General features: G+C 75.7%; 35 protein-coding genes and 1 riboswitch (1 of these 36 cut by a window edge). Of the genes, 16 read left to right on the forward strand and 19 right to left on the reverse strand.

The features are described from left to right. On the forward strand, window positions 1-412 hold the 3' portion of the coding sequence (dapD, locus tag ACZ3IL_RS21605; RefSeq protein ID WP_467392313.1) for a 2,3,4,5-tetrahydropyridine-2,6-dicarboxylate N-succinyltransferase. It extends 572 nt beyond the left edge of the window; only the last 412 of its 984 coding nucleotides appear in the window; its start codon lies beyond the left edge, outside the window; its stop codon occupies window positions 410-412. 38 nt (window positions 413-450) lie between these two features. On the opposite strand, the gene ACZ3IL_RS21610 is transcribed toward dapD, so the two are convergent. Next, window positions 451-1,713: a PQQ-like beta-propeller repeat protein gene (locus tag ACZ3IL_RS21610; RefSeq protein ID WP_467392315.1), complete on the reverse strand. Its 1,263-nt coding sequence runs from the start codon at window positions 1,711-1,713 to the stop codon at window positions 451-453. A gap of 126 nt (window positions 1,714-1,839) precedes the next feature. Then, window positions 1,840-2,748: a 4-hydroxy-tetrahydrodipicolinate synthase gene (gene dapA / locus ACZ3IL_RS21615; protein WP_467392317.1), complete on the reverse strand. Its 909-nt coding sequence runs from the start codon at window positions 2,746-2,748 to the stop codon at window positions 1,840-1,842. 108 nt (window positions 2,749-2,856) lie between these two features. Here dapA and ACZ3IL_RS21620 point away from each other — a divergent pair, with 108 nt between their 5' ends. Further along, a complete protein-coding gene (locus ACZ3IL_RS21620; protein ID WP_467392319.1) occupies window positions 2,857-3,642 on the forward strand; it encodes an antibiotic biosynthesis monooxygenase family protein in 786 nt (261 codons plus the stop codon). A 59-nt stretch (window positions 3,643-3,701) separates the two neighbouring features. On the opposite strand, the gene ACZ3IL_RS21625 is transcribed toward ACZ3IL_RS21620, so the two are convergent. Continuing rightward, window positions 3,702-5,537 (reverse strand): endonuclease/exonuclease/phosphatase family protein, encoded by a 1,836-nt coding sequence (locus ACZ3IL_RS21625; protein ID WP_467392321.1) that lies wholly within the window; start codon window positions 5,535-5,537, stop codon window positions 3,702-3,704. Between the two features lie 225 nt (window positions 5,538-5,762). Here ACZ3IL_RS21625 and ACZ3IL_RS21630 point away from each other — a divergent pair, with 225 nt between their 5' ends. After that, window positions 5,763-7,208 (forward strand): hypothetical protein, encoded by a 1,446-nt coding sequence (locus tag ACZ3IL_RS21630; RefSeq protein WP_467392323.1) that lies wholly within the window; start codon window positions 5,763-5,765, stop codon window positions 7,206-7,208. 275 nt (window positions 7,209-7,483) lie between these two features. Beyond that, window positions 7,484-8,944, forward strand: coding sequence for an alkaline phosphatase PhoX (locus ACZ3IL_RS21635; protein ID WP_467392325.1), 1,461 nt, complete (start codon window positions 7,484-7,486; stop codon window positions 8,942-8,944). 67 nt (window positions 8,945-9,011) lie between these two features. Here ACZ3IL_RS21635 and ACZ3IL_RS21640 read toward each other — a convergent pair whose 3' ends face one another. After that, the gene (locus ACZ3IL_RS21640) at window positions 9,012-10,238 is read right to left on the reverse strand and encodes a TerD family protein (RefSeq protein ID WP_467392327.1); all 1,227 of its coding nucleotides are present in this window, start codon (window positions 10,236-10,238) and stop codon (window positions 9,012-9,014) included. Between the two features lie 173 nt (window positions 10,239-10,411). On the opposite strand from ACZ3IL_RS21640, the gene ACZ3IL_RS21645 reads away from it, so the two are divergent. Next, the gene (locus tag ACZ3IL_RS21645) at window positions 10,412-11,452 is read left to right on the forward strand and encodes an AraC family transcriptional regulator (protein ID WP_467392329.1); all 1,041 of its coding nucleotides are present in this window, start codon (window positions 10,412-10,414) and stop codon (window positions 11,450-11,452) included. Window positions 11,453-11,660: 208 nt separating this feature from the next. Here the strand turns inward: ACZ3IL_RS21645 and ACZ3IL_RS21650 are convergent, their stop codons facing one another. After that, complete coding sequence (locus ACZ3IL_RS21650; RefSeq protein WP_467392331.1) at window positions 11,661-12,503, reverse strand: NAD-dependent epimerase/dehydratase family protein; 843 nt, start codon at window positions 12,501-12,503, stop codon at window positions 11,661-11,663. Between the two features lie 363 nt (window positions 12,504-12,866). Here ACZ3IL_RS21650 and ACZ3IL_RS21655 point away from each other — a divergent pair, with 363 nt between their 5' ends. Then, the gene (locus ACZ3IL_RS21655) at window positions 12,867-13,799 is read left to right on the forward strand and encodes a 5-dehydro-4-deoxyglucarate dehydratase (RefSeq protein ID WP_467392333.1); all 933 of its coding nucleotides are present in this window, start codon (window positions 12,867-12,869) and stop codon (window positions 13,797-13,799) included. Continuing rightward, on the forward strand, window positions 13,796-14,965 hold the full coding sequence (locus ACZ3IL_RS21660; protein ID WP_467392335.1) for a hypothetical protein: 1,170 nt from the start codon (window positions 13,796-13,798) through the stop codon (window positions 14,963-14,965). Before ACZ3IL_RS21655 ends, ACZ3IL_RS21660 begins: the two co-directional genes overlap by 4 nt. Before the next feature lie 141 nt (window positions 14,966-15,106). On the opposite strand, the gene ACZ3IL_RS21665 is transcribed toward ACZ3IL_RS21660, so the two are convergent. From ACZ3IL_RS21665 to ACZ3IL_RS21675, 3 genes are all read right to left on the reverse strand, one after another. Continuing rightward, a complete protein-coding gene (locus ACZ3IL_RS21665; protein WP_467392337.1) occupies window positions 15,107-17,824 on the reverse strand; it encodes a SpoIIE family protein phosphatase in 2,718 nt (905 codons plus the stop codon). Window positions 17,825-17,892: 68 nt separating this feature from the next. Beyond that, window positions 17,893-18,492, reverse strand: coding sequence for a hypothetical protein (locus ACZ3IL_RS21670; RefSeq protein ID WP_467392339.1), 600 nt, complete (start codon window positions 18,490-18,492; stop codon window positions 17,893-17,895). A gap of 209 nt (window positions 18,493-18,701) precedes the next feature. After that, window positions 18,702-19,082 carry a hypothetical protein gene (locus tag ACZ3IL_RS21675; RefSeq protein ID WP_467392499.1) on the reverse strand — a complete coding sequence of 127 codons (381 nt, stop codon included), beginning with the start codon at window positions 19,080-19,082 and terminating at the stop codon, window positions 18,702-18,704. Window positions 19,083-19,359: 277 nt separating this feature from the next. Between ACZ3IL_RS21675 and ACZ3IL_RS21680 the strand changes: the two genes are divergently transcribed. Then, window positions 19,360-19,857, forward strand: coding sequence for a cupin domain-containing protein (locus ACZ3IL_RS21680; protein WP_467392341.1), 498 nt, complete (start codon window positions 19,360-19,362; stop codon window positions 19,855-19,857). An 8-nt stretch (window positions 19,858-19,865) separates the two neighbouring features. Here ACZ3IL_RS21680 and ACZ3IL_RS21685 read toward each other — a convergent pair whose 3' ends face one another. Then, the gene (locus tag ACZ3IL_RS21685; protein ID WP_467392343.1) at window positions 19,866-20,636 is read right to left on the reverse strand and encodes an IclR family transcriptional regulator; all 771 of its coding nucleotides are present in this window, start codon (window positions 20,634-20,636) and stop codon (window positions 19,866-19,868) included. Between the two features lie 173 nt (window positions 20,637-20,809). Here ACZ3IL_RS21685 and ACZ3IL_RS21690 point away from each other — a divergent pair, with 173 nt between their 5' ends. After that, complete coding sequence (locus ACZ3IL_RS21690) at window positions 20,810-22,285, forward strand: aldehyde dehydrogenase (NADP(+)) (RefSeq protein ID WP_467392345.1); 1,476 nt, start codon at window positions 20,810-20,812, stop codon at window positions 22,283-22,285. Window positions 22,286-22,463: 178 nt separating this feature from the next. On the opposite strand, the gene helR is transcribed toward ACZ3IL_RS21690, so the two are convergent. Continuing rightward, window positions 22,464-24,653 carry an RNA polymerase recycling motor ATPase HelR gene (gene helR / locus ACZ3IL_RS21695; protein ID WP_467392347.1) on the reverse strand — a complete coding sequence of 730 codons (2,190 nt, stop codon included), beginning with the start codon at window positions 24,651-24,653 and terminating at the stop codon, window positions 22,464-22,466. A gap of 308 nt (window positions 24,654-24,961) precedes the next feature. Between helR and ACZ3IL_RS21700 the strand changes: the two genes are divergently transcribed. Further along, window positions 24,962-25,669 (forward strand): DsbA family oxidoreductase, encoded by a 708-nt coding sequence (locus ACZ3IL_RS21700; protein ID WP_467392349.1) that lies wholly within the window; start codon window positions 24,962-24,964, stop codon window positions 25,667-25,669. 113 nt (window positions 25,670-25,782) lie between these two features. Continuing rightward, window positions 25,783-26,865, forward strand: coding sequence for an aminotransferase class V-fold PLP-dependent enzyme (locus tag ACZ3IL_RS21705; RefSeq protein ID WP_467392351.1), 1,083 nt, complete (start codon window positions 25,783-25,785; stop codon window positions 26,863-26,865). 144 nt (window positions 26,866-27,009) lie between these two features. Here ACZ3IL_RS21705 and ACZ3IL_RS21710 read toward each other — a convergent pair whose 3' ends face one another. After that, window positions 27,010-27,537: a MarR family winged helix-turn-helix transcriptional regulator gene (locus tag ACZ3IL_RS21710; RefSeq protein WP_467392353.1), complete on the reverse strand. Its 528-nt coding sequence runs from the start codon at window positions 27,535-27,537 to the stop codon at window positions 27,010-27,012. A 242-nt stretch (window positions 27,538-27,779) separates the two neighbouring features. Here ACZ3IL_RS21710 and ACZ3IL_RS21715 point away from each other — a divergent pair, with 242 nt between their 5' ends. Beyond that, on the forward strand, window positions 27,780-28,847 hold the full coding sequence (locus ACZ3IL_RS21715; RefSeq protein ID WP_467392355.1) for an alkene reductase: 1,068 nt from the start codon (window positions 27,780-27,782) through the stop codon (window positions 28,845-28,847). A gap of 138 nt (window positions 28,848-28,985) precedes the next feature. Here ACZ3IL_RS21715 and ACZ3IL_RS21720 read toward each other — a convergent pair whose 3' ends face one another. Beyond that, window positions 28,986-30,089 carry a pyridoxal-phosphate-dependent aminotransferase family protein gene (locus ACZ3IL_RS21720; RefSeq protein ID WP_467392501.1) on the reverse strand — a complete coding sequence of 368 codons (1,104 nt, stop codon included), beginning with the start codon at window positions 30,087-30,089 and terminating at the stop codon, window positions 28,986-28,988. Window positions 30,090-30,256: 167 nt separating this feature from the next. Here ACZ3IL_RS21720 and ACZ3IL_RS21725 point away from each other — a divergent pair, with 167 nt between their 5' ends. The 3 genes from ACZ3IL_RS21725 (at window position 30,257) to ACZ3IL_RS21735 (ending at window position 33,585) form a co-directional block, all read left to right on the forward strand. After that, window positions 30,257-31,342, forward strand: coding sequence for an amidohydrolase family protein (locus tag ACZ3IL_RS21725; RefSeq protein WP_467392357.1), 1,086 nt, complete (start codon window positions 30,257-30,259; stop codon window positions 31,340-31,342). 188 nt (window positions 31,343-31,530) lie between these two features. Then, window positions 31,531-32,250, forward strand: a complete 720-nt coding sequence (locus tag ACZ3IL_RS21730; protein WP_467392359.1) for a siderophore-interacting protein — start codon at window positions 31,531-31,533, stop codon at window positions 32,248-32,250. Window positions 32,251-32,568: 318 nt separating this feature from the next. Beyond that, window positions 32,569-33,585, forward strand: coding sequence for an SCO1860 family LAETG-anchored protein (locus ACZ3IL_RS21735; RefSeq protein ID WP_467392361.1), 1,017 nt, complete (start codon window positions 32,569-32,571; stop codon window positions 33,583-33,585). 230 nt (window positions 33,586-33,815) lie between these two features. Here the strand turns inward: ACZ3IL_RS21735 and cobC are convergent, their stop codons facing one another. Both cobC and ACZ3IL_RS21745 read right to left on the reverse strand, forming a co-directional pair. Then, window positions 33,816-34,868: an Rv2231c family pyridoxal phosphate-dependent protein CobC gene (gene cobC, locus ACZ3IL_RS21740; protein ID WP_467392363.1), complete on the reverse strand. Its 1,053-nt coding sequence runs from the start codon at window positions 34,866-34,868 to the stop codon at window positions 33,816-33,818. Between the two features lie 14 nt (window positions 34,869-34,882). Further along, complete coding sequence (locus tag ACZ3IL_RS21745) at window positions 34,883-35,479, reverse strand: cobalamin biosynthesis protein (RefSeq protein WP_467392366.1); 597 nt, start codon at window positions 35,477-35,479, stop codon at window positions 34,883-34,885. Between the two features lie 66 nt (window positions 35,480-35,545). Here ACZ3IL_RS21745 and ACZ3IL_RS21750 point away from each other — a divergent pair, with 66 nt between their 5' ends. Beyond that, entirely contained in the window at window positions 35,546-36,274 is a 729-nt protein-coding gene (locus ACZ3IL_RS21750; RefSeq protein ID WP_467392368.1) for a ZIP family metal transporter, read from the forward strand. A gap of 2 nt (window positions 36,275-36,276) precedes the next feature. Here the strand turns inward: ACZ3IL_RS21750 and ACZ3IL_RS21755 are convergent, their stop codons facing one another. The 5 genes from ACZ3IL_RS21755 to ACZ3IL_RS21775 all read right to left on the reverse strand — a co-directional run bounded on the left by ACZ3IL_RS21755 (window position 36,277) and on the right by ACZ3IL_RS21775 (window position 42,991). Further along, entirely contained in the window at window positions 36,277-37,695 is a 1,419-nt protein-coding gene (locus ACZ3IL_RS21755; RefSeq protein ID WP_467392370.1) for a cobyrinate a,c-diamide synthase, read from the reverse strand. Beyond that, entirely contained in the window at window positions 37,689-38,297 is a 609-nt protein-coding gene (cobO, locus tag ACZ3IL_RS21760) for a cob(I)yrinic acid a,c-diamide adenosyltransferase (protein ID WP_467392372.1), read from the reverse strand. Before cobO ends, ACZ3IL_RS21755 begins: the two co-directional genes overlap by 7 nt. Then, on the reverse strand, window positions 38,297-40,426 hold the full coding sequence (locus tag ACZ3IL_RS21765; protein ID WP_467392374.1) for a putative cobaltochelatase: 2,130 nt from the start codon (window positions 40,424-40,426) through the stop codon (window positions 38,297-38,299). The genes cobO and ACZ3IL_RS21765 overlap by 1 nt, the downstream gene beginning before the upstream one ends. 82 nt (window positions 40,427-40,508) lie before the next feature. Beyond that, window positions 40,509-42,017, reverse strand: coding sequence for a cobyric acid synthase (locus ACZ3IL_RS21770; RefSeq protein WP_467392376.1), 1,509 nt, complete (start codon window positions 42,015-42,017; stop codon window positions 40,509-40,511). Continuing rightward, complete coding sequence (locus ACZ3IL_RS21775) at window positions 42,014-42,991, reverse strand: cobalamin biosynthesis protein (protein ID WP_467392378.1); 978 nt, start codon at window positions 42,989-42,991, stop codon at window positions 42,014-42,016. The genes ACZ3IL_RS21770 and ACZ3IL_RS21775 overlap by 4 nt, the downstream gene beginning before the upstream one ends. Before the next feature lie 54 nt (window positions 42,992-43,045). After that, window positions 43,046-43,119: riboswitch (cobalamin riboswitch) on the reverse strand. Between the last annotated feature and the right edge of the window lie 222 nt (window positions 43,120-43,341).

The following is a 43,341-nucleotide window of genomic DNA, read 5'->3' on the forward strand; positions in this document are numbered from 1 at the left end:
CGAGGGCTTCGTCAACTTCAACGCCGGCACCCTCGGCACCTCGATGGTCGAGGGCCGGATCTCCGCCGGCGTCGTCGTCGGCGACGGTTCCGACATCGGCGGCGGCGCCTCCACCATGGGCACCCTCTCCGGCGGCGGCAACGTCGTCATCTCGATCGGCGAGCGCTGCCTGATCGGCGCCGAGGCGGGCGTCGGCATCGCGCTGGGCGACGAGTGCGTGGTCGAGGCCGGCCTGTACGTCACCGCCGGCACCCGGATCACCCTGCCCGACGGCCAGATCGTGAAGGCCCGCGAGCTGTCCGGCGCGTCGAACATCCTCTTCCGCCGCAACTCGGTGACCGGCGCCGTCGAGGCCCGCCCGAACAACGCGGTCTGGGGCGGCCTCAACGAGGTCCTGCACAGCCACAACTGACCCGCCGACAGACGGACACCGACCGCCCCGCCCCGTCCTCAGACGGCCGGCAGGGCGGTCAGCCGCTTTCCGTGGAGGGCCGCGAGGCGGTTGCCCGAGGCCACCACGTACCACTGCTCGACCGAGCCCGTACCGTCGTTGTACGTCCAGCGGTGCTTGCCGTCGCGGGCGTCGAAAGCGACGACCCCGCCCTTGTCGTCGAGCTCCGTCGCCCCGTAGAGGGTGTCCCCCACCACGGTGAACTGCCAGGGGATCGCGACGCCGAGCAGCTTCTCGTTGCGCCAGCGTTCCTTGCCCGTCGAGGGGTCCACCGCGCGCAGGACGTGGGCGGAGTCGGAGACGTGGAGCACGCCGTCCAGGACGGCGGGGCCGTGGAAACGGGTGAACTCCTCGGAGGCGAGCGACCAGCGTTCCCGCCCGTCCGCCAGCGCGAAGGCGCGGAGGCGCTGCCCGTCGGCGACGATCACCAGGTCCTGGTGGGCGGCGAGCGGCTCGCTGTTGGAACGGCCCAGCTTCGTCGTCCACACCTGACGGCCCGTGGCCGCGTCACGGACCGTCAGGTTCTTCCGGTAGTCGGTGTAGGCCAGGTACCGGCCGGCGAGCGTGGCGGTGATGCCGTGCTCCTGGGTGCCCGTGTCGCGCCGCTCCTGCCACACCACCTTGCCGGAGGCGATGTCGAGGGCCGCGATCACGTTGTTCCTGACGCTGAAGTCCTTCTCCAGGACGCCGGCGAGGACGTACACCCGGTGCTCGTCGGTGGCGAGGGTGCGGGGGTGGGCGTACTTCTCGCCGCCGAGCCTGCTGCGCCAGGTCTCCTTGCCGGTCGCCGGGTCGAGACCGACCACGTCCCCGTCGTACTGGGCACTGGCCAGGTAGAGGGTGCCGCCGCCGACGAGCAGGTGTGCGCCCGGCACGGCCACCTCCTTCCGGGACCAGAGCTCCTCGCCGGTGGTGAGCGAACGGCCCACCAGCGGGTCGCCGGAGACCAGGACCACGTCGCCGGCGACGGCCAGCGCGCCCGTCGCGCCGAACGCCCCGGACGCCGCCGGGGCCTGCCACAACGGGCGCGGCGCGGTGCCCGGCGGCGGGGTGGTGAAGGTGCCGCCGGGGGTGGCGGACGCGCCCTTCCCGGGAGCGGTGGCGCCGGGGACCGGCTCCTCCGCCGGACCGCAGCCCCACGCGCCCGCGCCGAGCGCCGCCAGGCCGAGGCCGCTCCCGGCCAGACGGAGCACGCGTCTGCGGGACGGCCCGTTCTTCCCGGCGTCCACCGGCCCCGTCGTGCTTCCTCCGCGTATCGGCATCCGTCGGCTCCCCGTCGTCCGTTCCGTTCCACTGCCGGGCGGCGCCCGGAGCGGGCCCAGGTTAGCCACGGTTCCGCGCCCCTCCGGGGGACGGGACGCAACGGGGACGATGCCGTGAAGCTCCTGTCACACGGTGACGGAAACGGCCGGGGCCGGCCGGAGCAGTTCCCCGTACAGCGCGCGCAGCCCGTCGGCGGTCTCCCGGTCCGCGGGCAGCAGCGGTTCCCGCACCGGGCCGCCGAGGAGCGCCTTGGCGGTCACCGTGCCCGGCAGGCCGGACGCCATCATCCGCTCGGCGAGCGGCAGCAGCCGGGCGTTGAGCCGGGCCGCCCCGGCGGTGTCGCCCGCGTCGAAGGCGTCGAGCACCGCGCGCAGGTGACGGGGCGCCACGTTCGCCACCGTGCTCACGTAGCCGGCTCCTCCCACCGCGTACAGCGGCAGGTTCAGCTCCTCGCAGCCCGAGTAGTACGCGAGCCCGGTCTCCGCGATCAGCCGCGCCGAACCCAGCAGGTCGTACGCGCAGTCCTTCACCGCGACGATCCCCGGGTGCGCGGCGAGCCGCCGCATCGTCGCGGGCTCGACGCGGGTGCCGGTGCGGCCGGGGATGTCGTACACCATCACCGGCAGGCCGGTCGCGTCCGCGACCTTCAGGAAGTGCGCCTCGACGGCCGCCTGCGGGGGACGGCTGTAGTAGGGGGTGACGACGAGCAGCCCGTCCGCTCCCGCGTCCTCGGCCGCGCGGGCCAGTTCGGCGGTGTGCCGGGTGTCGGCGGTGCCGACGCCCGTGAGGACCGAGGGGCCGGGACCGACGGCCTCCCGGACGGCGCGCACGAGCGCGGCCTTCTCGGCGTCGGTGGTGGTCGGGGACTCGCCCGTGGTCCCGTTGAGGACCAGTCCGTCGCAGCCCTCCGCCACGAGCCGGGCGGCGAGCGCTCCCGCGGCGCCGGGATCGAGCGCGCCGGCGGGGGTGAACGGGGTGATCATCGCGCAGAGCGCGCGGCCGAAGGGCGGGGCGGGGGAAGGCGTGGTGGTCATGCCGGAAGTCTGGGCGCGGTGGACGGTGAAGGTCCACTTAGATCTCCTTGGCCCGAAGGGCAAGGAACGCTGAAGAGTCGCGGGCGGGGCCCTTCTCGCCGCGGTCCCTTGACCTCAACCGCGGTCGAGGCGGAACGGTGGAGCCGTCCGGACGACCCGGAGTCCCAGGAACAGGAGACCACCCCCATGAAGGCCGTCGCGCACCCGCACGCCCGTCCCGACCTCCACCGTCCCGGCGTCGGCGCCGTTCTCGTCAGCACCTGGCGGGTCGGCACCCCCGCACGGCAGCGGGCCGCCGTCGAAGCCGTCCGCGCGGTCTGGGAGCGCCGGGAGTGGCCCGATCCGGGACTGCTCTCGTACACCGTTCACACCGGCGCCGACGGGGACACGCTGCTCCACTACTCGCAGTGGACCGGCGAGGAGGTCTACGAGGACTTCGTCCGCACCCACCGCGACGACCGGAACGCCGAGATCGACGCGGCCGTGCCCGGCGTCGAACGGGTGGTCCTGCACCGCTACGCGCCGCCCCGCCCGGCCGCCGCCCCCGGAACCGCGGACGGGCCGCCCGGGGCGCTCTCGGTCGTCGAGGCCGACTTCGGGGGACCGGGCGCCGGGCGCCGGGAGGTTCCGGAGGAGGCCGTGGACGCCGTCCTGGCCGGCGACCCGGCGACCCGGCTCGCGCCCGGCAGGATCGGCACGCACGTCCACCGGTCCACGGACGGCACCCGCGTCCTCGTCCTCACCGAGTGGGAGAGCGAGCGGGCCCTCGCCGACTGGCGGGCGGAGTACGCCCCGCCCGGCGGGGCCCGGAGGCCGGCGCGCGAACTCCCCGGGCTCACCGGCGTCCGGGTGCGGTGGTACACGCCCGCGCTGAGCCTCGGCGCGGGCACGTGATCCGCCGGCGCCTCCCGGGGGACGCGTCCCCCGGGAGGCACGGGTCTCCTTCGAGGGCGTTACGGGCGGAAGCGCAGCACCTGCGGGTCGTGGTCGCTGTTCTGGTCCGCGAACTCCGCGTTGATGTGGACGCTGTCGTACGCGAAGTGGTGGACGCCCGGGCTGGTCAGGATCTGGTCGAGGACCTGGCTGTTGCCCTGGTAGACGTACGAGTAGCGCTCACCGCTCGGCAGCGACTTCACGGCCGGGTACAGGGCGCCGCCGTCCGTCAGGGCCTTCGTCGTGCCGGAGAACTCGAAGTCGTTGATGTCGCCGACCACCAGCACGTCGGCCTGCTTCTCGACCGCGAGGAGCTGCTTCACGAAGCCGTTGACGGCCTGGGCCTGGAGCAGACGCTTCGCCTCGGAGGAACGGTTCGGCGGCTGGTGGTGCGAGACGATCGACTCGTCGCCGCCCTTCGAGCCGAAGTGGTTCGCGATCACGAAGACCGTGCGGCCCCGGAAGACGAACTCGCCCGCGAGCGGCTTGCGGCTGTCCTGCCACGCGGCGTTCGACGGGTCGATCCGGCCGGGGGAGAGGGTCAGCTCGGCGCGCCCCTTGCGGCCGGTGACACCGGTCGCGGTGGTGGCGTCGCCGCCGGGACGGTCCGTGAAGGAGACCCGCGCCGGGTTGAAGAGGAAGACCTGACGGATGTTGCCGCCGGGCTCGCCGCCGTCCTCGCCGTCCTCCGGGTCGACCGAGCGCCAGTCGTACGCCGGGCCGCCGGCCGCCACGATCGCGTCGGTGAACTTCTTCACCGTCACGTCGGCGGCGACCGTGCCGTCCTTCTTGGGGCCGTTGTTGTCCTGGATCTCCTCCAGGGCGACGACGTCGGGCGAGGCGAGGTTCGTCACGACCGCCTTCGCGAGCGCGTCGAACTTCTCCTGGGGGTCGGACGGGTCCAGGTTCTCGACGTTGTACGTCGCCACGGCCAGCTCGTTCTTGTGCTGCGGGTCCGTGGTCTCGCGCTCCAGGCCCCGGTCCACGACCGTGCCGAGGGTGCGGGCCGTCAGGGTGTAGCCGCCGTACTGGTTGAAGTCGAGCGGGCCCTCGGTCGTGCCGGACAGCACGTCGCCGACGTTCGCCCGGGGGAACGGCTGCTGGGCGAGCGGGACCAGCGACTGGACCTGGAGCCGGCCGGTGTTCTGGTCCTCGTAGGAGCCGTAGACCGTGCCGCCGCGCCGGTTGGCGTTCTCCCACGGCTTCACCGTGACCCACAGTTCGGCGTGCGGGTCGGTGGCACCGACGACCCGCGAGGAGCCGATCCGGACGTTGGTGCCCTCCAGGGACTCGTAGTAGTCCAGGGCGTACTCTCCGGGCCGCAGCGTCAGGCCGTTGATCGAGCCGCCCGCGGCCGGGTCGCCCTCCGGCGCGTACGCGCCGGGAACGGACGAGGACGAGATCGTCACCGGGGCCGGCACCGGGTTGCCCCGCGAGACGACGGTGACGACGGGCTTGGAGAGCTGCGTCAGCGACTGGTTGCCGGAGGACAGGCCGCCGGGGACGTACTCGGTGACCGTGCCGTTCACGCTGACCGCGTCACCGACGGCGACGGCCGGGACGGAACCGGTGAAGACGAAGAGGCCCTCGCTGGTGGCCGGGTCCGCGTCCGGGGTGGGGTCCTGGATCCAGAAGCCGCGCGAGCCGTAGGCGCGGACGCCCGTGACGATGCCCGTGACCCCGGTGACCTGCTTCCCGGCGAGGGGCGAGACGCGGGTCGTGCCCTGGATGTCGTGGACGCGGACACCGGCGCCGTCCTCGGCGGACGCGCTCGCCGAACCGGCGAGCAGGCCGGCGGCCAGGGCGGCGGACACGACGGCGGCGACGGCCGCGGATCTCGGTATGGAGGAAGACATCAGGGACTCCGGGGGTGCTTGGAGGAACGGCAGGTGCATCTACGCGCGTCAATCTCTTGGCAGAGCACCCCCCTTGTCAAGGGCCGACGGGTGTACGGGCGCCGACGGGTCCGTGAACCGGCGGACGGCCTCCCGGATGCGTCTACGCTGAGACCGCTCTCCGAGCCCTTCACCTCACTGAGCCTTCCACCCGCTCGCCCCGTACGCGCCGAGGAGACCCACCAGATGTCAGCGGAGCACCCCACCCTTCCCCCCGTTCGGCTGCGTGCGGACGCGGAGCTGGCGCGGGACGCCCTGGCCGCGCCCCTCCTCGCCGACGCGGCGAGGCTCGCCCGCTGGGCGGGGCCCGGCACCCGGGTGGACGCGGGCGGCGACCTCCTCGACGAGCAGCTTCCGGCGGCGGCCGGGGCCCTGGGCCTCGACGCCGGCGAGGAGGCCGGGTTCCGCGCGGGCGACGCCTGGCGGCTCGCCGTCGACACCGGTCTCGTGGAGGTCGAGGACGGCGAGGGCGAGGACGCCCCCGGAACGGCCGCGCCCGGCGAGAACCTGGCCCTCCTCACCGGCGGTTCGCCCCAGGACGTCCTCGCGCTCTGGCTGGACGGCTTCGAGGCGGTCTTCGCGGAGGCCGTCGCCCCCGTCCTGGACGACCTGGACGACCTCGTCGGGGAGGACGGCGAGATCGACGTCGACGCCCTCGACTGGGACCCCGAGGCCGAGACCGAGTTCCTGGAGGGCGTGCTCGGCAACCTCTACCTGCTGACGGTCAGTGAGGGCGGGGCCGGCGAGGGGCCGGTGCCGCTGCCCGCCCTCGCCGCGTCGATGGTCGTCCCCGACGACATGGGCGAACCCACCGACGACGTGCTGGAGCAGGTCTCGGACGCGATGATGCGGCTGGACGAGCAGTTCCGCATCCTCGAACCGATCGGGCTCGTGGAGTACCAGCCCCTGGACGAGGCCCTGATGGCCGAGGAGGGCGAGGAGCCCGCGCCGCCCGTGGACGACGAGGACGTCACCCGGTACGGCATGGTCCGGCTCACCCCGCTCGGCCTCTACGGCATCCGGGCCCGGATGCTGGAGGCCGGCGTCGACGCGCCCGCCGTCGGCGACCTGGCGGACAAGGGCGCCGACGCGCTCCTCGACGGGATCGCCGGCTACCCGGAGGCCGCGGCCCGGGAGGAGACGGCCGCCTGGCTGGCCGGCCGGGACGCGGTCGGCGCGGCCCGGGAACTGCTGCACGCGGCCCGCGGTTCCGACGCGGGTTCCCCGCTCCGCCGCCTCCACTGCCAGCAGACGCTCTCCCTGGTGGGAGCGGAGGCGGAGCCCGCGGTGCGGGAGGTCCTGGACGACGCGGAGCTCGGCGGTCTGGCGCGGGTCTGGCTCGCGGAGCGGGGCGCGGCGGACGTGCCCCCGCCGCCGGAGTCGATGATCTTCTGGCTGGCCGTCGACACCATCGCGGCCCAGCTCGACGCGGACGGCGACCTGGAGGAGCTCCAGGAGCTGATCGAGGGCCTCACGGGACGGCACAGCGGCTTCTTCGAGGCGGCCTGGCGGGTGGAGCACCCGGCGACGGCCGAGGTCCTGGAGGCGATGGGCCGTCTGCACCGGGACAGGGCCACGGCGAAGGAGGCCCGCAAGGCCGCCTTCAAGGCCCGCTCGCGATCCGGTTCCTGACGGCTTCCGAAGGCCTCGGGAGTCTTTCGCCGGTTGCCGGAAGGGTTCCGGAGGCCTCGGGCGGCTCCCGCCGGTTTCCGGGAAGCTCCCGGAGGTTCCCGCCCCGGGACCTCCGCGGGTCCCCGGCGGGGGCTCCCCGGGGGCACGGCGGGGCGGGTGCCGGGCGGGCCGGAGGGAGGGCGTCCGCCGGTGTTCCCGTGGTGTTCAGGTGGTGTTCGCGCGGACCCGGGAGGGTGACCAGCGAGATCCGGCCACCACAGGGAGAACCCATCACCATGCCGCTCAACCGCAGAGAGTTCGCCAAGCAGTCCGCCGCCACCGGTGCGGGGCTCGCCCTCACCGGTGTCGTCGGGGCTCTCGCCACCGCCCCCGAGGCGCTCGCGTCCGACGAGCCGGAGGCGTACGGAATCGGCCATGGGCACGGTCACGACCACGGTCACGGTCACGGCCACGGCCACGGTCACGCCCTCGGGTACGGGCCGCTGGTCGCCGACCCGAAGGGGCTCCTCGCCCTGCCGGCCGGGTTCTCGTACCGCGTCGTCACCCACAGCGGTGTGACCCGCCTCGAATCGGGCGAGTTCACGCCCTCCCACCACGACGGCACCGCCGCCTTCGCCGGTCCGCGCGGCACCACGTACCTGGTCAACAACCACGAGCTGAAGGGCCCCCGCGCCAAGTGGGAGCACCCGGTCCCGCTCGCCGAGGGCCTCGTCTACGACCCGGCCGCGGCCGGCGGCTGCACGGTCGTGGAGGTGCACCGCGACGGCACCGTGGCCGAGTGGGTCGGTCTCGCCGGCACCTCCACCAACTGCGCGGGCGGCCGCACCGCCTGGGGCACCTGGCTGACCGGCGAGGAGAACTCCGACCTCGCCGGCGTCAACGGCATGACCAGGGACCACGGTTACATCTTCGAGGTCGACCCGCGCGACCGCCGGGCCAACCGCGCCCCGAAGCCGGTCAAGGCCTTCGGGCGGTACGACCACGAGGCCGTCGTCATCGACCCCCGGCGCGGCCACGCCTACCTGACCGAGGACGCCTCCAACCCCAACGGGCTCCTCTTCCGCTGGGTGCCGCCGAAGGGCTTCGAGCACGGGCGCGGAAAGCTCCGCACCCTCGCCGACGACGCCGGCGAGCTCCAGGCCGCCAAGTGCGTCGACTCCTCCGGCCGCTTCGTCGACGACCTGTCCCGCGCCACCCGGATCGGCACCGTCTACGGCGTGGACTGGGTGGACGTCCCCGACCGCGACGCCCGCACCACCCCCGTCCGCAAGCAGTTCGCCGCCGGGCAGGTCACCCGGGGCCGCAAGCTGGAGGGCATGTGGTGGGCCGACGGCGGCGCCTACGTCGTCTCCTCCTTCGCGCGCGACGAGAGCCCCGGTGCCGCGCACGACGGCCAGGTCTGGTTCTACGACCCGAAGCGCCGCACCCTCACCCTCAAGGTGCTGTTCGGCGTGAACGCGAACCCCGACGAGGACGGCGCCTTCGACGGCCCGGACAACATCACCGTCTCCCCGTACGGCGGGCTCGTCATCGCCGAGGACGGCGAGGGGGTCCAGCACCTCTTCGGCGCCACCGACTCCGGCCGCACGTACCCGATCGCCCGCAACGACCTCAACGACAGCGAGTTCACCGGCGTCGTCTTCTCGCCGGACGGCGACACGCTGTTCGCCAACATCCAGACCCCGGGCATCATGGTCGCGATCACCGGACCCTGGCGCCGCCAGCCCCGCCGCTGAACCCGGCGTCACGGCCCGGCACCCGGTGTGCCGGGCCGTGGACGCGCCGAGGGGGGCGGGCCGGCCGTCAGAGCGCCTGGGCGGCCGGCTTCACCATGCCCCGGACGGTCCGCGACTTCACGAACTCGCCCATCGCCGTCATCTCCCACTCGCCGGAGAACTGCTTGATCAGCTTCGCCATCATCACGCCGGTCTGCGGTTCGGCGGAGGTCAGGTCGAAGCGGACCAGTTCCTCGCCGGTCGCCGCGTCGAGCAGCCGGCAGTAGGCCTTGGCGACCTCGGTGAACTTCTGGCCGGAGAAGGAGTTGACCGTGAAGACGAGACCGGTGGCCTCGGCCGGCAGCCGGCCGAGGTCCACGACGATCACCTCGTCGTCGCCCGCGCCCTCGCCGGTGAGGTTGTCGCCGGAGTGCTTGACCGAGCCGTTGAGGATGGCCAGCTTGCCGAAGTAACAGCTGTCCAGGTGGTTGCGCTGCGGGCCGTACGCGATGACGGACGCGTCCAGGTCGATGTCCTTGCCCCGGTGGGCGGGCTCCCAGCCGAGGCCCATCTTGACCTGGGAGAGCAGCGGACGGCCGCCCTTGACCAGGGACACCGTCTCGTTCTTCCGGAGGCTGACCCGGCCCTTGTCGAGGTTGATCTTGCCGGTGGGAGCGGGCGCGGGGGCGGCGGGCGGCGCCGGGGGCGCGAGCCGGGGGTCCACCGGGGCGGCCGGCGGCGCGGGCGGGACCGGCGGGGAGACGGGGGCCGGCGCGGCGGCCGGTGCGGTGGCGGGGGCCGGTGCGGCGGGCTCCTCGTCCACCGAGACGCCGAAGTCGGTCGCGATGCCGGCGAGCCCGTTCGCGTAGCCCTGGCCCACGGCACGGGCCTTCCACGCGCCGTTGCGCAGGTAGATCTCGACGACCACGAGCGCCGTCTCCGTCGACAGCCGGGGCGGGGTGAAGGTGGCGAGCACGCCGCCGCCGTCCGCGTCGCGGATCGTCGCCGTGGGTTCGATGCCCTGGAAGGTCTGGCCCGCGGCGTCCGGGCTCGCCGTGACGACGATCCTCTCGACGCCGGCCGGCAGCGCGCCGGTGTCGACCAGGATCGCGTCGGGCGCGGTCCCGCCGCCGGAGCGGTAGGTGACACCGGGTCCGGCCGGCTGGTTGTAGAAGATGAAGTCGTCGTCCGAGCGGACCTTGCCGTTGGCGCCGAGCAGCAGGCCCGAGACGTCGAGCCGCACCGGGGCGGCGACGTCCACCGCCACGCGCGCGGCGGTGAGAGGGATGTTCGAGCCGGGGGTCATAGCGGTCATGCCAGGGGTAACGATCCGGACCCCTTTGCCGTTCCCTTACCTTCGCCGGGTTCGGCCACCCCGGTGACGGGGGCGTTCCCCGGCCCGCCGTGCGCACGCGCGTCCGCGGGTCCCGGCATGCCGGGCATCCCGCCGTTCCCGGCCGGAACCGTCATATGAATATCCTTTCGGTCATGAGCGCGGTGGGGGCCGGGGGAGCGGTGGGCACGGTGGTGACGACGGGTCCGGTGGGCGCGGCGGGGCGGGTGGACCGGAGTTCGTTCCGGACGGGGGACGTGGACGCGGCGCGCGAGGAACTCGACGCGCGGTACTACGCGAGCCGCATGAACCTCGTCGAACGGCGGGCGCGTCCCTTCGCGGCGCGGTTCGACACCGTCGCCCTCGGGCCGCTGGTCATCGGCGACCTCAGCTGCGGGGCCGACGTCCGGATGCGCTTCGGGGAGCTGGGCGCCTACCACCTCAACGCCCCGCTGGCCGGCACGATGGAGGTGCGCCAGGGCGGCGGGCCCCCGCTCGTCGCCACGGCCGCCGAGGCGCTGCTGCTCGACCCGGCGGGGGACACCGTCCTGGAGCGCTGGAGCGGTGACTGCCGGGTCCTGTCGGTGAAGATCGGGGCGGCCGCGCTCCGCGACCGCCTCGAAGGGCTGCTGGGCCGGCCGCCGCGCGGCACGCTCGTCCTCGCGCCCCGGCTGGACATCACGCGCGGCCCCGGTCTGAGCTGGGTGCGCTTCGCCCGGCGGGTCGCGTGCGAGGCGCTGGCCGGGGAGGGCCTCGTCCACCACGAGCTGGTGGCCGGACCCCTCCAGGAGGCGCTGCTCAACGGACTGCTCCTGGCCGCCGATCACCCCTGGCGCGACGCGCTCGACCATCCCGCCGGGGCCCGGCGCCCGGCACCGGTCAAGCGGGTGATGGACGCGGTGCGGGAGCGCCCCGAGCATCCGTTCACGACCACCGAACTCGCCGCTCTGGCCCGGGTGAGCGTGCGCCGCCTCCAGGAGTCCTTCCGGGAGGACGTGGGGATGTCCCCGATGGCGTACGTGCGGGAGGTCAGGCTCGACCGGGTCCGCGAGGAGCTGCGGACCGCCGCCCCGGACGAGGTGAGCGTGAGCGAGGTGGCCTGGCGCTGGGGCTTCGGACACCAGGGCCGGTTCGCGGCGCGCTACCGGGAGAGGTTCGGCGAGTCGCCGTCCCGGACCCTGAGGACGGGCGGCTGACCCGGACCTCGTGTGCGGGTCGCCGGCCGGGACCTCGGGGGCGGGATGCCGGCCGGGGCCCCGGGGGCGGTCCGCCGCCCCGGTCCGTCGCGCATTCCGGACAGGCGTCGCGTTCCGCGGCTCGCGACGATCACCGGCGGGGCCTACGGTGGGCGGGTCCGGTCCGCAGGCGCGCACCGTGACCCGGGCCCCGGCCGGTTCCCCCGTATCAGTCCGGCCGGGTCCTGCGTACTTCCGGCCCTCGGTGCGGCCGGTGCGGCGGGTCCGCGCAGAAGCGGCCGCCCAGGTAGAGGTCGTCGGGGCTGCCCCCGGGCGGGGGGCCCTGTTCCGCGAGGAGGTCCGCCGCGAAGGCCTCCGAGTCGTCCTCCGGCGCGTAGCCGAGCGCCCGGGCCGTGGAGAGGTCCCACCGCAGACGGGTGTTGGCCGAGGAGCCGTACGCCACGGTGTGGCCGACGGACCCGGCGGTGAGCGAGGCGTGCAGGAGCCGGGCGCAGTCGCCGGGGCTGAGCCACAGCGAGAGCATCCGCACCGTGGTGGGCGCGGGGTAGCAGGAGCCGATGCGCAGGGAGACGGTCTCGACGCCGTGCCGGTCCCAGTAGAGCTGGGCCAGGTCCTCGCCGAAGCACTTGGAGAGGCCGTAGAAGGTGTCGGGCCGGTGCGGGACGCCGACGGGCAGGAGCGGTTCGCCCTCGCGCGGAAGCCGGGTGAAGCCGACCGCGTGGTTGCTGGAGGCGAAGACCACGCGCGGGACGCCCTCCTCGCGGACGGCCTCGTAGAGGTGGTGGACCCCGGTGACGTTGGCGGCCACGATCCTGTCGAAGTCGGACTCCACGGAGATGCCCGCCAGGTGCACGACCGCGTCGACGCCCCGTACCGCCTCGCGCAGCGCCTCCCGGTCCGCGAGGTCCGCGACGATCGCGTCCGGCTCCCCGGGGACGGGGACGGCGTCCAGGAGGCGGAGGGCGTAGCCGTACGGGGGCAGCAGCTCCCGCATCAGCGTGCCGATGCCCCCGGCGGCGCCGGTGAGCAGGACGGTGCGGGGTGCGGGCATGGGGCGGCTCCTCCGTCGGGGGGCGGGACGTGCGGGGCGTGCGGAATGCGCGGGCGTGCGGGGCCGGCCGGACGCCGGTGGCCGGTCCGCCGTACGCGGGTCCGGTCCGGTCAGGCCGCACGCGGGTCCGGGGCGGTGGCCGGGGCCGGGCGGGTCGGCCATCCGTCCGGCATTCACAACCATGGACACGCTAGGGAGCCGCCGGGAGGGCGTCAAGGAGAGGCGCGGGGCCGTGTCGGGAGCCTTGACCGACGCCTCCGGACTGCCCTAGCGTGCGGGGCACTCTCGTTCAAGCATGTGGACGAGGTTCACGGATATATATCTGCCCGTGACAGCGCACGACGGACTTCGCTGGGAGCGCCCGTGACCACCGCCCCGCTCGCCGCCCGCCTCGACGGCCTGCTCTTCTTCCCCGTCACCGCCTTCGCGCCGGACGGCTCCCCCGACCTCGCGGCCTTCCGCGCCCACGTCCGCGCCGGGATCGACGCGGGCGCCGGGGCCGTGTTCGCCTGCTGCGGCACCGGCGAGTTCCACGCCCTCGCCCCCGAGGAGTTCCGGGACTGCGTCGCCGCCGCCGTGGAGGAGGCCGCCGGACGCGTCCCCGTCGTCGCCGGCACCGGCTACGGCACCGCCCTCGCGATCCACTACGCCCGCCTCGCGGAGGAGGCCGGCGCGGACGGGCTCCTCGCCCTGCCCCCGTACCTCGTCGCCGCCGACCAGGCCGGACTGCTCCGCCACTACGGCGAACTCGCCGCCGCCACCGCGCTCGACGTCATCGTCTACCAGCGCGACAACGCGGTCCTCACCCCCGCCACCGCCGTCGCCCTCGCCCGCACCGACGGGATCATCGGCATCAAGGACGGGCTCGGCGACCTCGGCCTGATGCAGCGGATCGTCAGCGCCGTCCGCGCCGAGGGCCTCGGCCTGCTCTACTTCAACGGCCTGCCGACCGCCGAACTCACCGCCGCCGCCTACCGGGGCATCGGCGTCACCCTCTACTCCTCCGCCGCCTTCTGCTTCGCCCCCGACATCGCCCTCGCCCACCACCGCGCCCTCGCCGCCGGCGACGACGCCACCACGGACCTGCTCGTCGACGTCTTCTTCCGGCCGCTCGTCGAACTCCGTTCCCTGGGACGGGGATACGCCGTCTCGCTCGTCAAGGCGGCGGTCCGCGCGGGAGGCCGGGACGTGGGCGGGGTGCGGCCGCCGCTGAGCGAACCCGACCCCGCGCACGTCGGGGAACTGCTGCGGCTGGTCGACCGGACCCGCGCCCTCCTGAAGGAGTCCGGGGCGTGAGCACGGGCCCGCGGGCGGGCGCCTTCGTCTACCCCTGGGACGTCGACGGCGACCCCGCCGCGCCCGGCCTCCTCGCGGAACTGGGGCTCGCCCAGGTCACGCTCGCCGCCGCCTACCACTCCGTACGGGCCGTGACCCCCCGTCACCCGGCCCACCGGATCGTCACCGCCGGGCACGCCGCCGTGCTCCACCCGCCGGACCCCGGCCGCTGGGCGGGCCGCGCGCTCCGCCCGTACCCGGCGGGGGAGTGGGCCCCCGGCGACGCCTACGGGCGCGCCGCCGAAGCCCTGGCCGCCGCCGGCCTGGAGGTGCACAGCTGGGTCGTCCTCGCGCACAACTCCCGCCTCGGCGCCGAACACCCGGAGACCTCCGTCGTCAACGCCTACGGGGACCGCTACCCCTGGGCCCCCTGCATCGCCCGCGCCGACGTCCGGGCCCTCCTCGTCGGCCTGGCCGCCGAGGCCGCCGTGCGCCCCGGCGCCGCCGGCACCGAACTGGAGTCCTGCGGCTGGTACGGCCTCGCCCACCTCCACGCCCACGACAAGACCGGCGGCGCGCCCCCGGGGGAGCGCGCGGAACTGCTGATGTCCCTCTGCTTCTGCCCCTCCTGCCGGGAGGGGTACGGGGCCCGGGGCGCCGACCCCGGCGAACTGGCCGCCGCCGTGCGCGCCGCCCTGGAACCCGTGTGGGCCGGGACCGGCCCGGCGGGAGGGCTCGGCGCCCTGGAGGCCCCCGCCCTGGCCTGGCGCGCCGGGACCGCCCGCGCCTTCCAGGAGGCCGTGGTGGCCGCCGTGCGGGCCGCCGCCCCGCCCGGGTTCCGCGTCCTGCTGCACGCCGACCCCGACCCGTACCGCTGCGGCGCCGACACCGGTACCGACCCCGGCCACGTCCTGGACCTCGCCGACGGCGTCGTCGCCCGCCCGCCGAAGATCGCCGCCTTCGCGGCCCGCGCCCGCCCCGGCACCGTCCTCGCCGCCAACCTCCCCGTCGTCACCGGCCTGGGCGGCGACCCCGGGAACCTGGCCCGCGACGCGGACCGGGCACGCGCGGCGGGAGCGACCGAACTGCGGCTCTACCACGCCGGACTGGCCTCGGACGAGGACCTGGCGGCGGTCCGGAGGGCGCTGCGCGGGGCCGGCCCGGACGGCGCGCCCCCGGCGCCGTGAACGACCGGGCGGGCGGAGCCCCCGGGGGCCGGAAGGACGTGTCGGGCGGCCCGGGGCCGTGAGCGGCGGACCGCGCCCGCCCGGACACCGCCGCCCGGACACGTCCCGGCCCCACGGCCCGGCGTCGCCCCGGGAGGGTCCTCACCAGGCCAGGTCCTCCAGCGCGTCCAGGTCCGGCACCGCCGCCGCCGGCCCGGTGTCGTCCGTGCCCACCCGCAGCTCGGCCCAGATCGTCTTGCCGCGCCGGCCGTACCGCGTGCCCCAGCGCTCCGTGTACCGCGCCACCAGGTACAGCCCCCGCCCGCCCTCGTCCGTCGCCGCCGCGTGCCGCAGGTGCGGCGAGGTGCTGCTGCCGTCCGAGACCTCGCAGATCAGCGTCCGGTCGTACAGCAGCCGCACGCGCACCGGATCGGCCCCGTACCGCACCGCGTTCGTGATCAGCTCGCTGAGGACCAGCTCCGCCGTGAACGCCACCTCCTCCAGCCCCCACTCCACCAGCTTCGCCGCCGCCGCGTTCCGCACCGGGGACACCGCCGACGGGTCCCGCGGCACGTCCCACTCCGCGATCCGCTCCGGATCGAGCCGGCGGGCCCGCGCCACCAGGAGCGCGATGTCGTCGCGCGGCGACGACGAGAGGAGCGCCGTCAGGACGTCCGCGCAGGTCTGTTCCGGACTCCGGTCCCGGTGGGCGAGCGCGGACCGCAGCAGCCCGTGCCCCGTGTCGAAGTCCCGCCCGCCGTCCTCCAGGAGCCCGTCGGTGAAGAGCACCAGCCTGCTCCCCTCCGGCAGCGGCAGCTCCGTGGTGGCGAACGGCGTCTCGCCCAGACCGAGGCCGAGCGGCAGCCCCGGCGACAGCTCGGGGAACTCCACCCGCCCGTCGGGGCCCACGAGGGCGGGCCCGGGATGGCCCGCGCTCGCCAGCGTGCACAGGCCGGACGCCGGGTCGTAGATCGCGTACAGGCAGGTCGCGCCGGTGATCCCCTCCTCGCGCCGCCGCCCCTCGCCGTCCGCCCCCTCCTCCCGGACGTCGATCCGGCCCGTCAGCTCGTCCAGGTGCGCGAGCAGTTCGTCCGGCGGCACGTCCAGGGACGAGAAGTTGTGCACCGCCGTGCGCAGCCGCCCCATGGCGGCCGCCGCGTGCAGCCCGTGCCCCACCACGTCCCCCACCACCAGCGCCACCCGCGCGCCCGGCAGCGGGATCACGTCGAACCAGTCGCCGCCCACCCCGGCCTCCGCCGGGAGGTAGCGGTACGCGACCTCCACCGCGCTCTGCTCCGGCAGCACCCGGGGCAGCAGGCTCCGCTGGAGCGACACCGCCATCGCGTGCTCCCGGGTGAACCGGCGCGCGTTGTCGATCGCGACCGCCGCCCGCGCCGCCAGCTCCTCCGCGAACGACAGGTCCTCCTCCCCGAACGGCTCCGGCGTGTCCGCCCGCCAGAAGTTCGCCATTCCCAGGACCACCCCGCGGGCCAGCAGCGGCACCGTGAGCAGCGAGTGCATCCCGTACGCGAGGGCCCGCGCCGCCCCCTCCGGGTCCTGCGCCCGCCAGCCCTCCGCCGCGACCAGCTCCGGCTGCACCACCGCGTGCCCCGTCGCGAGCGCCGTCGCCATCGGGGTGCTGGGGACGTCGAAGCGGACGGTGTCCCCGACCGGCTGGAGCGGCTGGTCCCGCCGCAGACCGCTCAGCGCCGTCCGCCGCATCTCCGCGGACGCGGCCGTCGCCGCCACCGCCGTCTCCGGGGGCTCCTCGCCGCGCAGCACCGGCTCCAGGAGCTCCACGGTGACGAAGTCCGCGAACCGGGGCACCGCCACCTCCGCCAGTTCCTCCGCCGTCCGCACGACCTCCAGCGTCGTCCCGATCCGGACCCCCGCCTCGTACAGCAGCTGGAGCCGGCCCCGGGCCACCGCCGCCCGGCCGGACAGCGCGGCCAGCTCGGTGGTGTCGCGCATCGTCATCACGCAGCCGGCCCCGCCGGCCCCGGGGAGGGTGGGCCGCACGCTCACCGCGAGGAGCCGGTCGCCCGCCCGGTGCACCTCGTCGGTCACCGCCCGCCCCGACTCCAGGAGCCCGACCGTACGCGGGTCGAGGCCCAGCTCCGAGACGTGCCGCCGCTCGGCCTCCGGGCCGATCCCGAGGAGCCGGCGCGCCTCGTCGTTGGCGAGCAGCAGCCGGTGGTCGGCGTCCACGATCAGGACCCCCTCCCGCACGGCGTGCAGCACCGCCTCGTGGTGCTCCTTCATCCGGGTCATCTCGGCCGGTCCCAGCCCGTGCGTCTGCCGCCGCAGCCGCCGGCTCACCAGCGCGGCCCCGCCCACGGCCACCACGAGGGCGCCGCCCGTCGCGGCCGCGAGCAGCGGCAGCCGGTTCCCCGCGGAGTGCGCGATGTTCTCCACCCCGATGCCGCTGGTCACCAGGCCGACCACGCGGCCCCGGCCGTCCCTGACGGGGACCACGGCCCGCACCGCGTCGTTCGGCGCGCCCTCGAACAGTTCCGTGTACGACTCGCCGCGCACCGCCGCCCGCGAGAGGTCGCCGGCCGCCTTCCGGCCGATCAGATCCGGCCGCGAGTCGGTGTACCGCAGCCCGTCGGGGCTCAGGACCGAGAGGAAGTCCACGCCCGCGGCCCGCCGGACCGCCTCCGCCCGGCCCTGGAGCTCCGCCGTCGGATCGGGTGACGTGAGTGCCGCGTCCGTGCCCGGGGCGTGCGCGAACGCCTCCGCGACCGCGAGCGAACGCGTCCGGGCGTCCCGCTCGGCGTCCCGTTGCTCCTGCTGGAACGACACGGCGGCCGCCACCACGATCACCAGGAGCGCGATCAGCGCCTCCAGGGCGAACACCTGTCCGGCGACGCTCCGCACCCCCGTGCCGCGCGTCCTCCCCCGCTCCCGGCGGGGACCGGTGCCGGAACCGTCCCGCCGCCGCGCCGTCACCCCGTGCTCCGGGTGGTCGGGAGCGCCACGCCGTCCGGCGCGCCGGGCCCGCGCGGCGCGGGGACGGAGCCGGCGGCGAGGCCCGCCGGGGGCGGGGAGACCAGTCGTCCGGAGGGGGCCGGCCCGGTCCCGGCCCTTCCGGCGACGGCCTGCGCGGTCCCGGCCCGTCCGGCGGTGGGGCGTCCGGCGGCGGTCCCCGGGGCGCACGGCGGGGCGTACGGGCCGCCCGGGCCGCCGGTGAGCCGCACGGTGCGGAACCCCACCGGCCGGACGGTGTCGTCCGTGTGCCGGGCGGTTCCGTCCTTACGCCGTACGGGGAGGGCGCCCGGCCGGGACGAGCCGCCGCCCGGCACCTCGGCGAAGAGGCGCGCCGCCTCCTCCCGGTGGGCCCCGCCGGCGACCGGCCGGGCCGCGTACCGGCCCGGGGCCCCGTCGGCGTCACCACCGGACGGGGACTCCGTCCGAGGGCTCCGCCGCACGGTCCGGTCGCGCACGTCCGCGACCTCGCCGGCCACCCCGGGCACGCCGAGCGGCCCCTCGTCCTCCAGGGGCACTTCGGTCCGCCCCGCCGTCCCCGGGAAGGAACCGGCCGTCACCCTGCCCTCCTCCCGTCGCGCCCGTGCTTTCCTCCATGCTCGCCGCCACCGGGCCGCCCCGCACCGCGAGCGCGGTGGCGGGGCCCGTACGGCGGGACGGCCGGGAGGAGCGGTGGGAGGGGCGACGGGGCGGCCGGGAAGGACGGTGGAAGGGGCGGCGGGGAGGGGCGGTGGGCCCCGCGGGGCCGGTCACACCGCCCCGGGGCCCGTCAGGCCGTCCCCGTCCGCTTCTCGTACCGCAGCGCGGCCCCCGTCACGACCGCGCCCAGCCCCTCCCACAGGCCCACGCCCAGGAAGCCGGACGGGGCGCGGCCGGTGACGACGGCGAGGGTGAAGACCGCGCAGGTGAGCAGGCGGAAGGGGACCGTCCAGCGGAAGAAGGGCTTCCAGTCCGCGAGTGCGGCCAGGACGTAGTAGACGCCCATGTTGAGCGCGGCCATCGAGGAGGCCGTCAGGAAGACCAGGGTGTGGTAGCCGTCCGCGCGTCCGCCGCCGGGCACCGGTGCGAAGCCCATGACGGTGAGCAGGACGTCCGGGTCGACCAGGCCCACCGCGCCGAGCGCGGCGGCCAGCACGCCGAAGACCGCCATGGTCCAGCCGGACAGGGAACGGGGCAGGCGCACGGTGGTCCTCCGCGGGGTCGGGGCTCGGTTCGAAAACGTGCTCGGATACGAGCGTGCCCCTGCATATCGCGCGGAGGGGACCCGCGGCCAATCGGCCACCGGCCCAACGGGGCCCCCGCGCACGCCACTTCGGGGTTCCGCGCGCCGCGCACCGCGCCCCGGCCCCGGAAGCGCGCATCGCGCCATGTTTCCGGTGGCCGGTGGGGCCCTTGCCAGGGGCCGGCGGCACCCTGGGGTGGCGATCATGCATGAGACCGCGCCCTTCGCCCCGCTCCTCACCCGCGCCGCCGGAGCCGAGACCACCGCCGACCCGAGCAGCGTGATGACGCTCCTCGCCGACTCCGACGGCACCGGCGGGCGGCTCACCAGCTACCGCTCCTCCTTCGCGAAGGGCGCGGTCGGGGCTCCGGCCCACTTCCACACCGGGGCCTCGGAGATGTTCTTCGTCCTCGGCGGGTCCCTCCAGGTCCTGGTCGGCGAGGAGCTGACCGTCCTGGAGCGGGGCGACTTCCTCCTCGTCCCGCCGCACACCCCGCACGCCTTCGCGGCGGCGCCCGGCGCGGAGGCGGACGTGCTCTTCGTCTTCACGCCGGGCACGGCCCGCTTCGACTACCTGCGCCTGCTCGGCCGGGTCATGCGGGGCGAGGCGAGCTTCGAGGAGATCAAGGCGTCCTCGGAGAAGTACGACAACCGCTACGTCGACAGCCCGGTGTGGCAGGCCGCCCTCGCCGGGCGCGCGTGACCGTGTGATCAGAGGCGGCGGGTGGCCAGGGTCAGCCGGTCCCGCGCGTCGAGGAGCGCCTCCCCGATCGACCGCTCGTGGGCCGGGGTGAGCCGCGCCACCGGCACCGAGCAGCTGATCGCGTCCCGCGCCGGGGACCGGTAGGGGATCGCGACGCCGAAGCAGCGCAGCCCCAGCGTGTTCTCCTCGCGGTCCACCGCGAAACCCCGCTCGCGGACGGCGCGCAGCTCCTCGATCAGCTCCTCGCGGTCGGTGACCGTGTGCTCGGTCAGCGCCGGAAGGGTCTCCGGGAGGAGCTTGCGCACCTCCTCGTCGGTGTGGGTGGCGAGCAGGGCCTTGCCGAGCGACGTCGAGTGCGCGGGCAGCCGCCGCCCGACCCGGGTGAACGGCCGCAGGTAGTGCTGGGACTGGCGGGTCGCCAGGTAGACCACGCTGGTGCCGTCGAGCCGCGCCAGGTGGATGGTCTCGGTGGTCTCGTCCGCGAGCCGGTCCAGGACGGGCCGGGAGGCGGCCACCACCTCGTCGCCGTCGATGTACGAGGTGCCGACGAGCAGCGCCCGGACGCCGATGCCGTACCGGGTGCCGGTCGCGTCCGTCTCCACCCAGCCCAGCTCGACCAGGGTGCGCAGCAGCATGTACAGACTGGACTTGGGGTAGCCGACGGCCTCCTGGACGGCGGCCAGCGAGTGCATGCCGGGGCTCCCGGCGAAGTACTCCAGCAGTTCCACGGTCCGCACCGCGGACTTCACCTGTGCCCCGCCCGCGTCGGCAGTCGCCATGACCTTCCGCCCTTCCTCTGTCGCCCGGAACCGGCCCGTCCGCCGCACCGGCCGGACGGCGCCCTTGTGGAGACGGGCGGGCCGTCCCTAGAGTCCCGGAGACGCGTTCATCCACGAGAACCGCGTTCAGAATAGCGAACAGGGGTGTGGCGGTGGCGGAACCAGTGTGGAGTGTGGACCCCCGTACGGGGAAGCCGCGCGAGCGGGTGGCGGAGGAGGCCCCGGCGGAGGAGGTCGACCGGGCCGTCCGGGCCGCGCACGGCAGCCGCGAGGCCCTCGCCGACCGCGCCGCACGGTCCGCCTTCCTCCGCGCGGCGGCCGGCCTCCTGGAGGAGGAACGGGACCGGGTGACCGGGACCGCCGACGCCGAGACGGCCCTCGGGGACGCCCGGCTCACGGGCGAACTCGTGCGCACCACGGCCCAGCTGCGGGCCTTCGCCGACGTCGTGGACGAGGGCTCCTTCCTCGACGTCCGGATCGACCTCCCCGACCCCGGGGCGGTCCCGCCCCGGCCCGACCTGCGCCGCTGGAAGGTCCCGCTCGGCGTCGTCGCCGTCTACGCCGCCGGAAACTTCCCGCTCGCCTTCTCCGTCCCCGGCGGCGACACCGCCAGCGCCCTCGCGGCCGGCTGCCCCGTGGTGGTCAAGGCCCACCCCGGCCACCCCGCCACCTCCGAACTCTGCGCCTCCCTGCTGCGCCGGGCCGCCGCCGCCACCGGCCTCCCCGAGGACGTCGTGGTCCTCGTCCACGGCTTCGGGGCGGGCGTCGGACTGATCCGCCACCCGCTCGTCGCGGCGGCGGGCTTCACCGGGTCGGTGCGCGGCGGACGGGCGCTCTTCGACGCGGCCGCCGCCCGGCCCGTGCCCATCCCCTTCCACGGGGAACTCGGCTCCCTCAACCCGGTCGTCGTCACCCCCGCCGCCGCCGAGGAGCGGGCCGCGGAGATCGGCGCCGGGCTCGCCGGGTCCATGACCCTGGGCGCGGGCCAGTTCTGCACCAAGCCCGGCTTCGTCCTGGCCCCCCGGGGCGAGGCGGGCGACCGTCTCCTCGACGCCCTCACGGAGGGCGTCGCCGCGACCGGGCCCGCCGTGATGCTCGACCACCGGATACGGGACGCCTACGTGACCGGGGTCGCGGAGCGCGCCGCGCTCGACGGGGTCGCCGCCCCCGTCGTCCCCGGCCCGGCCGGCGAGCACGCCGCCGGCGCCGGCGTCCTCACCGTCGACGCCGGACGGCTCACCGGGGGAGACCACCAGCTCCTCCTGGAGGAGTGCTTCGGCCCGGTCACCGTCGTCGCCCGGTACGCGGGCCGGGAGGAGGCCGCCGCCGTCCTGGAGCTGCTGCCGGGCAACCTCACGGCCACCCTGCACACCACCGCGACGGACGGGGACCCCGACGCGGCCCCGCTGCTCGCCGCGCTCGTCCCGCTGGCCGGACGCGTCCTCGTCAACGGCTGGCCCACCGGCGTCGCCGTCGCCGCCGCCCAGCACCACGGCGGCCCCTACCCGGCCACGACCTCCACCGCCACCTCGGTCGGCGCGACCGCGATCGAGCGCTGGCTGCGCCCGGTCACCTACCAGTCGACCCCCGGCCACCTCCTCCCGCCGGAGCTCCGTGACGGCAACCCGCTGGGACTGCCGAGGCGCTGACGACGGTTCCGCAACCGTGCCCGGGGCGGAACCGCCACCGACCCGGGCACGGTTACGTTCCCGGAGCCGGAGCCGGAGCCGGAGCCGGAGCCGGAGCCGGAGCCGGAGCCGGAGCCGGAGCCGGAGCCGGAGCCGGAGCCGGAGCCGGAATCGGAGCCGGGAGGGTGTGGCGAGGGCGTCAGGCGCTCCTCAGCACCACGAGCTCCCGGGTCGCCCGCGTCATCGCCACGTAACGGTCCACCGCCCCCTCGACGCCCTCCCCGAACGCCTCCGGGTCGACGAGGACGACCAGGTCGAACTCCAGCCCCTTCGCGAGGGACGGGGTCAGCGACCGGACGCGGGGCGTCGCGCGGAACGACGGATCGCCGATGACGCAGGCGACCCCCTCCGGGTGGGCGGAGAGCCAGGCGCCGAGGACCGCGTCCCGCTCCGCGACGGCGCCGTACGCGACGGGAACACCGGTGCGGCGGACGGACACCGGCACGTTGGCGTCCGGGAGCGCGGCCCGGACGACCGGCTCCGCCTCCGTCATGATCTCCTCCGGCGTCCGGTAGTTGACGCTCAGGGAGGCCACCTCGATCCGGTCGAGCCCGACCCGCTCCAGGCGCTCCCGCCACGACTCGGTGAACCCGTGCCGGGCCTGGGCGCGGTCCCCGACGACCGTGAAGCTCCGCGAGGGGCACCGCAGCAGCAGCATCTGCCACTCCGCGTCGGTCAGTTCCTGGGCCTCGTCCACGACGACGTGCGCGAACGGCCCGGCGAGCGGGTCGGACGCGGCGGCGGGCAGCGCGTCCCCGTCGATCAGGCTGTCCTGGAGGTCCCGCCCGCGCAGCATCCCCAGGGCACCCTCGCTCTCGTCGATCACGACGTTCTGCAGCAGCCCGGCGGTGACCTCGGCCCGGCGCGCGCGTTCGGCGGCGACGGCGGCCCCGCGCCTCCGCTCGCGCAGGGACGCCTCCGGGTCGCCGAGCCGGTGCCGGGCCGCGTCCAGGAGCGGCAGGTCGGAGACCGTCCACGCGCGCGCGTCGGCGCGCCTCAGCCTCCGCACCTCGTCCGGGCCGAGCCAGGGGGCGCACAGCCGCAGGTAGGCGGGGACCGTCCACAGGTCGCCGACCAGGTCGGCGGCCCCGATCAGCGGCCACGCGCCGTGGAGGGCGGCCGTCAGCTCCCGGTCCCGGCGCAGGGCCGCCAGGAACTCGTCCTCCGGCACGTCGTCCGCGTCGCCGCCGTGCTTGTCCCGCAGGATCTCGGCCAGCTCCTCCCAGATCTGCTCACGGGCCTCGTTGTGCGGGGTCCCCGGCTCCGGCGCCTCGAACGCCCGCGCCCAGTCGCGGGCGCTCAGCCGGACCTCGGACCAGGGGGTCGTGACCGTCATCCCCTCGGCGGGAGGGGTCTCGTAGAACCTGACGGCCGTCTCGACCGCCCGCACCATGTCCGCCGACGACTTCAGGGCGGCCGCCTCCGGGTCGCTCTCGGGCACCGCCTCCGCCCCCTCGGGGACGAGGTCCCGCAGCGTGCAGGTCCGCACGCCCTCCTCGCCGAGGCCGGGGAGCACGTCGGAGACGTAGTTCAGATAGGGCTGGTGCGGGCCGACGAACAGCACCCCGCCCCTGCGGTGGCCCAGGCGCGGGTCGGAGTGGAGCAGATAGGCGGAGCGGTGCAGGGCGACGACGGTCTTCCCGGTGCCCGGGCCGCCGTCGACCACCAGGGTGCCGCGCGATCCCGCCCGGATGACGGCGTCCTGGTCGGCCTGGATGGTGCCGAGCACGTCCCGCATCCGGGACGACCGGTGACCGCCCAGGCTCACGATGAAGGCCGAGTGGTCGTCGAGCGCGGCGTGTCCTTCGAGCCCCTCGGTGGTGAACACCTCGTCCCAGTAGTCGTTGATCCGGCCGTCGGTCCAGCGGTAGCGGCGACGGCTGGCCAGGCCCATCGGGCGGGCGTGGGTGGCCGCGAAGAACGGCTCGGCCGCCGGGGAGCGCCAGTCGATCAGCAGCCGGCGTCCGGTGGCGTCGGTGAGCCCGAGCCGTCCGACGTACACGGGCTCCGAACCGTCCGCGCCGACGATCCGGCCGAGGCACAGGTCCAGGCCGAAGCGGCGCAGGGTGCGCAGGCGCGCGGTCAGCCGGTGGATCTCCGCGTCCCGCTCCATCGCCTCGCGCCCGATGCCGCCGGGCGCCTTCCGCAGGGCGTCGAGCCGCCCGGACAGCTCGCGGACGGACTGCTCCAGACTCTCCGCGACGGCCGCGAAGTGCCGCTCGTCGGCGGCGATCAGGGCCGGATCGGCCTTGGCGGAGAGCCGGTCGGGCAGGTCGAACGCGCTGGACGCGGTGGTGGGGTGCGAGTGGACCGGTGAAGACGTAGGCACGTGGTGGATCTCCCGTTTCCGCAGCTTCTGACCTGGGCGTTCCCGGTGCAGACCGGTGATTGTGCGGTACGGAGGGGGCCTTGCCGCAAGCCCCCCGGTGCGCTATAAGTTAAGAGTGGCGAGGGGTGGGTCTTCCCCCGGTACCGCCACTTCACCCGGCACCCACCGCTTCCGCGAGGCCCCACCGCGAGCGCCGTACGGCTCCGCCCCCGCCCTTTCCGCCGACGGGCCCGAAGCCGGAATGAAACCGGACGGCGAGGCCGTTCTCCGGACGGAACCACCCGTCCACACCCCCGGAGAGAGAACCCATGCGCGTCGAGATCTGGAGCGACATCGCCTGCCCCTGGTGCTACATAGGAAAGGCGCGCTTCGAGAAGGGCCTCGCGGCCTTCGCCCACCGCGACGACGTCGAGGTGGTGCACCGCTCCTTCGAACTCGACCCGCACCGCCCCCAGGGCGACACCGCCCCCGTCCTGGAGATGCTGGCCCAGAAGTACGGCCGCACCCTGGACGAGGCCCGCGCCATGGAGGCGCACGTCGCGTCCAACGCGCACGCGGAGGGACTCGACTACCGTACCGAGGGCCGTGACCACGGCAACACCTTCGACATCCACCGGCTGCTCCACCTCGCCAAGGCGCGCGGCCGGCAGGGCGAGCTCCTGGACCTGGCCTACCGCGCCAACTTCGCCGAGGAACGCTCCGTCTTCGACGCGGAGACGCTGGTGGCGCTCGGCGTGGAGGCCGGACTGGACGAGGCCGAGGTCCGGGACGTCCTGGCCGACGGGTCCGCCTACGCCGACGACGTGCGGCAGGACGAGCGCGAGGCCGCCGAACTCGGCGCCCAGGGCGTGCCGTTCTTCGTCCTGGACCGCCGCTACGGCGTCTCCGGCGGACAGCCCGCCGAGGTCTTCACCCGGGCCCTCGAACAGGCCTGGCAGGGCCGCGTCCTCCAGCCGCTCGGCGGCACGGACGCCGAAGCCTGCGGCCCGGACGGCTGCGAGGTCCCGCGCGCCTGACCCCCCGGGGGATCTCCGTACACCGCCCCGGCCTGCGGAGATAAGGATTCCTTGGAGGAACGCCGTGATCTCGCAGGATTGACGGGGTGTCGCGGGGAAACCAGGGTGGGGGCATGGATTCCCTCGCCGCTCCCCCCGACGCCTCCCTCGACCGGCCGCTCGGCGGCTCCGAGTTCGCGCCCAAGAAGACCTACCTCAACACCTCCACCTGCGGGCTGCTGCCCCGCCGCACCGTCGGGGCGGTCGTCCTCCTCGCCGAGGAGACCGCCGACGGGCGCCCCGACGGCGCCGGCGACTTCGGGATCGTCGAGGAGGCGCGGGCGGCCTACGGCAGGCTCATGGGGGTCTCCCACGAGCGCGTCGCGCTCGGCAGTTCGGTCGCCGTCCACTGCGGGATGATCGCCCAGTCGCTGCCCGCCGGAGCCGAAGTCCTCTTCCCCGAGGGGGACTTCGCCTCCGTCATCACCCCCTTCGCGGTCCGGGGCGACCTCAGGACCCGGTTCGTCCCCCTGGACCGGCTCGCCGAGTCCGTCCGCCCGGAGACCGCGCTCGTCGCCTTCTCCGCCGTGCAGTCGGCGGACGGCCGGACGGCCGACCTCGCGGCGGTGCGGGCGGCCGCCGCCGCCCACGGCGCCCGCACGCTCCTGGACGCCACCCAGGCGGCGGGCTGGCTGCCGCTGCGCGCGGGGGAGTGGGACTACACGGTCGCCGGCGGCTACAAGTACCTGCTCTGCCCGCGCGGGGCGTCCTTCCTCACCGTCACCGAGGAGGCGCAGGACTCGCTCCTCCCGATCCACGCCAACTGGGTCGCCGGTGAGGAGCTGTGGGTGAACAGTTACGGCCCGGTCCGCGAACTCGCCCGCTCCGCACGCCGTTTCGACGAGCCCATGGCCTTCCTCCCGTACCACGGGGCCGCCCGTTCGCTCGCCCTCCTCGAAGAGATCGGCGTCGAGCGGATCGAGGCCCACGACAAGGGGCTCGCGGCCCGCTTCCGTTCCGGGCTGGCCGGTCTCGGCCACGTGCCGGTCGCGGACGACTCGACGGTCGTCGCCGTCCCGGGCCTCGGGTCCCGCGCGGAAGCCCTGCGGGAGGCCGGCGTCCTGCTCTCGGTCCGCGCGGGCAACCTGCGAGCCTCCTTCCACCTGTACAACACGGCGGCGGACGTGGACCGCGCCCTGGACGTCCTGGCGGGCTGAGCCCCGGGACCTTCCCGGCGGCGCGGCCGGGCGCCGGCGGCGGGCACCGGACGGGTCGCGGCGGGACCCGCCGGCGGCACCCGGCGACGGGCCGGCCGGCGGGTCCCGCCGCCGGATGTCGCCGCCGGATGTCGCCGACGGGTCTCAGCAGCCCGGCGGCGCGGACGGGCAGGCGCCGGTCCCGCCCTCCCCGTCCGTCTCGTCCGCCTCCTCGCGCAGGCTCTCCGCGACGAGACCGAGCAGGCGGGCCAGCTCCGCCCGGTCGGCCGGGGCGAGACCGCCCAGCGAGAGCGACTCCAGGTCCCGCCAGGCGCCCTCGACCCCCGCGCGCAGCGCCCGCCCCTTCTCCGTCGCCTCGACCAGGACCGCGCGCCGGTCCTCCGGGTCCGGGCCCCGGCGGACGTGGCCGGACTGTTCGAGGCGCTGGAGCGTCTTCGTCACGGTCGAAGGGTCCAGGCCGAGGGACCGGATCAGTTCGGACTGGCGCACCGGGCCGCAGTCCCACAGGCGCATCATCATCAGCTCCTGGCCCGGGTAGAGGCCCAGTGCGCGCAGGCGCCGTCCCATGGCGATCCGGTGCATCCGCGAGACCCGTGCCAGGGCGTGGCCGACGGGCCCGCAGCGCAGGGCGACGGCCGGCGGTTCGGTACAGGCGGGGTCGGTTCCGGACACGGTGGCTCCTCGGGACGTTGTCCCGAAAGATTACCTTGGCCGGCCAAGCAATGGGTTACAGTGACGCCCGGACCAGATACTTGGCCGACCACATACAGGGCCCGCGGGGCCCGCCGGACGCGTCGGGACCCACGGGGCCCCGGGTGTCCGTGCGGAAACCGCGCGGACACCCGGGGCCGGCGCCCGGCCGACCGCGCCGGGCGACGCCCGGTCGGCCGCTCACCTCGCGCGAAGGGACCGTCATGACCACCGCCTTCGACCCGATCGACCTCGCCGGCACCCGGCTCGCCAACCGCATCGCCATGGCCCCCATGACCCGCAGCCGCGCCGAGGGCGCGAGCCGCACCCCCACCGCGCTCGTCGCGGAGTACTACGCCCAGCGCGCCTCCGCCGGCCTCATCATCACCGAAGGCATCCAGCCCACCGCCGTCGGCCAGGGCTACCCCGACACCCCCGGGCTGCACAGCGCCGAGCAGGTCGCCGCCTGGCGCCGGGTCACCGACGCCGTCCACGAGAAGGGCGGAAAGATCTTCGCCCAGCTCATGCACGCCGGCCGGATCAGCCACCCCGAGGTCCTCGGCGACGGCCTCCACCCCGTCGCCCCCTCCGCCGTCGCCCCGGCGGGAAAGCTCTTCGCCGGTTCCGGTCTCGTCGACTTCGTCGCCCCGCGCGAACTCACCGCCGCCGAGATACGGGAGACGGTCGCCGGCTTCGCCGCCGCCGCCCGCAACGCCGTCGAGGCGGGCTTCGACGGCGTCGAGATCCACGGGGCCAACGGCTACCTGATCCAGCAGTTCCTCGCGACGGGCTCCAACCGCCGCACCGACGCGTGGGGCGGACCGGCCGGGAACCGCGTCCGCTTCGCCGTCGAGGTCGTCGAGGCCGTCGCCGCCGCGATCGGCCCCGAGCGCACCGGCCTGCGCGTCTCCCCGGCCAACACCTACAACGACATCGCCGAGACCGACACCGAGGAGATCTACCCGGCCCTCGTCGCCGCGATCGATCCGGTCGGCATCGCGTACCTGCACGTCATGGAGGCCGCGCCCGGGGTCCGCGAACTCACCCTCGCCCTGCGCAAGGCGTTCTCCGGCAGCCTCGTCCTCAACCCGGCCACCGAGGGGCCCACCGGCCCCGACGCCCTCGGACTCGTCGAGGACGGCACCGCCGACCTCGTCGCCTACGGGGCCCTCTTCCTCGCCAACCCCGACCTGCCCGCCCGGCTGAGGGCCGGCGGCCCCTACAACACCCCCGACCCCGCCACCTTCTTCGGCGGCGACCACCGGGGCTACACGGACTACCCGGCGCTGTAACCCGGACCGGGTACGCGGAAGGGGCGGGGCCCCGGCACCGGAACCCCGCCCCTCCCGTCCGCGCTCACCCGTACGGGAGACGGCGCGCCCACCCGGCGGGAACCCGCCCGCGCGGACCCGTACGGGAGGCGGCGCGGACTACTGCTTCCAGGACTCCGTGACCGCCCGGCGCGCGCCCTCCATGTCCACCGAGCGGCCCGTCTCGCCGAGCGCCGCGCCCAGGGCGGCGAGCGAGGACTGCACGGCGCCCGGCGTCGCGTCCACCCCGTAGTGGTTGACCCGGATCATCTCGCCGGACAGCGCCCCGCCGCCCGCGATCAGCGGCAGCGACGGGTCGGCCGCGAGCGCCTTCGCCACCAGCTCCGAGGCGTTCACGCCCGCCGGGGCGCGCAGTGTCGTCGCCACCGGGGCCGCGTCCTCCGCCTCGTACACGTACGGCTCCAGGCCGCCGCCGAGCGCGAGCGCGCCCGCGCGGGTCGCGGCCGCCGCCGAGGCGTGCCGCGCCATCAGGGCGTCCAGGCCCTCCGCCTCGATCCGTTCGAGACAGGCCTCCAGGGCCAGCATCTCCAGCTGCGCCGGCGCGTGGAGGAGCGCCTTCCGGCCGCCGTCGATCCAGCGCTCCTTCCAGTCCAGGAGGGAGAGGTACGAGCGGCGCGGCGCGGCCGGGTTGGCGGCGAACCGCTCCCAGGCCCGCGCGCTCACCGACACCGCCGACACGCCCGCCGGACCGCCCATCGCCTTCTGCGCGCCGATGATGCACATGTCCACGCCCCACGCGTCCGGCAGCACCGGCTCCGCGCCGATCGACGCCACCGCGTCCAGGTAGAACAGCGCGTCGTGCGCCCGTACGACCTCACCGATCTCCGCGACCGGGTTGGTGTTGCCCGTCGCCGCCTCCGCGTGCACCAGGGACACGAAGTCGATCTCCGGGTGCTCGGCGAGCGCCCGCTCCACCTGCTCCGCCGTCACCGCCGTGTGGAACGGCACCGCCAGGTCCACCACGGTCGCCCCGCAGTCCCGCAGCCAGTCGCCGAAGGTCTGCCCGTACGGGCCGGTGACGACGTTCAGCGCGGTCGAACCGGCCCGCGCCCCGCTCCGGATGCACCCTTCGAGCGGCAGCAGCGCCTCGCCCTGGGTGATCACCACGTCCTGCTCCGTGGAGAGCAGCGCGGCCACCCGCCGCTCGATCGACGCGAAGTGCGCGGCGGTCAGCGGGGCCAGGTCCAGGAGCGGGTGTGTCACGGTCACGGTGGTGCCTTCTTCGGTTCGGTCCGGCGCGGACGCCGGTACGGGGGTCCGGTGCCGGGGCGGACGCGGGTCCGGTACGGGACGACTTCCGGCCAGGGTACCCAGCGGTACCGGCCCGGCCCCGGGGACCGCCCCCGGCCCCGCCCTCGTACAGTGCGGGCATGAGCGATCACGCGGTACTGCACGTGAAGGGGCGGGTGCTCGTCGGCCCCGAGGACGTCCGGGACGAACTGTGGTGCGTCGGCGGGCGGATCACCTTCGACCGGCCCGCCGCCGAGGCGGTGACCGTCGAGGGCTGGGTCCTTCCCGGACTGGTCGACGCCCACTGCCACGTCGGTCTCGACCGCCACGGTCCCGTCGACGCGGAGACCAGCGAGAAGCAGGCCCTCACCGACCGGGACGCCGGGACCCTGCTGATCCGGGACGCCGGTTCGCCCTCCGACACCCGCTGGATCGACGAGCGGGAGGACCTGCCCAAGGTCATCCGCGCGGGACGGCACATCGCCCGCACCCGCCGCTACATCCGCAACTACGCGCACGAGATCGAGCCCGCCGACCTCGTCGCGTACGTCGGCCGGGAGGCCCGCCGGGGCGACGGCTGGGTCAAGCTCGTCGGCGACTGGATCGACCGCGAGGCCGGCGACCTGACGCCCTGCTGGCCGCGCGCCGAGGTGGAGGCGGCCATCGCGGAGGCACACCGGCTGGGCGCCCGGGTCACCGCCCACTGTTTCGCGGAGGACTCGCTCCGCGACCTCGTCGAGGCGGGCATCGACTGCGTCGAGCACGCCACCGGACTCACCGAGGACACCGTCCCGCTCTTCGCCGAGCGGGGCGTCGCCATCGTCCCCACCCTGGTCAACATCGCGACCTTCCCGCGGCTCGCGGACGGCGGGCGGGAGAAGTTCCCCCGCTGGTCGGCCCACATGCGCCGGCTGTACGAGCGGCGCTACGACACGGTCCGCTCCGCCTTCGACGCGGGCGTCCCGGTCTTCGTCGGCACCGACGCGGGCGGCTCCCTCGCCCACGGCCTGGTCGCGGAGGAGGTCGTGGAACTGACCCGGGCCGGCATCCCGCCGCTCGACGCGCTCTCCGCCACCGCCTGGGGGGCCAGGTCCTGGCTGGGCCGCCCCTCCCTGGAGGAGGGCGCCCCCGCCGACCTCGTGGTCTACGGCGAGGACCCGCGCGCGGACGTCCGGGTCCTCGCCGCGCCGCGCCGGATCGTCGTCAACGGCCGCGTGGTGGGCTGACCGGAGGCGGGAAAAGGGAAACGGGAGGCGGGAAACGGGAGGCAAGTGCGGGAGCGGGGCGGAGGAGGGGGAGGCACCGGGAGCCCCGGTCCCGTTCGCGGTCCCGGAGATCCCCCGTTCCCCGGGCGTGGAGGTCAGGTTAGGCTGTCCTAAATTAATCCACGGTAACCACGGGGGAGGGGATCACGGTGGGTCACGGCTGGCAGGGCGCCGTCCTCAAGCTGATGCGCGGCAAGGACTTCACGTTCACGGTGACGGGGGCCGAGCGGGTCACCGACGACTACCGGCGGCTGCACTTCACGGACGGCGGCCTGCTCGCCGCCGCCGGGGTCCACCCGACGATGTGGGTCCGCGTCTGGTTCGACGACGGCGGCAAGCCGCACCAGCGCGCCTACACCCTCGTCGACCCCGACGTGGAGGCCGGCACCTTCAGCCTGGAGTTCGCCCTCCACGACGGGGTCGCGAGCGACTGGGCCCGCACCTGCGCCGTCGGCGACACCGTGGAGGCCACCCTCCAGGGCACCGGCTTCGAGACCCCCGACCCGCTTCCGGAGCGGCTGCTGGTGGTCGGCGACGCGGCCTCCCTGCCCGCGATCAACTCCCTGCTCGACGCCTTCCCGGACCTCCCGGCCACCCTCTGGTTCGAGACCCGCCACGCCTCCGACGAGGAACTGCCGTTCCGGACCGACCCCGCGCGCCACGACCTGCGCCGGGTGCCGCGCGAGCGGGGCGGCGCCGGGCTCGTCGCCCGCGTGAAGGCCGAACTGCCCGCGCTCGTCGGCCCCGACCCGTACGTCTGGATCGCCTGCGACACCTCGACGACCCGTGCGCTCGGGGGATACGCGCGCAAGGAGCTGGGCCTGCCCAAGGAGCGCGTCCACGCCCTCGGGTACTGGCGGGAGAGCTGAACGCGCCGGGTTGACGTCTCGTCACCGGGCCGTCACCGGAAGCGGAACGGATCGTTTACACCTTCTCCCGCTCGTCCCCGCCCCCACCGCGTTCGGTCTCCTGTGCGAAACGGAGGGGGCGGGAGCGGACGGTTGTAGGGAAAAGAATCGAAAATGAACGCGGAAACCCCCCTTTGGGGTGAACTCACTTCAGGCGAGCGCGGGTTCACCCTCCGTGCGTAAGGATTCCGGTGTCCCGAGCCGCCGGGACCGCGCCGCACCACCGTCCCCGTGGTGAGCGGCCGGCGGCGCCGTGCCTTCCGTGGGGGTTCCACCGCCTTGAACAGCACCACCTTCCGCATGCCCGTACGCCGTACCGCCGCCGCGGCGGCCGTCGCCGCCCTGACCGCCGGGCCCGTCCTCCTCGCGGCCCCGGCGGCGCACGCCTCGGGCGGCGAAGGACACGCCACCGCCGTCGTCCTGCGGACCGGCCTCGACGTCTCCCTCCTCGGCGAGGGGGTGAACGTGCCCGTGCGGGCCTCCCTCAACGAGGTCGAGGCGCCGGGGACCGAGAGCCGCACCGCGCTCTCGCTCAAGGTGCGGGGCGCCGAGGGCGACAGGCCGGTCGACATCCTCGCCGCCGACGTCGCCACCTCCGGGGCCACCGCCGACGAGAAGCGGGCCGAGGGACGCGTGAACCTCGTCAGGGCGCGCCTGCACGTCCCCGGCCTCCCCCTGCTCTCCCTCGTCGAGATCGAGAAGGTCACCGCCAGGGCGCTCTGCGCGGTGGGCGAGAAGCCGGTCGCCGAGGCGAACGTCCTCGGCCACGTGACCGTCCTCGGCAGGAAGACCACCCTCTCCTCGACCGGCCGGACCCGGGTCGCCGTGCCGGGCGTCGGCGAGGTCGCCCTCGACCTCTCCCGCACCTCCACGACCTCCCGCACCGCCGCCGCGACCGCCCTCGAACTCACGGTGCGCGTCGACCCCCTGGAACTGGGCGTCGCCCGGGTCCGGGGCACCGTGACGCTCGCCGGGGCGACCTGCGAGACGCCCGCGGGCGCGAAGCCGACGGAGAAGCCCACCGGGAAGCCCACGGAGCGGCCCACCGCGAAGCCGACGGAGAAGCCGGCGGAGCGGCCCACCGGGCGGCCCTCCGAGCGGCCCGCGACACCGCCCGCCCCCGGACCGGGCGACGGGGACGGCACCGGGACCGGCGGGGCCGCCCCCGCCGGGCACCTCGCCGAGACCGGGAGCGGCTCCGCCACCCCGTACGTCGCGGCCGGAGCGCTCGCCCTCGTCGCGGCCGGCGGCGGCGCCCTCGTACTGACCCGGTCGCGCGCCCGCTCGCGCGGCTGACGGCCCGAGGGGGAGGCGCGGGAGCGCCGCGGGGAAGACGGACGGGGCCCGGGGAGGGCGGTGGCGCCACCGCCCTCCCCGGGCCCCACCGCGCGGTCGCGCGCGGGAGCGGCGAAGGCGAGCGGGCCGGGCACGCCGGAGCGGACCCTCCGCACGGTCGCTCGCGGGACGACGCTCCCGGGCACCGGCGGCGGGCCGGCCCCGGACCCTCCGCGCCGCCGCGCGCGGGATCAGCCGCCCATCAACAGGGCCTGGTCGAGGGCCTGGAGGAAGCGGTTGGTCGTCGCCCGGTCCCGGACCGCCAGCCGCAGCCAGTTCCGGTCCAGACCCGGAAACGTGTCGCCCCGGCGCGCCGCGAACCCCAGCGACCGCAACCGCTCCCGCACCGCGTCCGCCCCGTCGATCCGGACCAGGACGAAGGGGCCCTCCGACTCCGTCACGGTCCGCACCTCGTCGAACTCCGCGAGTCCCGCCAGCAGATGGGCCCGCTCCACCCCGACCCGGTGCGCCGCGTGCTCGGCCTCCGCGAGCGCCGCCCGCGACATGCAGGCCTCCGCCGCCACCAGGGCGGGCGTCGACACCGGCCACAGCGGCTGCGCCCGCTCCAGGACCGCGACCGTCTCCGGCGCGGCGAGCACGTACCCGATCCGCAGCCCGGCCAGGCCCCAGGTCTTGGTGAGGCTCCGCAGCACCACGAGGCCCGGCACGTCGGTCCGCCCGGCCAGCGACTCCCGCTCGCCCGGCACCGCGTCCATGAAGGCCTCGTCCACCACCAGGGTCCGGCCCGGGCGGGCGAGCGCGGCGATCGAGCCGGCCGGATGCAGCACGGAGGTCGGGTTGGTGGGGTTGCCGACCACCACCAGGTCCGCGTCCTCCGGGACCGCCGCCGGGTCCAGCCGGAAACCGTCCTGCTCGCGCAGCAGCACCCGGCCCACCTCGTGCCCGGCGTCGCGCAGCGCCGCCTCCGGCTCGGTGAACTGCGGGTGCACCACCACAGGACGCCGCGCCGGCAGCGCCCGCGCGAGCAGGACGAAGGCCTCCGCCGCGCCGGCCGTCAGCAGCACCCGTTCCGGGGGCAGGCCGTGCCGCTCGGCGACCGCCGCCCGCGCGACCCGGCCGTCGGGATAGGCGGCGAGGCCGGTCAGGGAGTCGGCGATGCGCCTGCGCAGCCACTCCGGAGGCGTGTTCGTCCGGACGTTGACCGCCAGATCGATGAGTTTCTCGTCCCTGACCTCGGCGTCACCGTGGTGGCGCAGGTCGTGGGCGTCGGTATGCGTGTGCATGTCCATGGCCGCCGTCACGTGGGGGGTGTGGGGATGGTGGGGGGTGAGCCGGGTTCGCCAGCGATGTACCCGTGAGCCGGGGGCAACAACCGCGCGCCCGGAGCCTCTTCGCCGTACCGGACCGGGAGGGACGCGGCGAGGGCGCACGTCACGCGCCGGGTCTTCCGCTTCGGCACGAGCAGGACGGGCCGGACGGACGGGACCGGCGGCACGGTCCGGGCGCCGGCCGGGACACCCGTACCCGTACCCGTGTCCGCGTCCGCGTCCGTACGCGCCTCCGCGTCCGGGTCCGTATCCGCGCCCGCGTCCGTACCCGCGTCCGCGTCCGGAGACCCCGTGCGCGCCCCCGCTCCCGCCGCCAGCAGGGCCGCCGCCTCCGCCACCGACGGCGTGCCCGTCGCGGCCAGGGGCGGCGCCGACGGATGCGGTACGGGGACGGCCGCCAGCTCCCCTGCCGTGAAACCCCGCACCGGTACGCCGAGCGCCGCCGCGGCCCCGGCGATCCCGGGCTCCGCCGCCCGCGCGTCCAGCGTGGCGAGCGACCGGAGGTCCGCCCGCGTCAGCCCCGCCTCCCGCAGGACCTCCCCGGCCAGCGCCAGCACGTCGTCCACCGGGGTGCCCGGCCGGGCCCCCACACCGAGGTGCGCGGACGCCTCCCGATCCGGTAGCAAAGCCCCATGGCTGTAGTCGTCGCGCTCGGCGCGTTCCTCATGACGCTCTTCGGCGGTTGGGTCGCCGGACGCGTCACCGACCGCCGCCACCTCGTCCTCGGCCTGTCCGGCGGCCTCATGCTCGGCGTCGTCGGGCTCGACCTCCTGCCCGAGGCCCTGGAGGCCGCGGGCGGCGAGGTCTTCGCCGTTCCCGAAGCGCTGCTGCTCTTCGTCGGCGGCTTCCTCTTCGCCCACGTGCTGGAACGTCTCCTCGCCGTGCGCCGGGCCGCGCACGGCGTGGGGGCCGACGAGCGCGTCCCCCAGGTCGGTCTGACGGCCGCCGCCGCGATGGTCGGCCACAGCCTCATGGACGGCGTCGCGCTCGGCGCCGCCTTCCAGGTCGGCGGCGGCATGGGCGCCACCGTCGCCCTCGCCGTCATCACCCACGACTTCGCGGACGGCTTCAACACGTACACGATCACGAGCCTCTACGGGAACGCGCGCCGCAAGGCCGTCGCGATGCTCGTCGCGGACGCCGCCGCCCCGCTCCTCGGCGCCGCCTCCACCCTGCTGTTCACCCTTCCGGAGGAACTTCTCGGCGGCTATCTCGGCTTCTTCGGCGGCGCCCTGCTCTACCTCGCCGCCGCCGAGATCCTGCCGGAGGCCCACCACGACCACCCCGCCCGCTCCACCCTGCTGTGCACGGTGGCGGGCGTCGGCTTCATCTGGCTCGTGGTGGGGGCCTCCGGCGGCTGATCTCACGCGACCGGACCGCCCGCGACCGGACCGCCCGCGACCCCACCGCCGGTGGCACCCGCGACCGCACCGTCGGCGGCGCCCGCGCACCGCTCCACGAACCGCGCCGCCGCCCCGGGCGCGCCCGCCCAGTGCGTGTGCACGTAACTGGCGTGCACCCCTCCCCGCACGAAGCCCTCCACGCGCCGCTCGGGCTGCCGCAACCCCCACGCGGCCCGCTCCCCGGCGCCCGGCTCGATCACCGTGCGGTGGAACTCGTGCCCCCGCATCCGCGCCCCGGCCGGCGCGAGGACGCTGTCGCTGACGGCGACCGCGTCCCGGTACCCCAGCGTCAGCCGCTCCGACATGCGCGCGTCGGCGTCGAGCACCCCGCACATGGGCGCGCCGTCGAGCGACCGCGCCAGGTAGAGCAGCCCCGCGCACTCGGCCGCGACCGGCGCCCCCGACGCGGCGAGCGCGGCCACGGCCTTCCGCAGCGGCTCGTTGGCGGACAGCTCGCCCCCGTACACCTCGGGGAAGCCGCCGCCGATCACCAGCCCGGAGGTCCCCCGGGGCAGCGCCTCGTCGCGCAGCGGGTCGAAGGGGACGACCTCGGCCCCGGCGGCGGTCAGGAGTTCGGCGTGCTCGGCGTACGAGAAGGTGAACGCGGCCCCGCCGGCCACCGCGATCCGGGGCCGGCCCGCGACCGCGCGCCCCACGACCTCCGGCGACCACGCCTCCGCGGACAGTTCCGGAGCCGACCGCGCGAGTGCGAGCAGCGCCTCCATGTCGCACCCGGCCAGGACCTGTCCGGCCTGCGCCCCCACCGCCTCCACGGCGGCGGCCCGCCGCTCGGCCACCGGCACGAGCCCCAGGTGCCGCGACGGCGTCGCCACGGCGGGCGCCCGCCGCAGCACGCCGAGGACCGGCACCCCGGACTCCCCGAGCGCCTCCCGCAGCAGGTGCTCGTGCCGGTCGGTCGCCACCTTGTTGAGGATCACGCCCCCGATCCGCACCTCCGGGTCCCAGGACGCGAACCCGTGCACGAGCGCCGCCACCGAACGCGACTGCGACGACGCGTCCACGACGAGCACCACCGGTGCCTTCAGGAGCTTCGCCACCTGTGCGGTGGACGCCAGTTCGCCCTGGTCGGCGGCCCCGTCGTACAGACCCATGACGCCCTCGACGACGGCCAGGTCGCAGCCGCGCGACCCGTGCAGGAAGAGCGGCGCCACGAGCCCCGTGCCGCACATGTACGCGTCGAGGTTGCGTCCCGGGCGGCCCGTCGCGAGCGCGTGGTAGCCGGGGTCGATGTAGTCCGGGCCGACCTTGTGCGGGGAGACGGCCAGGCCGCGGCCCGCGAACGCGGCCATCAGGCCGGTCGCGACCGTGGTCTTGCCCGCGCCCGAGGAGGGCGCGGCGATGACGAGGCGCGCTACCACTCGATGCCCCGCTGGCCCTTCTGGCCGGCGTCCATCGGATGCTTGACCTTGGACATGTCGGTGACGAGGTCCGCGAAGTCGACCAGTTCCGCCGGGGCGTTGCGGCCGGTGATGACGACGTGCTGCTGCCCGGGACGGTCGCGCAGCACCTCCACGACCTCGTTCACGTCGATCCAGCCCCAGTGCAGCAGATAGGCGAACTCGTCGAGGACGTAGAACTTGTAGCGCTCCTCCGCGAGGTCCCGCTTGACCTGCTCCCAGCCCTCGCGCGCCTTGTCCTCGTGCGACTGCTCGCCCTCGGCGACCTCGCGCTGGATCCAGGACCAGCCCTCGCCCATCTTGTTCCAGGTGACCGTGCCGCCCTTGCCCGTCTCGCCGAGCGCCTTGAGGGCGTTCTCCTCGCCGACCCGCCACTTGGCGGACTTCACGAACTGGAACACCCCGATCGGCCAGCCCTGGTTCCAGGCGCGCAGCGCCATGCCGAAGGCGGCGGTCGACTTCCCCTTGCCGACGCCCGTGTGCACCATCACCAGCGCGCGGTTGCGTCGCTGACGGGTGGTCAGTCCGTCGTCGGGAACGACGGTCGGCTGTCCCTGCGGCATTAAGCGGCCCTCCTGGTTGTCTGCGCTGCGTGTCCCTGACCTGCCTGTACGTCCCTGACGAGCCCGGCGATCGAGTCGGCGCGCAGCTCGTCCAGCGTCACGGCGGTGCCGCCGAGTTCACGGGCGAGCTGTGCCGCGAGCCCCAGCCGCACCGGCCCGGACTCGCAGTCCACGACGACCGACGCCGTGCCCTCGGCGGCGTGCAGCCGCGCCGCGCGGGCGGCGAGCGCCACCGGATCGCCGGCCGCGCGCCCCCCGGTCGCCCGCCCGTCGGTGACCACGACGAGCAGGGGGCGGCGCGAGGGGTCCCGCAGCCGTTCCACCCGCAGCACGTCGTGGGCCTTGAGCAGCCCGGCCGAGAGGGGGGTGCGACCGCCCGTCGGAAGCTGTTCGAGCCGCGCGGCGGCCGCGTCCACGGACGAGGTCGGCGGCAGCGCCACCTCGGCGTCCTTGCCCCGGAAGGTGATCAGGCCGACCTTGTCGCGCCGCTGGTAGGCGTCGAGGAGCAGCGAGAGCACCGCTCCCTTGACGGCGCTCATCCGCTGCCGGGCCGCCATCGAACCCGAGGCGTCGACCGCGAAGAGCACGAGGTTGCCCTCGCGGCCCTCCCGGGTCGCCTGCCGCAGGTCGTCCCGCCGGACGACGAGCCCCGGTCCGGTCCGCCCGCGCGCCCTCTGGTGCGGGGCGGCCGCCTGCACGGTCGCCGCCAGGTGCAGCTTGGTCAGCGCGCCCCGGGGGCGGGTGGAACCGGTCGTCCGGCCGTGCTCGGTCCGGGCCCGGGAGCGGCGCCCGGACGCGCCCTCGCCGAGACCGGGCACGCTCAGGACCCTGGTGCGGAAGGGTTCGGCGGCCCCGACGGCGGCGCGCTCGCCGGAACCGGCACCCGCCCCGGCCTCCCGCGAGGCGGGCGCGGAGCCGGGTACGGGCGCCTCCTCCGGGGCCGGTGCGTCCTCCGGCGCCGGTACGTCCTGGGGCGCGGGTCCGTCGCCCTGCGGCGGGACCCCGCCGCCGTCCGGGCCGCCCCCGCCGGGACCGCCGTCCGGACCGCCCCCGCCGTCACCCGGTCCGCCGTCCCCCGGGCCGTCCGGCTCCGGGTCCGGCTCGGGGTCGGGGTCCTCGCCCTTGAACCGTTCCAGGGTCTCGTCGAGCTTCTCCTCGTCGAGTCCGGGCGCGTCGAAGGGCGAGCGCCGGCGGCGGTGGGGGAGGGCCAGGAGCGCGGCCTGCCGCACGTCCCCGGAGGTCACCTCGGTCCGCCCGGCCCAGGCGGCGAGGGCGGTGGCCGTGCGGGCCATGACGATGTCGGCGCGCATGCCGTCCACCTCGAACGCGGCGCAGGTCGCGGCGATCTGGAGCAGGACGGCGTCCCCGAGCACCACCCGAGGCAGCAACTCCCGGGCGACGACGACCCGTTCGCGCAGCGCGGCCTCCTCGCCGGCCCAGCGCGCGGCGAACGCGGCCGGGTCGTCCTCGAAGGCGAGCCGCCGCCGCACGACCTCCACCCGCTGCTCCGGCTCGCGGGAGGCGGCGACCTCCACGGTGAGCCCGAACCGGTCGAGCAGCTGCGGCCGCAGCTCGCCCTCCTCGGGGTTCATGGTCCCGACCAGCAGGAACCGGGCGGCGTGCCGCACGGAGACGCCCTCGCGCTCGACGTTCGAGAAGCCCATGGCGGCGGCGTCGAGCAGCAGGTCGATCAGGTGGTCGTGGAGGAGGTTGACCTCGTCGACGTACAGGATGCCCCGGTGGGCGTCGGCGAGCAGTCCCGGCTCGAAGGCCTTCACGCCCTCCGCGAGGGCCTTCTCGATGTCGAGGGAGCCGACGAGCCGGTCCTCGGAGGCGCCGACGGGCAGTTCGACCATCCGCGCGGGCCGCTCGGCCCCCGCGTCCGCCCCGTGCGGCCCGTCCGGGCAGTCCGGGTCCGGCGAGGCCGGGTCGCAGCTGAACCGGCAGCCCGCGACCACCGGCACGGCGGGCAGCAGCTCCGCGAGCGCCCGTACGGCGGTGGACTTCGCGGTCCCCTTCTCGCCCCGGACCAGCACACCGCCCACGGCGGGGCTGACGGCGTTCAGGAGCAGCGCGAGCCGCAGGTCGTCCATGCCGACGACCGCGGTGAACGGATACCGGATGCTCATCGGACGGTCTCTCCCTCGGATCGCTGATGTGTGCGTGACGGCGTACGGCCGCCGGTGGCGGGCCCGTGGAGGCCCCCGGCCCTCACGGTGCTCCCGGCGGCACGAACGGCAGCCCCGCGGGGGCGCCCTCCTCGATCAGCCGCAGCAGCGCGTCCGTGTCCGCGTGCTCCTCGATCAGGTCGCCGAGCCGGTCGAGCTGTTCCTCGCGCAGCGCCTCGAACGACGTGTCGGGGGCGGGGACGAACCGGCGCCCGGCCGCCGCCGCGACCTCCCGCAGGAACGCCCGCCGGAAGCCGTCGCTCTCCAGCGAGCCGTGCCAGTGGGTGCCCCACACGGAGCCGACCCGGCAGCCGTCCAGGAACGGTTCTCCGCCCCGTACGTCCGCGACGCCGTGGTGGATCTCGTACCCCTCCACCCGTTCGCCGAGCGCCTCGCCGACCGGCCGGGCCAGGGTCTTCCCGGTCTCGAACCGCACCCGCACGGGAAGCAGCCCGAGCCCGTCGACCACACCGGCCCCCGACTCGACCTCGTCCTCGATCCGCTCGCCGAGGACCTGGAAGCCGCCGCAGACGCCGAGCACCGGGCGGCCCTCGGCCGCGCGCCGGGCCAGGGCGTCCGCGAGGCCGCGTTCCCGCAGCCAGGCGAGCGCCCTCACCGTGCCGCGCGTGCCGGGCACGACCACGAGGTCCGCGTCGGCCAGCTCCTCGGGACGGTCCACGAACCGGACGACCACGCCCGGCTCGGCCGCGAGCGCGTCCACGTCCGTGAAGTTCGACATCAGCGGTACGGCGCACACGGCGACCCGCAGCACGTCCGCGCCGACCGGCGGCGCCACGACCGACTCGCGGACGGCGCCCCGCAGCGACACGCGCAGGCCGTCCTCCTCGTCGATGCCGAGCCCGTGCGCGTACGGCAGGACGCCGAGGGTCCGCCGTCCCGTCAGGCCGTACAGCATGTCGAGACCCGGTTCGAGCAGGCTCACGTCGCCCCGGAACTTGTTCACCAGGTACCCGGCGACGAGCGACTGGTCCTCGGGGGACAGCAGCGCCGTCGTGCCGAAGAACTGGGCGAAGACCCCGCCCCGGTCGATGTCCCCGACCACCACCACGGGCAGCCGCGCGGCCCGCGCCACGCCCATGTTCACGATGTCGGTGCGCCGCAGGTTGATCTCGGCCGGGCTGCCGGCGCCTTCGCAGATCACCGCGTCGTACGTGCTCCGCAGCTCCTCCAGGCAGGCCATGACCGGCTCGAACAGATCCTTCTGGCGTCCCCCGTGGTAGCCGCGCGCGCTCAGCTCGCCCACCGGCTTCCCCATCAGGACGACCTGGCTGGACCGGTCGCCGCCCGGCTTGAGCAGCACCGGGTTCATCAGGGCGGTCGGCTCGACCCGGGCGGCCCGCGCCTGCATGGCCTGGGCCCGCCCGATCTCGGCGCCCTCGCGGGTGACGAAGGAGTTGAGGGACATGTTCTGTCCCTTGAACGGCGCCACCTTCAGGCCCTTGCGGACCAGCCAGCGGCAGATCCCGGCCGTCACGACGCTCTTGCCCGCGTCGGACGTGGTCCCGGCGACGAGCAGCCCCCCGCCCCTCATGCGCTCCTCCGCTTTCCGCTCCCGCGCTTCACGGCGTCGGCGATCAGGCGGCCGCCCACACAGACGGCCAGGGTCAGTGCGGTCACCCGGCGCGAGAGCGCCACCGCCCGTTCGATGTCGGCCACCTCGACGGCCCGCCCCTCCCCGTTCAGCACCGGCCGGTGCTCGACCCGGCCGCCGTAGGAGAGGGTGCCGCCGAGCCGTACGCCCAGCGCGCCCGCGAAGGCGGCCTCGACCGGGCCCGCGTTGGGGCTCGGGTGCTTCGGCGCGTCCGCCCGCCAGGCCCGCGCGGCCCCGCGCGGGTCTCCGCCCGCGACGGTCGCGAGCACGGCCGTCAGGCGCGCGCCCGGCCAGCCGGCCAGGTCGTCGAGCCGGGCCGAGGCCCAGCCGAAACGGCGGTGACGGGGGGACTTGTGGCCGACCATCGCGTCCAGGGTGTTGACGGCCCGGAAGCCCACGAGCCCCGGCACGCCCGCGACCGCGCCCCAGAAGAGGGCGCCGACCACGGCGTCCGAGGTGTTCTCGGCGACCGACTCGACGACCGCGCGGGCCGTCGCGGGGCCGTCCAGGGACTGCGGGTCGCGCCCGCACAGGTGCGGCAGCCGCTCACGGGCCGCCTCCAGGTCCCCGGCGGCCAGCGCCCCGCCGATCGCGCGGGCCTCCCGCCCCAGGGTGGTGCCGCCGACGACGGCCCACACGGAGGCGGCGGTCAGCGCCGCGGCGGCGGCCGGCCGGCCGCGCACGGTCCTGGTGGCGAGGACGCCGAGCGCGACGGCGGAACCGGCGCAGACGGCGGTGTGCAGGGCGCCCCAGCCCCGGTGGTCGTGGTGGAGGCGCCGCTCGACGGCGCCCGCCGCGCGGCCGAAGACGGCGACGGGATGGCCGCGGCGGGGGTCGCCGAGGACGAGGTCGAGGGCGAGACCCGCGGCCGCGCCGTACGCGAAGACGCCGGTGGCTCTGGTGCGGCCGGGCATGGTGCTGTGTCCTCACTCAGGGTCCGCGCCCTGGATCGACGTGACCGGCGGCGAGAGTTCCTGGCTCCCGGACCCCTCGGGTCCGGTCACAGTGGCGGGACCGCGCCGGATTCGCACCGGGCTTCCTCTGCTGCCGCCGTCATGGCCCCGGCAGTCCACCACGCCCCGAGAACGGGCGTCAACTCCCCCTTGACCTGCGGCGGCGCACTGTGCGGAGTGCCACAGACACGGAAACCGGGCGGGGGGGGCCCCCCCCGGGGGGGGGCCCCCCCCGCCGGCGGGGGGGGGGGGGGCGGGGGGGGCCCGCCCCCGCGGCGGGGGCGGGGGGGCCGGGCGGGGGGGCCCGCGGC

It is taken from the genome of Streptomyces sp. NPDC014907 (genome assembly GCF_055562975.1).

What these genes read in the sequence shown, in the direction of transcription:
- ACZ3IL_RS21610 (WP_467392315.1), bottom strand. Translation starts at nt 1,713, where the DNA reads ATGCCGATACGCGGAGGAAGCACGACGGGGCCGGTGGACGCCGGGAAG.
- dapA (WP_467392317.1), bottom strand. Translation starts at nt 2,748, where the DNA reads ATGACCACCACGCCTTCCCCCGCCCCGCCCTTCGGCCGCGCGCTCTGC.
- ACZ3IL_RS21625 (WP_467392321.1), bottom strand. Translation starts at nt 5,537, where the DNA reads ATGTCTTCCTCCATACCGAGATCCGCGGCCGTCGCCGCCGTCGTGTCC.
- ACZ3IL_RS21630 (WP_467392323.1), top strand. Translation starts at nt 5,763, where the DNA reads ATGTCAGCGGAGCACCCCACCCTTCCCCCCGTTCGGCTGCGTGCGGAC.
- ACZ3IL_RS21635 (WP_467392325.1), top strand. Translation starts at nt 7,484, where the DNA reads ATGCCGCTCAACCGCAGAGAGTTCGCCAAGCAGTCCGCCGCCACCGGT.
- ACZ3IL_RS21640 (WP_467392327.1), bottom strand. Translation starts at nt 10,238, where the DNA reads ATGACCGCTATGACCCCCGGCTCGAACATCCCTCTCACCGCCGCGCGC.
- ACZ3IL_RS21645 (WP_467392329.1), top strand. Translation starts at nt 10,412, where the DNA reads ATGAGCGCGGTGGGGGCCGGGGGAGCGGTGGGCACGGTGGTGACGACG.
- ACZ3IL_RS21650 (WP_467392331.1), bottom strand. Translation starts at nt 12,503, where the DNA reads ATGCCCGCACCCCGCACCGTCCTGCTCACCGGCGCCGCCGGGGGCATC.
- ACZ3IL_RS21675 (WP_467392499.1), bottom strand. Translation starts at nt 19,082, where the DNA reads ATGGCGGTCTTCGGCGTGCTGGCCGCCGCGCTCGGCGCGGTGGGCCTG.
- ACZ3IL_RS21680 (WP_467392341.1), top strand. Translation starts at nt 19,360, where the DNA reads ATGCATGAGACCGCGCCCTTCGCCCCGCTCCTCACCCGCGCCGCCGGA.
- ACZ3IL_RS21685 (WP_467392343.1), bottom strand. Translation starts at nt 20,636, where the DNA reads ATGGCGACTGCCGACGCGGGCGGGGCACAGGTGAAGTCCGCGGTGCGG.
- ACZ3IL_RS21700 (WP_467392349.1), top strand. Translation starts at nt 24,962, where the DNA reads ATGCGCGTCGAGATCTGGAGCGACATCGCCTGCCCCTGGTGCTACATA.
- ACZ3IL_RS21705 (WP_467392351.1), top strand. Translation starts at nt 25,783, where the DNA reads ATGGATTCCCTCGCCGCTCCCCCCGACGCCTCCCTCGACCGGCCGCTC.
- ACZ3IL_RS21715 (WP_467392355.1), top strand. Translation starts at nt 27,780, where the DNA reads ATGACCACCGCCTTCGACCCGATCGACCTCGCCGGCACCCGGCTCGCC.
- ACZ3IL_RS21725 (WP_467392357.1), top strand. Translation starts at nt 30,257, where the DNA reads ATGAGCGATCACGCGGTACTGCACGTGAAGGGGCGGGTGCTCGTCGGC.
- cobC (WP_467392363.1), bottom strand. Translation starts at nt 34,868, where the DNA reads ATGCACACGCATACCGACGCCCACGACCTGCGCCACCACGGTGACGCC.
- ACZ3IL_RS21750 (WP_467392368.1), top strand. Translation starts at nt 35,546, where the DNA reads ATGGCTGTAGTCGTCGCGCTCGGCGCGTTCCTCATGACGCTCTTCGGC.
- cobO (WP_467392372.1), bottom strand. Translation starts at nt 38,297, where the DNA reads ATGCCGCAGGGACAGCCGACCGTCGTTCCCGACGACGGACTGACCACC.
- ACZ3IL_RS21765 (WP_467392374.1), bottom strand. Translation starts at nt 40,426, where the DNA reads ATGAGCATCCGGTATCCGTTCACCGCGGTCGTCGGCATGGACGACCTG.
- ACZ3IL_RS21770 (WP_467392376.1), bottom strand. Translation starts at nt 42,017, where the DNA reads ATGAGGGGCGGGGGGCTGCTCGTCGCCGGGACCACGTCCGACGCGGGC.
- ACZ3IL_RS21775 (WP_467392378.1), bottom strand. Translation starts at nt 42,991, where the DNA reads ATGCCCGGCCGCACCAGAGCCACCGGCGTCTTCGCGTACGGCGCGGCC.